This is a genomic window from Falsiroseomonas bella, from assembly GCF_003173615.1.
GTDB classification, from domain to species: Bacteria; Pseudomonadota; Alphaproteobacteria; order Acetobacterales; family Acetobacteraceae; genus Falsiroseomonas; species Falsiroseomonas bella.
Map to the genome: position 1 here is coordinate 327,929 of NZ_QGNA01000004.1, position 55,814 is coordinate 383,742.

The 55,814-nt window shown below is 70.3% G+C and carries 52 protein-coding genes (2 of these 52 running past the window's edge); 21 read left to right on the top strand and 31 right to left on the bottom strand.

All coding sequences use genetic code 11. The annotated features are described in order from the left end of the window. Positions 1–1,274: the 3' portion of a TRAP transporter large permease gene (locus DFH01_RS18485; RefSeq protein WP_109871951.1), read on the top strand. 31 nt of this gene lie to the left of the window's left edge; only the last 1,274 of its 1,305 coding nucleotides appear in the window; its start codon lies off the left edge, out of view; its stop codon occupies positions 1,272–1,274. Beyond that, entirely contained in the window at positions 1,274–2,008 is a 735-nt protein-coding gene (locus DFH01_RS18490) for an SDR family NAD(P)-dependent oxidoreductase (protein WP_109871952.1), read from the top strand. Before DFH01_RS18485 ends, DFH01_RS18490 begins: the two co-directional genes overlap by 1 nt. A 3-nt stretch (positions 2,009–2,011) precedes the next feature. Here DFH01_RS18490 and DFH01_RS18495 read toward each other — a convergent pair whose 3' ends face one another. From DFH01_RS18495 to DFH01_RS18520, 6 genes are read right to left on the bottom strand one after another with little or no spacing between them, the layout of a single operon-like run. Beyond that, a complete protein-coding gene (locus DFH01_RS18495) occupies positions 2,012–2,431 on the bottom strand; it encodes a carboxymuconolactone decarboxylase family protein (protein WP_158287811.1) in 420 nt (139 codons plus the stop codon). Positions 2,432–2,447: 16 nt separating this feature from the next. After that, on the bottom strand, positions 2,448–3,428 hold the full coding sequence (locus tag DFH01_RS18500; RefSeq protein ID WP_109871954.1) for an ABC transporter ATP-binding protein: 981 nt from the start codon (positions 3,426–3,428) through the stop codon (positions 2,448–2,450). After that, positions 3,425–4,408 carry an ABC transporter ATP-binding protein gene (locus DFH01_RS18505; protein ID WP_158287812.1) on the bottom strand — a complete coding sequence of 328 codons (984 nt, stop codon included), beginning with the start codon at positions 4,406–4,408 and terminating at the stop codon, positions 3,425–3,427. Before DFH01_RS18505 ends, DFH01_RS18500 begins: the two co-directional genes overlap by 4 nt. Next, positions 4,405–5,301, bottom strand: coding sequence for an ABC transporter permease (locus DFH01_RS18510; protein ID WP_109871956.1), 897 nt, complete (start codon positions 5,299–5,301; stop codon positions 4,405–4,407). Before DFH01_RS18510 ends, DFH01_RS18505 begins: the two co-directional genes overlap by 4 nt. Beyond that, positions 5,298–6,323: an ABC transporter permease gene (locus DFH01_RS18515; RefSeq protein WP_109871957.1), complete on the bottom strand. Its 1,026-nt coding sequence runs from the start codon at positions 6,321–6,323 to the stop codon at positions 5,298–5,300. Before DFH01_RS18515 ends, DFH01_RS18510 begins: the two co-directional genes overlap by 4 nt. A gap of 3 nt (positions 6,324–6,326) precedes the next feature. Beyond that, positions 6,327–7,913: an ABC transporter substrate-binding protein gene (locus DFH01_RS18520; protein WP_158287813.1), complete on the bottom strand. Its 1,587-nt coding sequence runs from the start codon at positions 7,911–7,913 to the stop codon at positions 6,327–6,329. A 144-nt stretch (positions 7,914–8,057) separates the two neighbouring features. Here DFH01_RS18520 and DFH01_RS18525 point away from each other — a divergent pair, with 144 nt between their 5' ends. Genes DFH01_RS18525 through DFH01_RS18545 form a run of 5 tightly spaced genes read left to right on the top strand, consistent with a single transcriptional unit; the run spans position 8,058 to position 16,396 of the window. Then, complete coding sequence (locus DFH01_RS18525; protein WP_199231289.1) at positions 8,058–10,016, top strand: oxidoreductase; 1,959 nt, start codon at positions 8,058–8,060, stop codon at positions 10,014–10,016. Positions 10,017–10,038: 22 nt separating this feature from the next. Beyond that, complete coding sequence (locus DFH01_RS18530) at positions 10,039–11,685, top strand: hydantoinase B/oxoprolinase family protein (protein ID WP_199231290.1); 1,647 nt, start codon at positions 10,039–10,041, stop codon at positions 11,683–11,685. Continuing rightward, the gene (locus DFH01_RS18535) at positions 11,682–13,757 is read left to right on the top strand and encodes a hydantoinase/oxoprolinase family protein (RefSeq protein ID WP_109871961.1); all 2,076 of its coding nucleotides are present in this window, start codon (positions 11,682–11,684) and stop codon (positions 13,755–13,757) included. The genes DFH01_RS18530 and DFH01_RS18535 overlap by 4 nt, the downstream gene beginning before the upstream one ends. A gap of 5 nt (positions 13,758–13,762) precedes the next feature. Continuing rightward, a complete protein-coding gene (locus tag DFH01_RS18540) occupies positions 13,763–14,719 on the top strand; it encodes a branched-chain amino acid transaminase (protein WP_109871962.1) in 957 nt (318 codons plus the stop codon). Positions 14,720–14,722: 3 nt separating this feature from the next. Further along, positions 14,723–16,396, top strand: coding sequence for a thiamine pyrophosphate-dependent enzyme (locus tag DFH01_RS18545; protein WP_109871963.1), 1,674 nt, complete (start codon positions 14,723–14,725; stop codon positions 16,394–16,396). Here DFH01_RS18545 and DFH01_RS18550 read toward each other — a convergent pair. The 11 genes from DFH01_RS18550 to DFH01_RS18600 are packed head-to-tail and all read right to left on the bottom strand — an operon-like array spanning position 16,383 to position 26,887. Beyond that, positions 16,383–17,354, bottom strand: a complete 972-nt coding sequence (locus DFH01_RS18550) for a Bug family tripartite tricarboxylate transporter substrate binding protein (RefSeq protein WP_109871964.1) — start codon at positions 17,352–17,354, stop codon at positions 16,383–16,385. The genes DFH01_RS18545 and DFH01_RS18550 overlap by 14 nt on opposite strands. Further along, positions 17,351–17,647, bottom strand: coding sequence for a UxaA family hydrolase (locus DFH01_RS18555; RefSeq protein WP_109871965.1), 297 nt, complete (start codon positions 17,645–17,647; stop codon positions 17,351–17,353). Before DFH01_RS18555 ends, DFH01_RS18550 begins: the two co-directional genes overlap by 4 nt. Continuing rightward, positions 17,647–18,807: a UxaA family hydrolase gene (locus tag DFH01_RS18560; RefSeq protein ID WP_109871966.1), complete on the bottom strand. Its 1,161-nt coding sequence runs from the start codon at positions 18,805–18,807 to the stop codon at positions 17,647–17,649. Before DFH01_RS18560 ends, DFH01_RS18555 begins: the two co-directional genes overlap by 1 nt. Further along, on the bottom strand, positions 18,804–19,985 hold the full coding sequence (locus DFH01_RS18565; protein WP_109871967.1) for a Gfo/Idh/MocA family protein: 1,182 nt from the start codon (positions 19,983–19,985) through the stop codon (positions 18,804–18,806). Before DFH01_RS18565 ends, DFH01_RS18560 begins: the two co-directional genes overlap by 4 nt. Continuing rightward, complete coding sequence (locus tag DFH01_RS18570; RefSeq protein WP_109871968.1) at positions 19,982–21,031, bottom strand: sugar phosphate isomerase/epimerase family protein; 1,050 nt, start codon at positions 21,029–21,031, stop codon at positions 19,982–19,984. Before DFH01_RS18570 ends, DFH01_RS18565 begins: the two co-directional genes overlap by 4 nt. A 2-nt stretch (positions 21,032–21,033) precedes the next feature. Then, positions 21,034–21,882 (bottom strand): sugar phosphate isomerase/epimerase family protein, encoded by an 849-nt coding sequence (locus DFH01_RS18575; protein WP_109871969.1) that lies wholly within the window; start codon positions 21,880–21,882, stop codon positions 21,034–21,036. Continuing rightward, entirely contained in the window at positions 21,879–22,724 is an 846-nt protein-coding gene (locus tag DFH01_RS18580; RefSeq protein WP_109871970.1) for a TauD/TfdA dioxygenase family protein, read from the bottom strand. Before DFH01_RS18580 ends, DFH01_RS18575 begins: the two co-directional genes overlap by 4 nt. 13 nt (positions 22,725–22,737) lie before the next feature. Continuing rightward, the gene (locus DFH01_RS18585; protein ID WP_109871971.1) at positions 22,738–23,772 is read right to left on the bottom strand and encodes an aldo/keto reductase; all 1,035 of its coding nucleotides are present in this window, start codon (positions 23,770–23,772) and stop codon (positions 22,738–22,740) included. Beyond that, a complete protein-coding gene (locus DFH01_RS18590; protein WP_109871972.1) occupies positions 23,769–24,599 on the bottom strand; it encodes a carbohydrate ABC transporter permease in 831 nt (276 codons plus the stop codon). Before DFH01_RS18590 ends, DFH01_RS18585 begins: the two co-directional genes overlap by 4 nt. Next, positions 24,589–25,485, bottom strand: a complete 897-nt coding sequence (locus DFH01_RS18595; RefSeq protein WP_109871973.1) for a carbohydrate ABC transporter permease — start codon at positions 25,483–25,485, stop codon at positions 24,589–24,591. The genes DFH01_RS18590 and DFH01_RS18595 overlap by 11 nt, the downstream gene beginning before the upstream one ends. Positions 25,486–25,537: 52 nt before the next feature. Continuing rightward, positions 25,538–26,887, bottom strand: a complete 1,350-nt coding sequence (locus DFH01_RS18600; protein WP_109871974.1) for an ABC transporter substrate-binding protein — start codon at positions 26,885–26,887, stop codon at positions 25,538–25,540. Between the two features lie 153 nt (positions 26,888–27,040). Here DFH01_RS18600 and DFH01_RS18605 point away from each other — a divergent pair, with 153 nt between their 5' ends. Continuing rightward, positions 27,041–27,775 (top strand): SDR family NAD(P)-dependent oxidoreductase, encoded by a 735-nt coding sequence (locus DFH01_RS18605; RefSeq protein ID WP_109871975.1) that lies wholly within the window; start codon positions 27,041–27,043, stop codon positions 27,773–27,775. Here the strand turns inward: DFH01_RS18605 and DFH01_RS18610 are convergent. From DFH01_RS18610 to DFH01_RS18625, 4 genes are read right to left on the bottom strand one after another with little or no spacing between them, the layout of a single operon-like run. Continuing rightward, positions 27,750–29,258, bottom strand: a complete 1,509-nt coding sequence (locus tag DFH01_RS18610; protein WP_109871976.1) for a tripartite tricarboxylate transporter permease — start codon at positions 29,256–29,258, stop codon at positions 27,750–27,752. The genes DFH01_RS18605 and DFH01_RS18610 overlap by 26 nt on opposite strands. Then, positions 29,258–29,746, bottom strand: coding sequence for a tripartite tricarboxylate transporter TctB family protein (locus DFH01_RS18615; protein ID WP_109871977.1), 489 nt, complete (start codon positions 29,744–29,746; stop codon positions 29,258–29,260). The genes DFH01_RS18610 and DFH01_RS18615 overlap by 1 nt, the downstream gene beginning before the upstream one ends. Next, on the bottom strand, positions 29,743–30,714 hold the full coding sequence (locus DFH01_RS18620) for a Bug family tripartite tricarboxylate transporter substrate binding protein (protein WP_109871978.1): 972 nt from the start codon (positions 30,712–30,714) through the stop codon (positions 29,743–29,745). The genes DFH01_RS18615 and DFH01_RS18620 overlap by 4 nt, the downstream gene beginning before the upstream one ends. 24 nt (positions 30,715–30,738) lie before the next feature. Further along, positions 30,739–31,680, bottom strand: a complete 942-nt coding sequence (locus DFH01_RS18625; RefSeq protein WP_233256177.1) for a dihydrodipicolinate synthase family protein — start codon at positions 31,678–31,680, stop codon at positions 30,739–30,741. A gap of 146 nt (positions 31,681–31,826) precedes the next feature. Here DFH01_RS18625 and DFH01_RS18630 point away from each other — a divergent pair, with 146 nt between their 5' ends. Next, entirely contained in the window at positions 31,827–32,612 is a 786-nt protein-coding gene (locus tag DFH01_RS18630; protein ID WP_199231291.1) for an IclR family transcriptional regulator, read from the top strand. Here DFH01_RS18630 and DFH01_RS18635 read toward each other — a convergent pair. Genes DFH01_RS18635 through DFH01_RS18665 form a run of 7 tightly spaced genes read right to left on the bottom strand, consistent with a single transcriptional unit; the run spans position 32,597 to position 39,228 of the window. Continuing rightward, positions 32,597–33,619 (bottom strand): tagatose 1,6-diphosphate aldolase, encoded by a 1,023-nt coding sequence (locus DFH01_RS18635; RefSeq protein ID WP_158287814.1) that lies wholly within the window; start codon positions 33,617–33,619, stop codon positions 32,597–32,599. The two genes, DFH01_RS18630 and DFH01_RS18635, sit on opposite strands and share 16 nt — an antisense overlap. Beyond that, the gene (locus tag DFH01_RS18640; protein WP_109871981.1) at positions 33,619–34,518 is read right to left on the bottom strand and encodes a PfkB family carbohydrate kinase; all 900 of its coding nucleotides are present in this window, start codon (positions 34,516–34,518) and stop codon (positions 33,619–33,621) included. Before DFH01_RS18640 ends, DFH01_RS18635 begins: the two co-directional genes overlap by 1 nt. Continuing rightward, the gene (locus DFH01_RS18645; RefSeq protein ID WP_109871982.1) at positions 34,515–35,477 is read right to left on the bottom strand and encodes an alcohol dehydrogenase catalytic domain-containing protein; all 963 of its coding nucleotides are present in this window, start codon (positions 35,475–35,477) and stop codon (positions 34,515–34,517) included. Before DFH01_RS18645 ends, DFH01_RS18640 begins: the two co-directional genes overlap by 4 nt. Then, entirely contained in the window at positions 35,474–36,292 is an 819-nt protein-coding gene (locus tag DFH01_RS18650; protein WP_109871983.1) for a carbohydrate ABC transporter permease, read from the bottom strand. Before DFH01_RS18650 ends, DFH01_RS18645 begins: the two co-directional genes overlap by 4 nt. Next, positions 36,286–37,194 carry a carbohydrate ABC transporter permease gene (locus tag DFH01_RS18655; RefSeq protein WP_233256178.1) on the bottom strand — a complete coding sequence of 303 codons (909 nt, stop codon included), beginning with the start codon at positions 37,192–37,194 and terminating at the stop codon, positions 36,286–36,288. Before DFH01_RS18655 ends, DFH01_RS18650 begins: the two co-directional genes overlap by 7 nt. Next, complete coding sequence (locus DFH01_RS18660) at positions 37,191–38,483, bottom strand: ABC transporter substrate-binding protein (RefSeq protein WP_109871984.1); 1,293 nt, start codon at positions 38,481–38,483, stop codon at positions 37,191–37,193. The genes DFH01_RS18655 and DFH01_RS18660 overlap by 4 nt, the downstream gene beginning before the upstream one ends. Positions 38,484–38,502: 19 nt before the next feature. Beyond that, positions 38,503–39,228: an SDR family NAD(P)-dependent oxidoreductase gene (locus tag DFH01_RS18665; protein WP_109871985.1), complete on the bottom strand. Its 726-nt coding sequence runs from the start codon at positions 39,226–39,228 to the stop codon at positions 38,503–38,505. 121 nt (positions 39,229–39,349) lie between these two features. Here DFH01_RS18665 and DFH01_RS27870 point away from each other — a divergent pair, with 121 nt between their 5' ends. Further along, entirely contained in the window at positions 39,350–40,114 is a 765-nt protein-coding gene (locus DFH01_RS27870) for a DeoR/GlpR family DNA-binding transcription regulator (RefSeq protein WP_158287815.1), read from the top strand. Here the strand turns inward: DFH01_RS27870 and fdhF are convergent. Continuing rightward, the gene (fdhF, locus tag DFH01_RS18680; protein ID WP_109871987.1) at positions 40,078–42,861 is read right to left on the bottom strand and encodes a formate dehydrogenase subunit alpha; all 2,784 of its coding nucleotides are present in this window, start codon (positions 42,859–42,861) and stop codon (positions 40,078–40,080) included. The genes DFH01_RS27870 and fdhF overlap by 37 nt on opposite strands. After that, on the bottom strand, positions 42,858–44,513 hold the full coding sequence (locus DFH01_RS18685) for an NADH-ubiquinone oxidoreductase-F iron-sulfur binding region domain-containing protein (RefSeq protein ID WP_233256179.1): 1,656 nt from the start codon (positions 44,511–44,513) through the stop codon (positions 42,858–42,860). Before DFH01_RS18685 ends, fdhF begins: the two co-directional genes overlap by 4 nt. 143 nt (positions 44,514–44,656) lie before the next feature. Here DFH01_RS18685 and hisD point away from each other — a divergent pair, with 143 nt between their 5' ends. The 11 genes from hisD to DFH01_RS18740 all read left to right on the top strand — a co-directional run bounded on the left by hisD (position 44,657) and on the right by DFH01_RS18740 (position 55,503). After that, positions 44,657–45,964, top strand: a complete 1,308-nt coding sequence (gene hisD, locus DFH01_RS18690; protein WP_109871989.1) for a histidinol dehydrogenase — start codon at positions 44,657–44,659, stop codon at positions 45,962–45,964. A 1-nt stretch (position 45,965) separates the two neighbouring features. Continuing rightward, a complete protein-coding gene (locus DFH01_RS18695) occupies positions 45,966–46,730 on the top strand; it encodes an SDR family NAD(P)-dependent oxidoreductase (RefSeq protein ID WP_109871990.1) in 765 nt (254 codons plus the stop codon). Beyond that, on the top strand, positions 46,727–47,815 hold the full coding sequence (locus tag DFH01_RS18700) for a LacI family DNA-binding transcriptional regulator (protein ID WP_109871991.1): 1,089 nt from the start codon (positions 46,727–46,729) through the stop codon (positions 47,813–47,815). The genes DFH01_RS18695 and DFH01_RS18700 overlap by 4 nt, the downstream gene beginning before the upstream one ends. Further along, entirely contained in the window at positions 47,812–48,792 is a 981-nt protein-coding gene (locus DFH01_RS18705; RefSeq protein ID WP_109871992.1) for an ester cyclase, read from the top strand. The genes DFH01_RS18700 and DFH01_RS18705 overlap by 4 nt, the downstream gene beginning before the upstream one ends. A gap of 95 nt (positions 48,793–48,887) precedes the next feature. Beyond that, on the top strand, positions 48,888–50,201 hold the full coding sequence (locus DFH01_RS18710; protein ID WP_109871993.1) for an ABC transporter substrate-binding protein: 1,314 nt from the start codon (positions 48,888–48,890) through the stop codon (positions 50,199–50,201). 69 nt (positions 50,202–50,270) lie between these two features. Further along, positions 50,271–51,152, top strand: a complete 882-nt coding sequence (locus tag DFH01_RS18715; RefSeq protein ID WP_109871994.1) for a carbohydrate ABC transporter permease — start codon at positions 50,271–50,273, stop codon at positions 51,150–51,152. Next, the gene (locus DFH01_RS18720) at positions 51,149–51,979 is read left to right on the top strand and encodes a carbohydrate ABC transporter permease (protein WP_109871995.1); all 831 of its coding nucleotides are present in this window, start codon (positions 51,149–51,151) and stop codon (positions 51,977–51,979) included. The genes DFH01_RS18715 and DFH01_RS18720 overlap by 4 nt, the downstream gene beginning before the upstream one ends. Positions 51,980–51,995: 16 nt before the next feature. After that, positions 51,996–53,048, top strand: coding sequence for an ABC transporter ATP-binding protein (locus DFH01_RS18725; RefSeq protein ID WP_269846277.1), 1,053 nt, complete (start codon positions 51,996–51,998; stop codon positions 53,046–53,048). Between the two features lie 5 nt (positions 53,049–53,053). Then, positions 53,054–54,055, top strand: a complete 1,002-nt coding sequence (locus DFH01_RS18730) for a cupin domain-containing protein (protein WP_199231293.1) — start codon at positions 53,054–53,056, stop codon at positions 54,053–54,055. Beyond that, on the top strand, positions 54,052–55,179 hold the full coding sequence (locus DFH01_RS18735; protein ID WP_109871998.1) for a cobalamin-independent methionine synthase II family protein: 1,128 nt from the start codon (positions 54,052–54,054) through the stop codon (positions 55,177–55,179). The genes DFH01_RS18730 and DFH01_RS18735 overlap by 4 nt, the downstream gene beginning before the upstream one ends. Before the next feature lie 111 nt (positions 55,180–55,290). Continuing rightward, a complete protein-coding gene (locus DFH01_RS18740; protein WP_109871999.1) occupies positions 55,291–55,503 on the top strand; it encodes a hypothetical protein in 213 nt (70 codons plus the stop codon). A gap of 16 nt (positions 55,504–55,519) precedes the next feature. Here the strand turns inward: DFH01_RS18740 and DFH01_RS18745 are convergent, their stop codons facing one another. Beyond that, on the bottom strand, positions 55,520–55,814 hold the end of the coding sequence (locus DFH01_RS18745) for an EamA family transporter (RefSeq protein WP_146217092.1). It continues 665 nt past the right edge of the window; 295 of the gene's 960 nt are visible here — the last part of the coding sequence; its start codon lies off the right edge, out of view; the stop codon is at positions 55,520–55,522.

The following is a 55,814-nucleotide window of genomic DNA, read 5'->3' on the forward strand; positions in this document are numbered from 1 at the left end:
TCGCGGCACTGTTCGGGCTGATGATGCTCGGACTGCCGATCGCCTTCGCGATGCTGGCGGTGGGCACGGCCGGGCTGTGGCTGCATGTGGGCGAACGCGCGGCCTTCGGCATCATCGGCCAGATCCCGTTCACGGCGACGATGTCCTACGAACTGTCCGTCGTGCCGATGTTCCTGCTGATGGGCGCCTTCGTGACGCGCGCCGGCATGTCGGAGGATCTCTATCGCCTCTGCCACGGCTTCCTCGGCCATCGGCGCGGCGGGCTGGCCATGGCGACTGTCGCAGCCTGCGGCGGCTTCGCGGCGGTCTCCGGTTCCTCCATCGCCACGGCGGCGACGATGGCGAAGGTTGCGATGCCGGAGATGCGGCGCTATCGCTACAGCGACGGGCTGGCCGCTGCCTCCATCGCGGCAGGGGGCACACTCGGCATCCTGATCCCGCCCTCCGTCATCATGGTGCTGTACGGCATCGCGACGGGCACGGATATCGGCCAGCTCTTCATCGCCGGCATCGCGCCGGGCATTGTCGCGATCCTGTTCTACCTGCTCGCCGTCGCCTTCGTGGTGCGGCGCAATCCGGCGGCGGGGCCCGCTGCCGATGCGGTGCCGATGCAGGAGCGCTTCGCGCGGCTGCTGACCATCGGCCCGGTGCTGGCGCTGTTCGTGCTGATCATCGGCGGCATCTATGCCGGCGTCTTCACGCCGACCGAGGCGGCGGGCGTCGGGGCGGCCGGCGCGCTGCTGTTCGCGCTGTGGCGACGCAGCCTGACGCCGCGTGCCTTCCTCTCCTGCCTGCTGGAGACGGTGCGCACCACGGCGAGCCTGTTCGTGGTGCTGATCGGCGCGCTGGTCTTCTCCAACTTCATGAACCTGATCGGCCTGCCGCGCGCGCTGGAGGAGCTGGTGACGGGCGCCGGACTGTCGCCGCTTGCGGTGATCCTGCTGATCTTCGCGATCTACCTCGTGCTGGGCTGCTTCATGGAGAGCCTTTCCATGATCCTGCTGACGGTGCCGGTGCTGTTCCCGGTGGTCAGCGCGCTCGGCTTCGATCCGGTGTGGTTCGGCATCTTCGTGGTGATGGCGACCGAGCTCAGCCTGATCACGCCGCCGCTGGGGCTGAACCTGTTCGTGATCCAGGGCGTGATCCGGGACGTGAAGCTCGGCACGATCTATCGCGGCATCGTGCCCTTCGTGGTGGCGGACATCGCGCGCGTACTGCTGATCATCGCGCTGCCCGGACTGGTGCTGTTCCTGCCGCGGCTGATGGCGGGCTGATGCGCCGCGCGCTGGTCACCGCCGCCGCATGCGGGATCGGGCTGGCCGTGGTTCGGGCGCTGCGCGATGCGGGCTGGGCTGTGGTGCTCTCCGACCTGCCGGGCGGCGAGGGCGCGGCGCGCGCGGCGGAATGCGGCGCCGATTGGGTACCGTGCGACCTGCGCAATCCGGCGCAGATCGCGGCGCTGGCCGAGGCGGCGGGCGACGTGTTCCTGCTGGTCAACAACGGCGGCATCGCCGGCCCGACCCTGCCCGTAACGGACATGCCGCCGGAGGACTGGGCGGAGGTGATGGCGGTGAACCTCACCGCGCCCTTCCTGCTCTCGCGCGCGATCCTGCCGCGCATGGCGGCGCGCGGCGAGGGCGTGATCGTCAACATGGCATCCGTCGCCGCGCGCATCGGGCATCCGGGACGCAGCCCGTATGTCGCGTCGAAATGGGGCCTGCTTGGCTTCACGGCGACGCTCGCGCGGGAGGTCGGCGCGCAAGGCATCCGCGTGAACGCGATCCTGCCGGGATCGGTGCGCGGCGAGCGCATCGCGCGCGTGCTCTCCGCCTATGCCGAGGCGAATGCGCTGGCGCCGGAAGAGGCCGAGGCGCGCTACCTGGCGCGCCAGGCGACGGGCCGCTTCGTGGAGCCGGAGGAGATCGCGGGAACAGTGCTGTTCCTCGCCTCCGACGCCGCGCGGTCCATCACTGGCCAGTTCATCGGCGTGGATGGCGGCTTCCAGTAGCCGCTACTTCTGTTCGTTCGTCGTCTCGCCCTGCGGCACCCAACCCTTGCCCTCGCGCATCTCCTGCATGGCGCGACAGAAACCCTCGAAGGCGGGCATGCCTGCGGGCAGTCCGGCGAGGAAGGCGGCCTCCACCACCTCCTCGAAGGTCGCACCGTATTGCATCGCGCGCTTCGACGCCCATTCGATGCCCTCGCGGTCGCCCTTCACCGCGGTGGTGATGCCGACCATCACGAGGAAGCGCGTCTTCAGGTCCAGCGCGCGGCCTTCCGCGGGACCGAAGATGACGTGGCTGGCGAGCTCGCCATAGCGGCGCAGGAATTCCGGGTTGCACTCCGCCAGCATCTCGTGCAGCGGCAGGGTGTAGCCGCGGACCGCGCGGATCTTCGCGAGTTCCGCCTCTCCTTCGGGTGTCATCGGCATGGCGCGGTACGCTCCTTCAGGTGGGAATGCGGTTGCCGCCATCGGCCATGCGAAGGCACGCGGCGCGGTGCGTTGCCTCCGCGCCCGGCACGGCCTCGAGCGGCGGCGCTGTCTCGCGGCAGCGCGGCAGGGCCACGGGGCAGCGGCTGGAAAAAAAGCAGCCGGGAGGCAGGTTGATGGGGCTCGGGATCTCGCCGGTCAGCACATGGCGCGCCAGATGCGCGCTGGGGTCGGCGGGCAAATGCGCACTCATCAGCGCCTGTGTGTAGGGATGCGCGGGACGGTCGAAGATCTCGGCCGCCGGCGCTTCCTCCACGACGCGGCCGAGATACATCACCATCACGCGGTCCGCCATCAGCCGCAGCGTGCCGAGGTCGTGCGTGATGAACAGCATCGCCGCACCCGTCTCCTCCTTCAGCTCCGCCAGCAGGTCCAGGATGCCGGCGCGCACGGAGAGGTCGAGCGAGGAGGTCGGCTCGTCCAGCACGATCAGCTTCGGCCGCGTGGCGATGGCGCGCGCGATGCAGACGCGCTGCTGCTGCCCGCCGGAGAGCTCGCCCGGATAGCGATCGAGCATCGCGGAGGGGAGGCGCACGCGCAGCCCCAGCCGTTCGGCCTCCGCGCGGCGCTCCGCCGAGGAAAGCGGCGTGTGGAGCGCCAGCAGCTCCTCAATCAGGCTGCGCGCGGTCATGCGCGGATTCAGCGCGCTCCAGGGGTCCTGGAAGACCATCTGCATGCCGGCGCGCAGCTTGCGGCACCGCGCCTCGGACCAGTCGGTGATGTCGTGGCCGTCGAACACCACGCGGCCCGCGCTCGGCGCGATGAGGCGCAGCACGCATCGGCCGAGGGTGGACTTGCCGGAACCGCTCTCGCCCACCAAGCCGAGTGTCTCGCCGGCAGCGAGGGAGAAGGAGACATCGTTCACGGCAGTCAGCACACCGCCGGGCACGGGAAAGCGCTTGGAGAGGTTGCGCACCTCCAGCACCGGCGGGGTCATGCTGCGATCGTCCCGGCGAAGTGGCAGCGCGCGGCATGGCCGCCCTGCAGCGCGACATCGGGGGGCGGTGTCGCGCAGCGTGCTTCGGCGCGCGGACAACGGTCGCGATACAGGCAGCCTTCCGGCAATGCGTAGAGATTGGGCGGCGAGCCGGAAGGGCGCCGCGCCCGCAGTTGCAATCGCTCCGGCGTCGCGGCGATCAGCGCCTGTGTGTAGGGATGCGCGGGCGCGGCGAAGATCGGGCCGACCGGCCCGTGCTCCACCACCTGGCCGGCGAACATCACCGCCGCCTCGTCGCAGTAATGCGCGACCACCCCGAGGTCATGCGTGATGATCACGGCGCCGATGCCGCGCGCGCGGGCGAGCCCGCGCAGCAGGTCCAGGATCTGCGCCTGCACCGTCACGTCGAGGCCCGTGGTCGGCTCGTCCGCCACCAGCAGCGTCGGCTCGTTCACCAGCGCCAGCGCGATCAGCACGCGCTGCGCCATGCCGCCGGAAAGCTCATGCGGCCACGCGCGCAGGCGGCGCTCCGGATCGGGGATGCCGACCGCGGCCAGCATCTCCGCCGCGCGCGCCTGCGCGGCCGCTTCCGACAGGCCGGGCCGGTGCGCGCGCTGCACGCGGGCAAGCTGCGCGCCGATGCGCGCGAGCGGATCGAGCGAGGTCTTGGGCGATTGCACGACAAGCCCGATGCGTGCGCCGCGTAGGGCGTTCAATTCGTTCGGAGGCAGGGCGAGCAGGTCGCGCCCCTCGAACAGCGCCTGCCCGGCGACGACGCGCGCAGGCGGCTTCAGCAGGCCGAGGACCGAGAGCGCGGTGAGCGACTTGCCCGCGCCGGTTTCGCCGACGAGGCCGAGGATGCGGCCCGGCGCCAGGCTGAAGGAGACGCCGTTCAGCGCGCGTGCGACGCGCACGCGATTGTCCAGGTCCCGCGCGATGAAGTGGGTGTGGAGGTCACGCACCTCCAGCAGCGGTGTCACCGCGCGGCTGCCTTCCGGCGCGGATCCAGCAGGTCGGAGAGCCCGTCGCCCAGCATGTTGAGGCCGAGCACCATCAGGATCAGCGCCGTGCCCGGGAAGACGGCGACCCACCACTCGCCGGTCACCATGTATTCCGCGCCCTGGCGGATCATCGCGCCCCATTCCGGCGTCGGCGGCTGGATGCCCACGCCGAGGAAGGCGAGGGTGGCGCTGATCCGCACCGCCCAGGCGGCGCGCACCGCCGTCTGCGCCATTGCGCCGCGCAGGGCGTTCGGCAGGATGTGCCGGAACAGGATCCGGTGAGTCGGGTTGCCGGCCGCCACGGCCGATTCCACGAAGGTGCCGCCGCGCAGCGCCAGCACCTCTGCGCGCACCAGCCGCGCATAGACCGGGCTGTCCAGCAGCCCCAGCACCAGCACGACGTTCAGCAGCGATGGCCCCGCCGCGGCGACGACCGCCAGCGCCAGGATGATGGAGGGAAAGACGCGCAACGCATCGAAACCGCGCATCACGATCTCATCCGCCCAGCCACCGCGCCAGCCGGTCCAGAGGCCCACCGGCACCCCGACCAGCAGCCCCACAATGACTACCGGGATCGCGATGCCGAAGGCGTAGAGCGAGCCGTGGATCACGCGGCTCAGCACGTCCATGCCGTTGCCGTCCGTGCCAAACCACGCGCCGGCCTGCGGTGGCTGCAGCACGCGCGCGGCATTGGCGGCGACCGGGTCCTGCGGCGAGATCCACGGCGCGAAGACCGCCATGATGGCGAAGGCCAGGATGATCGCCGCGCCGATCGCGAGCGTGGGGGAGCGGCGCGCGATACCGGCCAGCCGCGCGGCGATGCGCACGGGCAGCGACGGTGCTGCGGGCGGGGCAAGCGCCAGGTCGCTCATGCGCGCGCAGCCGCCCTGGGTTCCAACAGCATCACGGCGAGGTCCACCACCAGGAAGACCAGCACCGAGAAGAGGGCGAGCATCAGCACATAGCCCTGCACCACCGCGAAATCGCCCTGGATGATGGCGGTGAGGCCGAACTGCCCGACGCCGCCCCAGGCGAAGACGTATTCGATCAGCGCCGTGGTGCCGATCAGCCCGGCGAGCTCGGTGCCGACGAAGGTGACCACCGGCACCATGCTGTTGCGCAGCACCATCCGCCGCATGTCCTGCGCCGGAAGACCCTGAGCGCGCGCATAGCGGACATAGTCGCTCGACAGCACCTCGAGCGCGATCGCGCGGGTCTGCTTGATGATCGGCGCGGCGGAGATGATGGCGATGCAGGCGACCGGCAGGACGAGTTGCGCCGCGGCGGAGCGCGCGGCCTCCATCCTGCCCTGCAGCAGCGCATCCCACATGTAGCTGCCGGTGATGCGATCCGGCGGGTCCACCATCAGGCTGATGCGGCCCATGCCGGGCGGCGCCCAGTCCAGCAGGTAGAAGAATACGAAGAGTGCCATCAGCGCGAGCCAGTAGGTCGGCGTGGAAAAGCCGAGCAGCGAGAGGAAGCGGCTGACCTGGTCGAAGGCGCCGTCGGGCTTCTGCGCAGCCTTCAGACCGACGGGGATGCCAACCAGCGCGCCGATGCCGACGCCGTAGAGCAGCAATTCCAGTGTGGCCGGCATGCGGTCCAGCAGCTCGGTCAGCACGGGGCGGTTGCTGATCCAGGACCGGCCGAGATCGCCCTGCAGCACATTGCCGAGCCAGACGGCAAACTGGGCCCAGAGCGGCTGGTCCAGCGCCAGCGTGGTGCGGACCATCTCGATCTCCGCGGCCGTGGCGGTTGGGCCGGCGAGCATCGCCACCGGGTCCTGCCCGCCCAGCCGCACCAGCATGAAGCAGAGGAAGGAGACGACGACCAGCAGCGGCACGAGCAGCAGTGCGCGGCGCGCGAGGAAGCGCCCGATCGCCGCCGCGCCCATGGATCAGCCGACCTTCAGGTCGACCCAGCGCTCATGCTCGTCCGGGTGCGGGACCCAGCCGGAGATGTTGGGCGCCATGGCTTCGAAGGTCTGCGGATAGACGGTGAGGATCCAGGGTGCGTCCTCCATCCAGATCCGCTGCGCCTCCTTCACCGCCTGGGTCTGCACCGCGCGATCCGGGCTTGTGGCCGCGCGCTGCACCAGCGCATCGAAGGCGGGGTTCGCGTATTTCGCGCGGTTCGACACGCCGGTGGAGCTTGCCATCAGCGCGAGGGCATAGACCGGATCGAGCACGATCGGCCCGTCCTCGAAGGTGAAGAGCGGCATGTCCTGCCGCGCCGGGGCGCCGCGGGCGCGCAGGTCCGATCCGGTGATGCGCTGCGGCTTGCAGGTGATGCCGACCGCCTTGAGCTGGTCCGCGATCTGCACCGCCATCGGCTCCTCCCACCACCAGATGTTGGAGAAGAGCAGTTCCACCTCGAAGCCGTTCGGGTGCCCGGCCTCCGCCAGCAGGGCTCGGGCGCGCTCCGGGTTGTGGTCATAGGCGAAGAAGGAGGGGTCGTAGTCGCGCACGATGGGCGGTACGATGCTGCGCGCGATCTCGCCGGTGCCGAGCATCACGCCCTGCTTGATCGCCTCCTTGTTGACCGCGAAGTTCATCGCGCGGCGCACGCGCACGTCGTCGAAGGGCTTCATCGCCGTGTTCATGCGGACGCTGGCCATGGCACGGCCCGCCTGGTCCTGCACCTTCACGCGGCGGTCGCGCTGCATGTCCAGCACCTGCTGCACCGTCGGCCGGTCGATCCACTGCACCTGGCCGCTGCGCAGCAGCGTCGTGCGCGACGCGCCGGAGGGCACGGCGCGATAGATCACCCGCTCGAAATGCGGTCGGCCGCGGAAGTAGTTCGGGTTGGAGACGAATTCCGCCTGCTCCCCGGGCCGGACGCTGCGCAGGTGATAGGCGCCGAAGCCCGCGGTGTTGTTCTCCATCCAGCGCAGGCCCCAGGGATCCTCGGCCGTCGCGTGCTTCTTCACCTCCGTGCTGTCGTAGATGCCGGGCACGTAGAGCGTCAGCGCGGCGAGCAGGATCGAGGAGGGCGCGCTGAGGGTGAACTCCACCTCCCGACGCGACAGCGCCTTCACGGCCGTGACGTTGGAGACACTGGCGATGAAGGCGCCGGTGCGGCGCTGCGCGAAGCTCTTCGCCCAGGACCATTCGACATCGGCGGCGGTGAGCTCGTTGCCGTAGGGGCTCTTCACGCCCTCGCGCAAGGTGAAGACATAGCGCAGTCCGTCATCGGACACCGTCCATTTCTCGGCGAGATGGCCTTCGATCTCGGACGGGTCCAGGTAGGTGCGGTCGCCGCGCTGCACGCGCCCGTAGCGCGTGAGGCCCTCATAGACCTGCACCACGGTCTCCTGCGTGCCGGGGCGCAGCGCGTCTCCGTCGAAGCCTTCCGGCGTGCCGGGGGCTGCGAGCAGCAGCGTGCGGCCGGCGCCCTGGGCCAGCGCGCCTTCGCTGGTCAGCTGCAGATAGGCCGGCAGGGCGAAGGCCCCGGCGCCGGCGAGCAAGACGTCCCTGCGCTTCATCGTTCCCGTCTCCCGCTTGCGGCCCGCGCTGCGCGCGATTGTCCGGACATCTACGGTTGCCTTCATGCGCCGCCGCGTCAAGACTGCGGCCAGAGGTGACGGATGCCGGACGGGCTGGCTGCGGGGATGGAACGATATCCGGCGGTGTTCCGTCCGCTCCGCATCGGCGGCGTCACGCTGCGTAACCGCATCCTTGTTCCTGCGCACACCACGAACTACGGCGAGGACAACCTGCCCTCCGACCGGCACCTGGCTTATCACCGCGCCCGCGCGGCGGGTGGTGCGGCGCTGATCATCTTCGAAGGCATCAGGGTGCACCGTTCCTCGCTCGGCCGGCGGCAGGGCGTGAACGGATACGAGCGCGCGGCGATCCCCCGTTTCGCGCGCATCGCGCAGGCGGTGCAGGCGGAAGGTGCCAGGCTGTTCGGCCAGGTGATCCATCTCGGACGCCACATCGACGGCAATTTCGCGCGCATGCCCGCCTGGTCGGCCTCCGCCGTGCCCTGGTCGCCCACCGCACCGCCGCCGCATCCGATGACGGAAGCGGAGATCGAACAAGTCATCGCCGCGCATGGCGAGGTGGCGGCCAACCTGGTCGAGGCCGGGCTGGACGGCATCGAGCTGACGATGGCGCATGGTCATCTGCTGCAGCAGTTCCTCTCGCCGGCGGTGAACCGGCGCAGCGATGCCTGGGGCGGTTCCGAGGAGAACCGCCTGCGCCTCGCGCTGGAATGCCTGCGCCGCGTGCGGGGCGTGGTGGGCGGCCGCGCGGCGGTAGGGTTGCGCGTCTCGGCCGACGAATTCCTCGAAGGCGGGCTGACGCTGCCGGACATGCAGCGCATCGTCGCGCGGCTCTGCGCCGAGGTGGCGGTGGACTTCGTGAACGTCAGCCACAGCGCCTATCACGGCAGCTACACGATCTCGACGCAGATGGCCGATATGGGCTTCGCGGCGGATGCGTTCCATCACCTGCCGCGCGGCATCGCATCCGCCTTGCGCGATTCGGGGCGCGACGTGCCGGTCTTCGCCGTGTGCCGCTTCCGCAGCGTGGCGGAGGCGGAGGCGATGCTGGCGGATGGTGCGATCGCGATGGTCGGCATGGCGCGGGCACACATCGCGGAGCCCGCGCTGGTGCGCCGCGCGGCCGAGGGGCGCGAGGAGGAGGGGCGCCCGTGCCTCTCCTGCAACCAGGGTTGCGCCGGCTTCCTGGCGCAGTCGCTGGCGATCACCTGCCTGGCGAATCCCCGCGCGGGTCGCGAGGCGGAGTGGCCGGAGCCGCCGCAGCCCGCGGCGCAGCGGAAGCGCATACTGGTGCTGGGCGGCGGCCCTGCCGGGATGGAAGCGGCAATCCAGGCGGCGCGTCGCGGGCATGAGGTGGAGCTGTGGGAGGCGCGAGAGGAACTCGGCGGGGCGCTGGCCTGGACCGAGCGCCACCCCGCGCTGCGCGGGGAGATGGCGAAGCTGCTGGACTGGCAGCGCGGCGCGCTCGCGCGAGCGGGCGTGCGCCTGCGCCTCGGTCGGCATGCGGATACGGCGGCGGTGCGGGCGGCCGGGCCTGATGCGGTGGTGCTCGCCCTTGGCGCGGAGCCAGCCGCCGCCGCCTTCCCTGGCGGCGGCCGCGGGATGACGATGGAGCAGGCGCTGGCCGCGCCGGATGCCCTGCCCGATCGCGTCGCGGTGCAGGACGTCCTTGGCAGCTTCGCCGTCGCGGGCTTCGTAGAATGGCTTGCCGGCACGGGGCGGCGCGTGACGGTGATCGCGCCGACAGGCACGCCGGGCTGGCAGGTGAATATCTATTCGTCCTTCGCCTGGCGCCAGCGCCTTCGCGCGGCGGGCGCGCGGATCCTGGCGCTGCAGGCGGTGCAGGCCTGGGAAGGACCAGGGCACGCCACGCTGACGGACCTTTCGACCGGCGAGGTCCGCGCCTGCGACGATTTCGACGCCATCGTCGCGCCCGCGCATGGCCTGCCACGTGACTCGCTGGCCGCGGAGCTGCGCGCCGCGATGCCGGAATTGTCGTTGCACCTGGCAGGGGATTGCGCCGCGCCGCGTTCGGCGCTGGAAGCGATCTTCGAGGGCCATGAGATCGGACGGTCGCTCTAGGCCGCCACCCAAGGGAGAGTGCATGCGCGAAACCGGCTTCGATCCCGTGACGCTCCAGATCCTCTGGAGCCGCCTGATCTCCATTGCCGACGAAGCGGCAGCGGCGCTGCTGCGCACCTCCTTCTCCACCATCGTGCGCGAATCGAACGACTACGCGACGGTGCTGATGGATGCGGAAGGCGCGAGCTTAGCCGAGAATTCCACCGGCATCCCGAGCTTCGTCGGCCTGCTGCCGCGCACGCTGAAGCACATGCTGGCCGAAATCCCGGTGGAGGAGCTGCGGCCCGGCGACGTGCTGATCACCAATGATCCCTGGATGGCGACGGGACACCTGCTGGACATCACCACCGTCTCCCCGGTGTTCCGCAACGGCAGGCTGATCGCCTTTGCCGGCGCGACCTCCCACATGCCGGACATCGGCGGCGTGCTGTGGTCGGCCGATTGCCAGGAGGTCTACGAGGAAGGCATCCGAATCCTGCCCACGAAGCTGATGAGCGAGGGCAAGGAGAACCGAGAACTGGTGAAGATGATCCGCGCCAATGTGCGCGTGGCCGACCAGGTGATGGGCGACGTCGCCGCGCAGGTCACGGCGCAGCACGTCTGTGCGCGACGGCTGCTGGAATTCCTGGATGACACCGGGCTCGAGGATCTCACGGCGCTGTCGGCGGAATTGCAGGCCCGAGCCGATGCGGCGATGCGCAAGGCGATCGCGGCGCTGCCGGACGGCACCTGGCGCCACGTGATCCATGCCGATGGCTACGAAGATGCCGAGACGCGGATCGAATGCGCCGTGACGGTCGCAGGCGACACGCTGACGGTGGATTACGAAGGCACCTCGCCGCAGGTGGCGCGCGGGCTCAACAGCGTGATGAACTACACCTACGCCTACACGGTCTATCCGCTGAAATGCGCGCTCGATCCCGACACGCCGCGCAACGAGGGCAGCTATCGCGCGGTGACGGTGAAGGCGCCGGAGGGCTCCATCCTCAATCCGCGCTATCCGGCGGCGGTGAATGCGCGGCACCTGACGGGGCTTTTCCTGTCCGGCGCGATCTATGGCGCGCTGGCGCAGGTGGTGCCGGGCGAGGTGATCGCGGACAGCGCCTCGCCTTCGCCGCGTCCCGTCGTGACAGGGCGCGACCGGCGCGGCGACCGCTTCTCCCAGGTGCTGTTCGGCAGCGGCGGCATGGGCGCGGGCGAGGGGCGCGACGGGCTGAACGCCACGGCCTTCCCGACCAATTCCGGCTCGGGTTCCGTCGAGGCCTACGAGGCAAGCTGCCCCGTGCTGATCTGGCGCAAGGACCTGCTGCCCGACAGCGGCGGCGCGGGACAATGGCGCGGCGGCCTCGGGCAGGAGGTGGAGTTGGAGGTGATGTCGGACGAGCCGGTGCGGCTCTCCCTCATCGCCGACCGCATGAAGCATCCGGCGGAAGGGTTGGTGCAGGGCGGCTCGGGCGCGCCGGCATTAGTGGCGAAGCAGGACGGCACGAAGCCGCATCCGAAGGGCCGTTCCATGCTGCAGCCGGGCGACCGGCTGGTGATGCATTACGGCGGCGGCGGCGGCTATGGCGATCCGCGCGAACGCGACCCGGCCGCGCTGCGGCGCGATCTGGAAGACGGCTACGTCACGCCCGAAGGCGCGCGCCGCGACTATGGGGTGGACGCATGAGCGCGCGGCCCTTGCGCATCGGCGTGGATGTCGGCGGAACCTTCACGGATTTCGTGCTGGTGGACGAGGCGGCGGGCCGCGTGATGACGGGCAAGCGCCTGACCACGCCGGAGGATCCGGGCCGCGCCATCCTGGACGGCATCGCGCGGCTGCTGGACGAGGCCGGCGCACGAATCACCGACGTGAAGCAGGTGGTGCATGGCACGACGCTGGTCACCAACACGGTGATCGAGCGCAAGGGTGCGCGCATCGGCCTGGTCACCACGCGCGGCTTCCGCGACAGCCTCGAAATGGGGCGGGAGATGCGCTACGACCTGTATGACCTGGCGCTGGAGAAGCCCGAGCCTCTGGCGCCGCGGCCGCGCCGGCATGTCGTGACGGAACGGCTGGACGCGCAAGGCCGCGTGTTGAAGACGCTGGACGAAGCGGAGGCGCGCGACGTCGCTCGCGCGCTGCGTGCGCAGGAGGTCGAGGCCGTCGCGGTCTGTCTGCTGCACAGCTACCTCGACGCCACCCATGAGCGGCAGGTTGCAAAAATCTTGCGCGAGGAATTGCCGGGCGTGCCCATAACGCTCTCCTGCGAGGTGGCGCCGGAGATCCGCGAATACGAGCGGGCGAACACCGCCTGCGTGAACGCCTATGTCATGCCTCTGATGGATCGCTACCTGGCGCGGCTGGAGGAGGAGCTGCGACGGCGCGGGCTGGACGGGCCGCTTCACCTGATGCTCTCGGCCGGTGGCATCGCCACGGTGCGCCATGCGCGCGCCAATCCCGTGCAACTGATCGAGAGCGGGCCGGCGGCCGGCGCGATGGCGGCGATGCATGTGGGGCAGGCCTGCGGACTCTCCGACATGATCAGCTTCGACATGGGTGGCACCACCGCGAAGATGTGCCTGATCGAGGGCGGCGAGGCCGAGCATTCCTCCACCTTCGAGGCCGCGCGTGTGCGCCGCTTCCGCAAGGGCTCCGGCCTGCCGCTGAAGGTGCCGGTGATCGACCTGATCGAGATCGGCGCCGGCGGCGGCTCCATCGCCGCGGTCAGCGCGATGGGGCTGCTGACGGTGGGGCCGGAGAGCGCGGGCAGCGTACCCGGCCCCGTATGCTATGGCCGCGGCGGAAGGCGGCCGACGGTGACGGATGCGGACTTGCTGCTCGGCTATCTCTCGCCGGAGTATTTCCTCGGTGGTGAGATGGGGCTGGATCGCGCGGCGGTGGAGCGCGCGATGCAGGAGGAACTGGCGACGCCGCTTGGCATGTCCGTGCTGGAGGTCGCGGCCGGCATCCACGCGGTGGTGAACGAGAACATGGCCGCCGCGACGCGGATGTACATCGCCGAGAAAGGGCGCGATCCGCGGCGCTATGCGCTGATGGCCTTCGGCGGGGCGGGGCCGGTGCACGCCTATGGGCTGGCGAGGCTGCTCAAGCTCTCGCGCATCGTCGTGCCCGCGGGTGCGGGCGTGGCGTCCGCCCTCGGTTTCCTCGTCGCGGCGCCGGCGATCGACCTGGTGCGGAGCGGCGTGCGGCGGCTTTCCGCCGTGGACTGGGCGGAGGTCGCGACGCAGTACGCGGCGATGGAGGCGGAGGCGCGTGCGCTGCTGGTGGAGGCCGGCGCCGCGCCGGGCGACGTGACGTTCCGCCGCAGCGCGGACATGCGCTATGTCGGGCAGGGCTTCGACATTCCCGTGACGCTGCCGGACACGCTGGGGTCCGCCGGCGTGGAGCACGCCTTCCTCGACGCCTATGAGCGCCTGTTCGACCGCCGCATCGAAGGCCTGCCGATGGAGGTGCTGAGCTGGCGGCTGCACGCCACGGCGAGCAGGCCGGAGGTACCGGGCGCGCTTGGCCGCAGCATCGGCGGCGAGGCGCGCAAGGGCACGCGCGACGTGTGGTTCCCGCAGACCGGGATGGCGCCCTGCGCTGTTTATGACCGCTATCGCCTGGCACCGGGCGTCATGCTGCGCGGGCCGGCCGTAGTGGAGGAACGCGAATCCACGACCGTCATCGGGCCGGACGCGAGCTTCACGCTGGATGCGCAGGGCAACCTCGTCATCGAGATCGATCAGGGGAGTTGAACCGCATGGCCAAGAGCGCGCCCTTTGTCTGGCTGGACGGGAAGCTGGTGTCCTGGGAGCAGGCGACGATGCATGTCGCCACCGAATGCGTGCTGCGCGGCGAGAACGTGTTCGAAGGCATCCGCGCCTATTGGTCCGAGGCGGAGCAGGAACTGTTCCTGTTCCGCCATGCCGACCACATCGCGCGGCTGCGGCAGGGCGCGAAGATCATGCGCATGACGATCCCCTACAGCGACACGGAGATCGAGGCGGCGAGCCTGGAGCTGATCCGCGCCTGCGGCTATAGCGGGCAGGTGCATTACCGCCCCGTCGCTTATTTCGACATGGGCAACCTGACCGACTACCTGCCGAGCGAGATCCGCACCGGTATGTTCATCCTGGCCTTCTCCATGCCGACGACGAAGGCGGTGCATGAGGGCGTGGCCTCCTGCGTGTCCACCTGGCGGCGCAATTCCGACCTTGCCTCGCCGTCGCGGATCAAGGCGGGGTCGAACTACCACAACTCCCGCCTCGCCTATATCGACGCGCGGCTGAACGGCTTCCAGATCCCGATCCTGTTGAACGAGGCGGGCAAAGTGGCGGAAGGCCCGGGCGCCTGCTTCATGATGGTGCGCCACGGCAAGCTGATCACGCCGCCCGTCACCGCCGACATCCTGGAGAGCATCACGCGCGAGACGCTGATCGAGCTGGCGCGCGCGGAGCTCGGCCTGGAGGTGATCGAGCGCGACATCGACCGCACCGAGCTCTACATCTGCGACGAGGCCTTCTTCTGCGGCAGCGGGCATGAGGTGACGCCGATCAATTCGGTGGACCGCTACGAGGTCGGCGACGGCAAGCCCGGCCCGCTGACGCGGCGCATCCAGAAGCTCTATTTCGACGTGGTCTCTGGCGCCGTGCCGCAGTACCGGCACTGGCTGAGGCCGGTGCTCGGCGGCGCCGCGCGCGCCTCGGCGGCGGAGTAGGCCATGCCGCGCAGCGTTGGGAAGCTGGTTGCCGAGAGCCTGCTCGCGCATGGGGCAGACCTGATCTTCTGCGTCCCGGGCGAGAGCTTCCTGGGCCTGACGGACGCGATGACGGACCTGCCGGAACTGCGGCTGATCGTGTGCCGGCATGAGGGCGGCGCGTCCTATATGGCGGTGGCCGATGGGCGCATGCGGGGCGGCCGTGCGGGGCTCTGCCTCGTCTCCCGCGGGCCGGGTGTGGCGAATGCGATGATCGGGCTGCACACGGCGTTCCACGACTGCGTGCCGATGCTGCTGCTGGTCGGGCAGATCGAGCGGCGCGACATGGGCCGCGGCGCGCTGCAGGAACAGAACTACGGCAAGCTTCTGAGCGACGTGACCAAGGCGGTGATCGAAGTCGCGCAACCGTCGCAGGTTTCGGAGGCGATCGCGCGCGCCTACCACCTGGCGGAGTCCGGCACGCCGGGCCCGGTAGCGCTGATCCTTCCGGAGGATCTGCTGGACGATCCGGCCGACGACCTGCCGCCGGCGGCACCGCGGCCGCGCACCGCGCCGCAGCCCTCCGCCGCGCAGCTCGACGAACTCGCCGCGCGGCTGGCCGCGGCGGAGCGGCCGCTGGTGCATCTCGGCAGCCTGGCGGACGGCACGCCGGAACAGCTTGCGGCGATCGCGGACCTGGCGGAGCGCTGGATGCTGCCGGTGGCGCCGACGCATCGCTGGCCGCATCTCTTCGACAGCGCCCACCCGCACTATGCCGGCTATGTCGGCAACCGCGTGCAGGCGAAGCTGATGGCGGCGATGAAGCGGGCCGATCTGCTGGTGGCGCTCGGCGAACGCATGACCGACGTGGTGAGCCAATCCTACACCTGGCCAGCCGCGCCCGATCCGCAGCTTCCCTTCGTGCATGTCTGGCCGGACCCGGTCGAGATCAACCGCGTGTTCCGCGCCGAGCTGCCGATCGTCGCCGATCCGCATGCCGTGGTCGCCGGCCTGCTGGCGCGCAAGCCGGCCTTCCCGCTGCGGCGCGCGGCCTGGATTGCGACGCTCAACGGCATCCATCGCGAGCTGACGGCACCGCGCCACGAGCCGGCGCCGGATGGCGTGAACTTCGCCGCGGTCTGCATCGCGCTTGCCGAACGGATGGCGTCGGACGCCATGCTGAGCACGGATGCGGGCAACTTCACCTCCTTCGTGCACCGCCACGTGCCCTTCGGGCCGCGCCGCATCTTCCTGGGCTCGGCGGTGGGCGGCATGGGCGCGGCGGTGCCGATGACGGTCGCGGCCGCGCTGCGCCATCCCGGGCGACAGGCGATCGCGGTTGTCGGCGATGGTGGCGCGCTGATGACGGGCAACGAGATCGCCACCGCGATGCGGCACGGCGCGGCGCCGCTGATCCTGATCGCCGACAACCGCACCTATGGCTCCATCGGGATGCATCACGGCAACCGCTATCCGGGCCGGCCGGTCGCGGCGGCGGCGGATCTGGTGAACCCCGACTTTGCCGCCTGGGCGCGCGCCTTCGGTGCGGAAGGCTACACCATCCGCACGGAGGAGGAGATCGCACCGGCACTGGACGCGGCACTCGCGCCGCGCCGCGTGCCGGCGGTGGTGCACGTGCACGCCTCCGCGCTGCAAGTCACCGCGTGGCGGCGTGCGGAGGCAACTACTCCGCGGTGATCCCTGCCGCACGGATCATCGGCACCCAGAGCGCAAGCTCGCGATCCACCCGCGCCTGTGCCGCGGCACCGGTCGTCGGCGTGGCGTCCACGCCCATCGCCGTGATGCGCTCGATCACCGTCGGGTTGTTCAGCACCGCGGCGGTCTCGGTGCGCAGCCTGTCGAGCACCGGTGCGGGCGTGCCGGCGCGGGCCGAGATGACGTGCCAGATCTCGAAGGAGAAGTCGGGCCAGCCGCTTTCCGCGATGGTCGGGATCTCCGGTGCGCCGGAGAGGCGCTTCGCGCTGGCCGAGGCAACGCCACGCAGGCGCCCGGCACGGATATGCGGGATGCAGTCGGACGCGCCGGAGAACATGAAGTCGAGATTGCCCGCGACAAGATCGGTGGTTGCCGGCGCGCCGCCGCGATAGGGCACGTGCTGCGCCTCGACGCCGGCGGTGCGCAGGAACAGCGCGGTGGTAATGTGCGCAGGCGAGCCGACTCCGGCGCTGCCATAGGAGAGCTCGCCGGGCTTCGCGCGGCAGGCCGCAACGAGATCCTGCGCCGTATTGATGCCGGGCTGACGGCGCGGATTGACCACGGCGATGTTCGCGGCGGTGGAGGTTATGCCGAGCGCGACGAAATCGCGCGCCGTGTCGTAGCCCGGGTTGCGGTGCACCGCCATGTTCACAACATGCGTCGCGACATGGCCCATCACCAGCGTGTAGCCATCCGCCGGAGCCTGCGCCGCCGCGGCCATGCCGATGGCGCCGCCCGCGCCGGGCCTGTTCTCCACCACCACGGACTGTCCCAGTCGCTCCGTGAGGCCCTGCGCGACGATGCGCGCGGTGGTGTCGGTGCCGCCACCCGGCGCGAAGGGCACGATGAGGCGGATCGAGCGATCCGGATACGCATGGGCGAGGCGCGGCGCGGCCAGCACTGCCGCCGCCACCAGCACCATGCGGCGTGACGTGGTCATGGTTCCTCCTTTCGGCGGGCTCTGAGGCTCCGCATGTTGTGCACGTGCACGTGTTCGCCGGCTGCGATGTCGGCGATCGCCTCGCCGATCACCGCGCCATACTTGCGGATAGGCGTGCCGCGCGGCAGGTCGCGGCGCGCGACCTTGTGGCCGAGCGGGACGGCGCCGCGCAGCGAGAGCGGCAGCACGGCCTCTCCCGCGCGCACCCGCGCGACGCCATCCGGCAGGTCACGTAGCGCGACGGCGACGTCGTCCTGCGCGTCGATGGCCAGCAGGTCCCAGCGTGCGCTCATCAGAAATCGGCCCCCAGCCGTGCGAAGGCGTAGCCGCCCTCGTCCAGCACCTCGCCCCAGCAGCGCGTGCCGCCGGCATGGTCCAGCAGTTGCGCGAACAGCGCATCCGCCGCTTCCTCCGGCTCCCGCGTGCCGAGCATCAGGCCCGATCCGTCGAAGTCGATCTGCTGCGTCAGGCGCTGTGCGGTCTTCGGATTGACCGTCACCTTCACCGTCGGCGCCAGCGCGTCGCAATAGGAATTGCCGGGCCCCGTGGTGAAGATCAGCATGTTGCAGCCAGCCGCGACGAAGCCCGTGATGGAAGGCGGCGAGAAGGCCGGCCCCTGCATCACCCACAGCCCCGGCCCGGGCAGCGGCGCGGCATGCGGCACCACGCCCTGCACGGGGCGCGAGCCGCCCTTGGCGATGGCGCCGAGCGACTTCTCCTCGATGCTCGAAAGCCCGCCGCGGATGTTCTCCTGGCCTGGATTGTTGCCGGTCAGGTCCTCGCCGCTCGCGGCCGCCCAGGCTTCGCGCTGCGCCACCGCCTCCACGATGGCGCGGCCGACTTCTGGCGTTGCGGCGCGTGCGGCGAGCACATGCTCGGCGCCGAGCCATTCCATCGTCTCGCCGATTACCGCCACGCCGCCGGCATCCACCACGCGGTCGGCGACGAGGCCGGCAAGCGGGTTGGCCCCGAGGCCGCTCGTAGCGTCGGAGTGGCCGCATTCGATGCCGAGGCGCAGCAGCGAGGCCGGCAGCGGCACGCGCCGTGCGCGAGAGATGTCGCGCGCCATGGCCGCGGCGAGCCGCAGGCCGCGGTCGGAGAGCGCCAGGGCATCCTCGTGCACGTCGTCCAGCGCGATGGCCTCGAGCGGCTTGCCGGATGGCGCGATGGCCTCCGCGACGGCATCCAGCCGCAGCCGGTCGGCGCCGACCAGCATGACGCCGCCGGCATTGGGGTTGCGGCCGAGGCCGGCGAGCATGCGGCGCATCATCGCGCGATCCTCGCCGAACTGGCCGCGGCCGTACGGCATCTCGATCAGCAACGCGCCAGGAACTTGCCGCGCGATGCGGCGTGCCGGGCCGCCGGTGAGGCCGAGGATGGAGATGACCAGGAGCCGGTTGCGCGTGCCGGCGCTGCCGTCGGGCCGAAGATAGCCGAGGAACTCGTGTGTCATGCCGTCATGTCGTCCAGTTCGGTCCAGGCGCCGCCGGCGGCATCCGAGGCGAGGCAGGCGGCCACGAAGCGCAGCCCGGCCAAGCCTTCGCGCGCGCCGGGCGCGGAGGTGGCGAGCGGGTGAGGTGGCACGCCTAGGCGTCGGGCGGCGGCGAGCTCGGAAAGATCGCTGTAGAGATTCGCGAAGGCCTCGTGCAGGCCTTCGGGGTGGCCGGTGCGGCGGAAGCGCGTGGCGTGGGTGGCGGCGTCGGAGAGCCAGGGCTGGCCGCGCGAGAGCAGAACAGGCGGGCCGTCCAGCGGGCAGAGGCGCAGCTCGTTATGCGCCGCGTGGCGCCATTCAAGATGGCCCTCGCTGCCGATCACGCGCAGCAGGATGTGGTTCTCGACGCCGGCGGCGCCCTGGCAGAGCGTCATCGCGCCGCGCGCGCCGGAGGGCATGCGGAAGCGCAGCTGCGCATAGTCGTGCACCTGCCGACCCGGCATCAGCGCGCCGACCTCGGCGCTGACGGCGGCGAAGGGCTCGCCGCAGACGAAGCTGGCCAGGTGGTGCGCATGCGTGCCGATGTCGCCGAGCACCAGCGAGGGACCACTGTGCGCGGGATCCAGCCGCCAGCGCTTCGCGGCATCGGGCGAGTCCTCCACGCGTGCGGCGAGGCCGGAGCCGAGATACTCCAGCTGGACGGACCGCACCGCGCCGATGCGCCCGGCGGCGACGAGAGCGCGCGCCTCGCGGATCATCGGATAGCCGGAATAGCCATGCGTCAGCACCAGCGCGACACCGCGCGCTTCGGCGGCACGCGCGACCTCCTCGGCCTCGGCGACCGTGTTGGTCATGGGCTTGTCCAGCATCACGTCGAGGCCCGCCGCGATGGCGGCCAGAGCGAAGCGGTGATGCGTGTCGTTCGGCGTGACGATCGCGACCGCCTCGATGCCGTCCTCCCGCGCAGCCTCCGCCGCGATCATCTCGGCGACGCCGGCATGGCTGCGCTCGGGCGCGATGCCGTATTCGGCGGCCGCGGCGCGGCCGCGCGCGGCGTCGCGGGAGAGCGCGCCGGCGACCACCACGAAGCGCCGGTCCATCAGCGCCGCGCGCAGATGCACCTGCCCGATCATGGAAGGCGCGGCACCGCCGATGAAGCCGAGGCGCAGCGGGCGGCCGAGCGCCTCGAACGCGCTCACGGCGCGATGCCCAGGATGCGGTGGGCCTGGGCGCGATCCATGCCGCGGCGCAACGCGGCGTCGAAGGGCGCGTCCGTGGTGCGGATCATGTGTCGCGCGATGAAGGGGGCGCCTTCGCGTGCGCCGTCCTCCTTGCGCTTCAGGCAGTCCTCCCATTCCAGCACGCACCAGCCCTGGTAACCGGCGGCGGCGAGGCGGGAGAAGACGCCCTTGAAGTCCACCTGCCCGTCGCCCGGCGAGCGGAAACGGGCAGGGCGCTGCGCCCAGTCCTGGAAGCCGCCATAGAGTCCGCTGCGCGCGCTGCGGACGAATTCGGCGTCCTTCACGTGGAACGCCCCGATGCGCTCGCCATACAGCTCGATGAAGCCGAGATAGTCCATCTGCTGCATCAGCATGTGGCTGGGATCGTAGAGGATGCGCGCGCGGCGGTGGCCGTCCAGCAGGGTCAGGAAGCGGTCGAAGGTGACGCCGTCATGCAGGTCCTCGCCCGGATGCAGCTCGAAGCAGATGTCCACATCGGCGTGCTCGGCCTGATCCAGCAGCGGGCGCCAGCGCCGCGCCAGCTCCTCGAAGGCGGCGTCCACCAGGCCGGGCGGGGCGGGCGGCCACGGGTAGAAATAGGGCCAGACGAACGCGCCGGAGAAGGCGGCGACGCGCCGAAGGCCGAGCCGTGCCGCGGCCTCGATCGCGCGGCGCAGGCGTTGCGCGGCCCAGGCGGCGCGTGCGGCCGGCTTGCCGCGCACCGAGGGGTCGGCGAAGACATCGGCGATCTCGGAATAGGCGGGGTTTACCGCCGTGAGCTGCCCGGCGCGATGCGCCGCAAGCTCGGTGATCTCCATGCCGAGATCCGCCAGGCGCTGCTTGTAGTCGCGGCAATAGGCGTCGTCGGTGGCGGCGCGGTCGAGGTCGATCAGGCGTGGATCGTGCACCGGCACCTGCACGCCGACATAGCCGAAGCCCGCGAGCCATTTCGCGACGCCGTCGAGACTGTCGAAGGGTGGCGCATCGCCCATGAACTGGCTCAGCATCACGGCGGGGCCGCGCATGGTCAGTCTCCTTGCAGGGCGGCGCGGATGCGGCGCGCGGCATGGCGCGCAACGGCGTCGGCGTCGGTATAGGTGCTGCGCCAGACGCAGAGATGCGCGGCGAGTGCGGGGTCCAGGATGGCGGCGGAGAAGGCCTCGAAGCCGATCGGGCCGGCATAGCCGCGCGCCGCGCCGGCGACGGCCCTCACGTCCACATTGCCGGTGCCGAGAGGGCCGCGGTGGCTTTCGGAGAATTCGAGGAAGCCCAGGCGCGGCAACGCCTTCGTGACGGCAAGCGCCGGCTCTGCCTCCTCGATCAGCATGTGGTGCGTGTCGAGATGCACGAACAGGTTCGGCGCGCCGACCTCCGCGATCAGCGCCAGCGCATCCTCGGCGGTGTTGAGCAGGGCGTTCTCGAAGCGGTTGACGCATTCCAGCGTGATGCGCAGGCCTGAGGCAGCGGCGAGCTCGGAGGCCCTCGCCAGCGCCGCCACCGCATGGGCGCGGCCACGCGGCGTGACGGGGCCGGGCGCCTTGCCCCACGCGGCATGCGGGATGCCGCCGAGCTGCATTGCGCCGAGATCGCGCGCCAGGCGCAACGCATCGAGAAGCCGCGCCGCGCCGCGCGCCGCGACGGCGGGATCGTCGCTGGCGGGATCGGCCTCCGGCGGGTGGGTGGTGTTGCAGATCAGGCGCAGCCCGGCGGCCTCGGCACGGCGCGCGATGTCGGGCACGTCCACCTCGGCCGGATCGCGTCCCGGCACGATCATCATGTCGAAGCCGGACGTGGCCGCGCGCTCCAACGCGAGCGGACCTGCCGCGCGCGTCCAGCGCGGGATGAAGACCAGCGGGTGGACGCAGAGCGGGTTCAATGCAGCGCCGTGCCCTCGATGGTGATGCGGTGCATCAGGCGGCGCTGGCCGTGATAGTCGTTCACCGCGCAATGCCAGGTGCTGCGATTGTCCCACAGCGCAATGGAGCCGTTCCGCCAGCGGAAGCGGCAGGTGAATTCCGGCCGCGCGCCATGGCGGTAGAGGAAGCCGAGCAGTGCCTCGCTTTCCTCCTTCGTCCAGCCCTCGATGCCGACGGTGAAGTTGGCGTTGACGTAGAGCGCCTTGCGGCCGGTGTCGGGATGCGTGATCACCACCGGATGCACCGCATCCTGCGTCGCGGCGTCCGGATTGTGCAGCCGACCCTTGAGGTCATTGTGGTGATAGCCAGCATTGTGGCCGAAGATGTGCCGGCTGGAATGCAGGGCGCGCAGCGGTTCCAGCGTGCGCTTCATGCCGTCCGACAGCGCGTCATAGGCCGCGTACATCGAGGCGAACATGGTGTCGCCGCCATGGTCCGGCACCTCGCGCGCCACCAGCATGGAGCCGAGCGCGGGCACCTCGTCGTAGCTGTGGTCCGTGTGCCAGCTCTCGCCGATGTTTTTCTTCTGATCGGGTTCCTTCCGCACTTCCGCGATCTCGGGGTGACCGGCCACGGGCGTGAAGAAGCGGTTGACGTTGATCGGGCCGAAGCGGCGGGCGAAGGCGATGTGCGCCGCGGGCGTGATCTCCTGGTCGCGGAAGAAGATCACGCTGTGGTCGTGGAAGGCCTGGCGGATGTCGGCGAAGGTGGCGTCGTCCAACGGGCGGGAGAGGTCCACGCCCAGGATCTCGGCGCCTAGCGCGCCGGCGATGGGCGCGATCTCGATCCGGCTGTTGCGCATGGCCTCGGCTCCTTCAGCCCGGGATGGGCGCGTTCGGGTCCAGCAATCCTTCGTGGCGCAGCTCCGCCCAGAGATCGGGCGGGATGGGCAGGCGCAGATGCGCGGCATTCTGCGCCACCTCCTGCGGCGCGAGCGCGCCGGGGATGGTGCTGGCGATGGCAGGATGGGCGAGGGGGAATTGCAGTGCGGCCGCGGCGAGCGGCACGCCGTGCCGGGCGCAGACTGCCTCGATTCCGCGCGCCCGATCGATCAGCGCAGGCGGGGCAGGGGAGTAGTCGTACCAGGCGCCGTCCCGAACGGGGCCGGCGAGGATCCCCGAGTTGAAGGGGCCGCCGAGGATGATGCTCGCGCCGCGGCGCTCGCATTCCGGCAGCAGCTCGGCCAATGCGCCCTGTTCCAGCAGCGTGTAGCGGCCGGCAAGGAGCATGCAGTCGAAGTTGCCGGCACGCAGGAAGCGCAGCGTCGCCTCCGTTTCGTTCAGGCCGCAGCCGATGGCGCCGATCACGCCGGTGCGGCGCAGCTCGTCCAGCGCGCGGTAGCCGCTGTCCATTACGGTGCGGAAGTGTTGCTCGAACAGCGCTTCGCTGCCTGTGCTGCGGAGGTCCACGTCGTGCACCAGAACCACGTCGATCCGCGCGAGGCCGAGCCGCAGATGCGACTGTTCCAGCGAACGCATCACGCCGTCATAGCTGTAGTCGAACCGGGGCACGAAGCCGGGCAGGCCGCCATGTCGCATCCCGGCGGGCGCCTCCTCCCCGGGGCGGAGCGCATGCATCACGCGCCCGATCTTGGTGGAGAGGATGAACGCCTCGCGCGGCCGGTCGCGTAGCGCGGTGCCGACGCGCAGCTCGCTGCGGCCATAGCCGTAGAAGGGCGAGGTATCGAAGAAGCGGACGCCCTGCGTCCAGGCCTCGTCCACGACGGCGATGGCATCGCGATCCGGCATGGTGGCGCGGAAGCCGCCGATCGGCGCGGCACCGAAGCCGAGCAGCGTGACCTCCAGCGCGCTGCGGCCGAGGCGGCGGCGCGCGGCGGGATCGAAGCTCATCCCTTCACCGCGCCGCCGGTGAGGCCATGCACCAGGTATTTGCGGACGAGCAGGGAGAACAGCAGCACCGGCAGCATCACCATCGTGCCGCCGGCGGCGATGCGTCCCCATTCCCAGCCTTCGTAGTTCATGAAGTTCACTACCGCGACAGGCGCCGTCATCGCTTCGGTCCTGGTGAGAATCAGGGCAAAGAAAAAATCATTCCAGGCGAAGAGGAAACAGAGGATCGCGGTGGCCGCGAGGCCCGGCGCGGAGAGCGGCAGGATGATGCGGAAGAAGCCCTGCGCCGTGGTCGCGCCGTCGATCCAGGCGGCTTCCTCCAGCGCGCGCGGCAGCTGGTCGAAGAAGGGCCGCATCATCCAGATGACGAGCGAGAGGTTGAAAGTCATGTAGATGATGACGAGCCCCGTGCGCGTATCCAGCAATTCCAGATGGCGGTAGGCCAGGAAGTACGGAATGGTGAAGGCGATGGGCGGGGCCATCCTGGATACCAGGATCCACAGGCTGAAGGTGCCCGCGATGCGCGCCTGCCAGCGGGAGAGCGCATAGGCCGCCGGCACGCCGAGCAGCATCGGCGCGATGGTGGCGGCGCCCGCGACCACGAGGCTGTTCACGAAGCTCTGGCGGAAGCCACTGGTCCAAAGCGCCTCGTAGTTCTCCAGGGTGGGCGTGAAGATCAGCGGTGGCGGGAACTGGAAGACCTGCGCGTTGGTCTTGAAGGACATCTGCAGCAGCCACAGGAAAGGCGCCATCACCAGCGCCGCCAGAACGACGGCGAGGATCTGGATGAAGCGCCGTTCGCGGGCGAGGGCGGTGTTAGTCGCCATGCTGCCCCCAGCCGACCAGGCGGATGATTGCCCAGCTCATCAGCACGGTCGCCGCCAGCATCACCACGGTGATGGCGCTGGAATAGCCGAGGAAGCTGAAGTTGAAGGCCTGCAGGAACGAGTAGTAGTTCGTCACTTCCGTCACGCTGCCCGGCCCGCCCTCGGTCAGGATGAAGATCAGCGGGAAGGCCTTGATGGAGTCGATCAGGCGGAACAGCCCGGCCACCAGCAGCACGCCCTTCAGGAAGGGCAGGGTGACGTGCCAGGTCATCTGCCAGGCACTGGCGCCGTCCACCTTCGCCGCGTCCACCATCTCCTGCGGCATCATCTGCAGCGCGGCGAGCGTCATCAGCATGGTGAAGGGAAACCACTGCCAGGTGTCGGCGATGATGATCGCCGTCAGCGCCCAATCGGGATGCGTGATCAGCGCCGGCACGGTGAAGCCCAGCAGCGTCGTGCCCCAATGCAGCGGGCTGATGTCCGGCGTGTAGAGCACCTTCCAGATGATCGCGACGACGATGGGCGGCAGCACCATCGGGATCAGGAAAACGGTGCGCAGCGCTTCCAGGAACCTGCTTCGCATGTTGAGCAGAAGCGCGAAGCCGAAGCCGATCAGCAGCTGCAGCGTGACGGTCCAGAAGGAGAGCTTCGCCTGCACCCAGAGCGAGTTCATCAGCCGCGAATCCGCCGGCATCTGGCGGTAGTTCTCGAAGGGCCGGGCAAAGTTCCAGGCGGTCTCCGGCCGCGTCAGGTCCAGCGGGGTGAAGCTGGTGACGAGCAGGTAGATCGCCGGCGCGAGCGTGATGACGGCCAGCACGGCCAGCGACGGCGCGACGCACAGCGCATAGAAGCGGTCGCGCGCGCGGGTCGCGCCGCCACGCGCCATCGTCCGTTCCCTCGGCGCCGGCAGCGCCTGCGCCGCGCCAGACACGGCGCGGCTAGTTCGCGTCCAGCGTCACGCCGGCGCGCTGCAGCACCTGGATCGCATCCTGCTGCGCCTGGCGCATGGAAGCCTGCGCGTCCTGCTGGCGCGTCGCGATGCGCGCGATGCCGCGGTTGATCGTGTCGCCCACCTGCGGGAACACCGGCACCGTGCGGTACTTCATGTAGCCGGACCGCCCGCCGAGCTCGAGGACCTGCAGGTAGAGCGAGGCCACGTCCTGCCCGTTCAGCGTCATGGCCTGCTTGAAGGCCTCGCCGGTGATGACGCTGCGGCGGCAGACGCTGGGATAGCCCCGCGTCTCGACGATGCGGTTCAGCATCTCCTTCGACAGCGCCCACTTGATGAATTCCCAGGCGAGCTCCTTGCGGCGGGAGCCGACGGGGATGCCGAGGCCGTGGCTGTTCGAGCCCGGGAAGTTGCCTTGCGGCCCGGCCGGCATCAGCGCGTAGCGCACCGTGTTCTTCACCGTGCTGTCGGCATGCTTGGCCAGCGGCACGAGCCAGGTGATCGCCTGCGTGCGGAAATTCGCGCGCCCTGCGATCTGCGTGCGCATCGCCTGGTCGTCGCTGAAGGAGAGCACGCCGGAGGGGCCGTATTTCGAGAGCAGCTCGGCATACCAGCCGGCGGCACGGATCGCCTGCGGCGTGGCCAGCTCCGGCGTCAGGTTGCCCGGCGGATCGCGGAACACCTTGCCGCCATGGCCCATCAGGTAGGGGATCCAGTTCCAGTGGTGCAGCTGGTCGGCGACGAAGGCCGACATGTTCTCCTTGCCCTGCACGGCGTCGCAGGCGGCGATCAGCTCGTCGAAGGTGGTCGGCATCGCCTTGCCGGCCTGGTCGATCAGGTCCGCGCGGCTTGCGGCCATCAGCATCGCGCCGGCCTCCCAGGCGAAGCCATAGGTGTTGCCGCGCGCGTCCTGCATCGCCGATTGCGCGCCGGAGACGAAGTCGGCCGCGTCCCAGGCGGGGTCGGTCCTGTTGCGGTCGTTCACGAACTCGCTGAGGTTGGTCAGCCAGCCCGCGCCGATCCAGCGGCCCGAATAGATGAAGGTGACGTTGATGACATCGAGCGCGCTGCCGCGCGTGGAGAGCTCGAGGTCGGTGCGCTGGTTGTAGACCGGGAAGGCCTGCGTGTTGAAGTTCAGCTTCGCGCCGGTGCGTTCCTCGAATTCCGGGAAGAAGGCGCGCAGGTATTCGAAGAAGGTACTCTGGAAGGCCGCGCCGTTCAGCGTCTGCCCGGCGAAGGGCCGCGCCTGCCCCAGCACCGGCGGTGCAGCGAGCGCGCCGAGGCCGAGCGCGCTGGCGCCCAGCAAGAGGTGACGACGGCCGGTGCGCGGCTCACTCATGCCTTCCTCCCATCGCGCTGGTGTCCGCCGCCGGATGGCGTGGTGCCGCGCCTTATGGATCGAACGCTATCGGTGCGCGTCGCATGGCGTCAAGGCAGTCGCGCCGTTGCACATGGCCGACTAGGCTCTTTCCCGAAGCGAGGAGGGAAGGCCATGGGCGCGCTGGCGGGCAAGGTCGCGGTGGTGACGGGTGCAGGGCGTGGCATCGGTGCTGCGATCGCCGAAGCCTACGCCGCGGCGGGCGCAACGGTGGTCTGCGCGGCGCGCAGCGCGCCGGAGATCGAGGCGACGTCGGCGCGCATAGTCGCGGCCGGCGGCGCGGCCTTCGCGGTTCCGGTGGACGTCACCGATGCGGCGCAGGTCGCAACGCTCTACGCGCGCAGCGTGGAGCAGGCGGGCGGGATCGACATGCTGCTGGTCAATGCCGGCGTCAGCCTGGACCAGCGGCCGGTGGAGACCAGCGATCCCGATGCCTTCGTGCAGACCATCGCAGTGAACCTGACCGGCGCCTATCACTGCGCGCGACTTGCCATTCCGCATATGCGTGCGCGCGGCGGCGGGCGGATGGTCATGCTCGGCTCCGGCATGGGCCATTCCAGCGCGCATGGGCATGCCGGCTATTCCTGCTCCAAGGCCGGGCTCTGGATGCTGACGCGCATCCTGGCGGATGAACTGCGGAAGGACGGCATCAGCGTGAACGAACTCGTGCCCGGCCCGGTGCAGACGAGCATGACGGCGGTGCCTCAGCGCACGGGCTCGGTGGTGTCGAATCCGATCGAGTGGCTGAAGCGGCCGCAGGATGTGGTGCCGCTTGCGATGTTCCTCGCCACCTGTGCGGCGCCCGGCCCGACCGGGCAGAGCTTCAGCCTGATGCGGCGGACGTTCTGATCGCGCCGCGGCGGCGCAGCGCGAAGACCAGCGGCAGGGTCCAGACCAGGATCGCGGCGACGCCGAGCGCGGCGGCGATCGGGCGCTCGAAGAAGCCCATGAAGCGGCCATCCGCGATCACTATCGCGGCCAGGAAATTCTGCTCGACCAGCGGGCCGAGCACCATGCCGAGGATCACCGGCGCCACCGGCACGCCGACCTTGCCCAGCATCAGCCCCAGCGCGCCGAAGCCGAGCATCACGCCGATGTCGAGCATGCTGTTGTTGATGGCGAAGGCGCCGACCACGCAGAACAGCAGGATCGCCGCCATCAGCTGCGGCCGCGGCACGGAGAGGATCGGGCGCGCCAGCCGGATCGCCAGCCAGCCCAGGGGCAGCAGCAGCAGGTTGGCCAGGATGAACACCATGTAAATGGCGTAGAGCGTCTCGGACTGCTGGGTGAAGAGCTGCGGGCCCGGATTCAGCCCCTGCATGATCAGCACGCCGACCGCGATCGCCGTCACCGCGTCGCCGGGGATGCCGAACACCAGCGCAGGGATCCACGCGCCGGAGAGGCCAGCGTTGTTCGAAGCCCCGGCCTCGATCACGCCCTCCGGGTGGCCGGTGCCGAATTTTTCGGGGGTCTTCGAGAACCGCCGGGCCATCGCGTAGGACATCCAGGCGGCGATGTCGCCGCCAGCGCCGGGCAGTGCGCCGATCGCCGTGCCGAGCACGGAACCGCGCAGGGTGTTGCGCCAGTAGCGACGGATCAGCGTGCCGACGCCGTGGAACACGCCCTGCACTTGCTGCGGCTGCGCAAATGGCTTGCTGGCCTCGCCGGTGAGGAGGGCGCGCAGGATCTCCGCCACGGCGAAGAGGCCGATCATCGCGGGAATGAAGGAGAGCCCGCCGGTCAGCGCCGTGCTGCCGAAGGTGAAGCGCTGCGCGCCGCTGACCGCGTCCATCCCGACGGTGGACACGAACAGGCCGATCAGCAGCGCCAGGATGCCGCGCAGCGGATCGGCCGAGGCGACGAAGGCCGCGCAGGACAGGCCGATCATGGCCAGCCAGAAATACTCGAAGGCCGAGAAATTCAGCGCGATTTGCGCCAGCAGCGGCGCCGCCACCATCAGCACCACCGCGCCGAACAGCCCCCCGATCACCGAGGAGACCAGCGAGGAACCAAGCGCCTGCGCGGCCTGGCCCTTGCGCGTCATCGCATAGGTCTCGTCGGTGTAGGCGGCGGAGGCCGGCGTGCCGGGCACGCGGATCAGGCAGCCGGGAATGTCGCCGGCGGTGATCGCCATGGCGGTGCAGGCGACGATGGCGGAGACCGCGGCCAGCGGCTCCATGAAGAAGGTGAAGGGCACCATGAGCGCGGTGGCCATCGTCGCCGTCAGCCCTGGCACCGCGCCGACGAACAGGCCGAAGGCGCAGGCCGCCGCGATAACCAGGATCAGCTGCAGGTCGGCCAGCATGCCGGCCGCGGCGATCACCTGCTCCATCAGCCGAGCAGCCCGAGTGCGATCATCCATTCGCCCGGCGGCAGCGGCACGCCGAGCAGCTTCGTGAAGGCGAGGTCCATCCCGAAGACCATCGGCACGGCGAAGGCGATCGCCGGCAGCAGGCGCACGCCCGTCAGCATCAGGAAGCCGGCGAGCCAGACCAGCAGCAGCGGCACGAAGCCGATGGTTTCGAACAGCGCGGCGATGACGAGGATGCCGCCGCCGACCCACAGCGCCGCGGCGCGGAATGGCGGGCCCGGGTCGGCTTCTTCCGACTCCAGCGCCGGTGCGTGGCCGAGCGCCGCGCGCAGCACGAGCACGGCGCCGACCAGCGCGGCCAGGCCGCCGATGATGGACGGCGCGAAGCCCGGGCTGAAGGGCTGGCCGGGCATGCCGCGGATCTGCGCGGCAAGCCACATCACGGTCAGGCCGCCGCCGATGGCCAGCGCGCCGACCAGCAGGTCGCGCCGGCCAGCGGCGGCGTTCAACGCGCGAGGCCCGCGGCGCGCGCCGCGTCGCCGAAGCGCTTGTCGGCCGCTTCCAGCCAGGCGCCGAAGGCGGGCCCGTCCACATACTCCATGCCGAAGGAGCGCGCGGTCATCAGCCGGATGAATTCGGGATCGGCGACGACCTTCGCCATCGCCTGCCGCAGGCGCGTGGTGATCGCCTCCGGCAGGTTGCGCGGCCCGGCGATGCCGCGCCAGGCGCCGAGCGACCAGTCCACGCCCACCGCCTCCTTCACCGTCGGCACGTTCGGATAGGCCGGGTCGCGGCTGGCGCGCATGATCGCGATGGTGCGCACCTGGCCGGCATCCACCATGGTCTTGGCTTCCGGCATCGTCGTGGTGACGAGCTGGATCGCGCCGGCGGCAAGCTGCTGCAGCGAGGGGGCGGAGCCGTCCGTCGGCACCCAGGGCGCCGCGCTGGGTGGCAGGCCGAGCGCGTTCAGCATGCCCACCAGGCTGAGATGCGCCGCCCCGCCGAGATTGGCGCCGGAGGCCTTGTTCGCGCCGGGCCGCTCGCGGATCTGCGCGACCAGCTGAGCCAGGTCGCGCGGCCCGTCGGCGCGCACATGCACGCCCTGCGGATCGGTGTTGTAGAGGGCGATCGGCGTGAAGTTCTTCCAGTCGATCTGCCCCGCGCCCGTGGTGCGGTAGAGCGAGAGTTCCGTGGTGATGACGCCGATCGTGTAGCCGTCGGCGCGCGCATTCGCGATCTCGGTATGGCCGACGAGGCCGCCGCCGCCGGTGCGGTTCACGACATTCACGGGCCGGCCGAGCTCGCGCTCCAGCAGCGTGGCGACGATGCGGCCGGTGGCGTCCGTGCCGCCGCCGGCGGCCCAGGGCACGATCATGCTGACCGGGCGCGTCGGCCAGGATTGCGCGAAGGCGGGCCGCGCGAAGGTGGCAAGGGCGGCGCCGGCGACAAGGGCGCGGCGCGTCGTGGCGATGCTCATGCGGTTGTTCCTCCCCAAGCCGTCTCAGGCCTTCAGCGCGTCCAGCGCGACATCGATCTTCGCCTTCTGCGCTTCGCTCACCCGATCCATCGGCGCGCGTGGATGGAACATGCCGAGGCCCTGTCGGTGCTGCACGTATTTCACGCAGGCCGGCAGGTTGTCATGCGTCATCGAGTTCCAGAGGACGCCGAGCTTGCGGTGCAGGTCCAGCGCGGTGGCGTGGTCGCCGGCCGCCACGGCGCGATGCAGCTTCACGCAGGTGCCGGGCACGGCCGTGGTCAGCGCGCTGATCGCGCCATGCGCGCCCAGCGCGAAGCCCGGATAGAGCAGCGCGTCGATGCCGGACAGCACCAGGTTGCGCGGCTTCACGCCGGCGATCAGGTCCGAGAGCGACTTCAGGTCGCCCGAGGACTGCTTCATGCCGACCACGCTCGGCACCTCCTCCATGATGCGGAGCATCAACTCCACGGAGAGGTAGTTCCAGGGGATGACGTTGTAGATCAGGATCGGGATGTCGGTTTCCTGCGCGATCGCCTTGAAATGCGCCACGGTGGCGTCCGGCGTCGGCTTGAACAGGTAGTGCACCGGCGTGATCTGCAGCGCCGCGATGTTCAGGCCGCGCAGCATGCGGATGCGCCGGATCGCCTCGCGCGTCGAGTTCACGATCAGCCCGGCGAGGAAGGGTACGCGGCCGCGTGCGGCGTCATGCGCGGCGTGCATCGCCTTGACGAATTCGTCGCTGTCGAGGGTATGCCCCTCGCCGGTGCTGCCGCCGGCGACCACGCCGCGCACGCCGCTTTCGACCATGAAGTCGATCTGCTCTGCGATCGCGGAATAGACGATCTCGCCCTGGCCGTCGAAGGGCATGGCGACGGGGGGCAGGATGCCGGTGAGGCGCATATGCGCCTCGGTCGAGGCGTCCGGTTCGGCGCGCGTCGCGCCGCGTTCGACGATGCCTGGGGACATGCGCACTTCCTCCACCCGGTCTGTTGCCGGCGCCGCGATTGGGCGGCTCGGCACGCTGGCTGTCAACCCGTTATGTGGACCGCCATTCCGGATTGCGGAATACGACGCGCTTCTCCATGCTGGCGCGACAGGCAGGAGGAGGCAGCATGGCGACGCCGGGCGAAGCGGAGGGGCTGAAGTCGTTCGCCAAGGCCGTGCGGGTGCTGGAATGCTTCTCCACGCGGGACCGCAGCCTGACGCTCGGCGAGATCAGCCGGCGCGCCGGCTTCCCGAAGGCGACGACGCATCGCCTCGTCGTCGCACTGCGCGAAATGGGCATGCTGGAGCAGGCGCGCGAGCGGGACGAATACCGGCTCGGGCTGAAGCTGTTCGAGCTCGGCAACATCGCGCTCGCCAATCTCGACCTGCACCGGGAGGCGCGGCCCTTCGTCGAGCAGCTGACGCGCATCTCGGGCCATTCGGTGCATCTGGCGGTGTTCGACGGCCGTCAGGCCGTGGTGATCCATCGCGCGGACCCGCACCCGGAAGGCAGCCCGGCGGCCTTCATCGAATCCTCGCCCGCGCATTGCACCAGCGTCGGCAAGGCGATCCTGGCCTTCCAGCCGGAGGAGGTGGTGGCGCGCCTCGCCGCCCTCGGCACGCTCATGCGCTACACCGACGCGACCATCACCGATCCTGCTGCGCTCGCCGCCCATCTGGCGGAGACGCGCGCACGCGGCTGGTCGCTGGACGAAGGCGAGCACCAGCCCGGGCTGCGCTGCGTCGGCGCGCCGATCCGCGATGCGACGGCGCGCGTCTTCGCCGCGATCAGCGTCAGCGCGCCGATGCGCGAATTGCCGCCATCGCGCGTGCCGGCCGCCGTGCGGATGGTGCGCCATGCAGCGGCCGGGATCTCGGCGGCGCTGGGCTGCCGGGATCAGCCGCTGCCATAGCCCTGCGGGAAGCGGCCTTCCTCGATATCCGGCGTGACGCCGCCGCGGAAGGCAGGATGCGCGTGCCACGGCGTCGCGGCGCGATCCGTCAGCTCGTTCAGCGTCTCGAGGTTGCGGCGCGCCTCGCCCGCGAGCGTAGCGTCCATCGCGTCGAAGTCGGGGAAGCGCGTGAAGGCATCGGCCCAGATGGCGCGGCCCGCGAGATAGCCGGAGGCACCCGCGCGGCATGCATAGCGCATGCTGCGCACGAAATCGGTCATGCCGGCGCCGGCGGAGAGCATCACCCAGGGGCGCGGCAGCATCGCCGCCATGCGGTCATAAGCCGCCTGTTGGCCGGCGGCCTGCGGACCATCGGGATCGGGCACGCCCTTGATGGCGCCGGGCGGCTCGAGCTTGAAGATGTCCACGCCGTATTCGGGGGCGGTGAAGGGGCGGATCGCCTCGATCACCAGTTCGGTGCGGCGTGCCTCGAAGGATGCGGGGTCTTCGTTCGGCAGCGGGTAGACCAGCACTTCCAGCAGATGCGTGACGTCATGCGCGCGGCAGGCCTCGCCGGCGGCGCGGACGAAGGCCTCCTGGTGCGCACGCACCTCCGGCGCCGCGTCGTGCCGATGCCAGACCAGCACTTTCGCCGCATCGCCGCCGATGCGCCGGATGGCGCCGGCGCCCCAATGCGGGATCGGTACGGATTTGCGCCCGCCCGGCGTGTTCTCCGTCACGTGGTGTTCGTAGGAGAGGATCAGCCCCTTGTGCGGCGGGATCTCCGCGATCGGGCGCGCATAGCCGTGAAAGGGGTCGGTGAGCACGGCGGAGGAGAGCGGCGCCAGGTGCTTCGCCAGCATCTGCTTGACCCGCGCCACATCGTCGAAGGCGGCGTCCTTGGTGCCGCGTGCCTGCGCGATCGGGCCGAAGAGCGGCGTGCGCTGGTCGATGGCCAGCATCTTCCACAGGCCGCGATCATCCGCGAGCCGCCGCATGCCCCAAAGCTTGCCGGGCGAGATCTTCATCACCATGCCTCCCTGAGCAGGGCTTCGACCGCGGCGCGATCCGGCATGCCCTCCCATCCGTTTCCGTTTGCCGCCTTCAGTGCGGCCGCCGCCGTGGCGAAGCGCGCGGCGGGCAGCGTGTCAGCGCCTTCCGCGAGCGCCAGCGCATACGCACCGTGGAACACATCGCCGCATCCGGTGGTGTCGCACGCGACGATGCGCGGCGCCGGCAGCGCGACGATGTCTCCGCGCTGCCACCACAGGCTGCCGCGTGCGCCGAGCGTCACGGCCACGATCCCCGGCAAGGTCGCAGCGGCGCGCGCGAGCCCCGCTTCCGGCTCCGCGATTCCCGTGAAGTCCACCAGCCCGCGTTCCGAGAAGACTGCGTGCCCGGCCTGCGGCGCCAGGCGCTGCAGGATGTGCGAGGGACCGAGCTCCGCATCCAGCACGCTCGGCAGCCCGCGGGCGCGCGCCATGGCGAAGACCTGCTCCGCGCCGTTCACCCAGCGTGGGTCGGCCAGCACCGCGCCCGCGCCGTCGAGCGCCTCCGGCGGGATCGGTGCCTCTTCCGGCAGGTTCGATCCCGGATAGACGCAGAGCACGCGCTCGCCTTCCGCATCCAGCGTCACGCCGGCGGAGGGGGATTGCCCACCCGGCACGATGGTGGCGCCATCTGCCTCCACGCCCAGCCGGCGCAGCATGCCGAGCAGCGTCTCGCCCGTGGCATCCGCCCCGAGCCGCCCGAACCAGGAGGCGCGGCCGCCGAGTGCCACGATGGAGACTGCGGCGGTCGCCGCCATGCCGCCGCCATTCTCGCGATAGCCGCGCGCGATGTGCTTGCCCGGCGTCAGCGGCAGCCTCTCGAAGGAATAGACGCGATCCAGCACTGCGATGCCGGAGCAGACGACCTTGTGCTTCATGGAACGAACAAAGGCTTCAGCTTCTCGCCGCGCCGGAACGCGTCGAACAGGTCCTGGAGGCCGTCGAAGCCGGCCTGGTCGTCAACGAGCCGCTCGTAGTCGGTGCGATTCGCGCGCAGCAATTCGATGTTCGCCGCGTGGTCGCCGATGGGGAAGTAGAAGGAGCGCAGGAAACAAAAATCCTTGCGGCGGATGGCCTTGTTCTCGGTGATCGTCCAGCTGTCGCTCTCGCCGAACTGCACGATGGCGCCGTTCGGCGCCACGACTTCGAAAGCGAGTTGCCGCGCGGGATCCTTGCCGGAGGCCTCGATCACCAGCGGGAAGCGGCGCCGCGCGGCGTCGTCCGGCGCGAGGCGCGTGGCGCCGAAGCCGATGGCAGCGGCGGCGCGATGCTCGCCCGGCTCCACGACGAAGACCGGGCCGTAGCCCAGCGCCTTCAGCACGAGCAGCGCGCCGAGCCCGATGGGGCCAGCGCCCAGCAGCAACGCCTCCCCGCGCGGGACGATGCGCTGCGCGAGGCGCAGACCGTGGCCAGCGGTGCCGATCGCATCCAGCAGCAGCGGCGCGAGCCGGTCCGGGATGTCGTCCGGCACGGGCAGCAGGCATTGCTCGGGCACCGCCAACGCTTCGGCGTAGCCGCCGTCGCGCTGCCAGCCCATCAGGTCCGTGGCGTTGCGGCAGACATGGGTGTTGCCGGCGGTGCAGTCATCGCAATGCCCGCAGAAGACCGGGATGTAGACCAGCGCGCGCTTGCCGTCCCACGGATGGCCGGGCTGCTCCACGCGGCCGAGAATCTCGTGGCCTGGCGTGACGGGCCAGCCGCTGCGCAGCGGTCGCAGGTCGCTGCCGCAGAGTGCGCAACTCGTCACGCGCAGCAGCACCTCGCCCGGGGTTGGCCGGGGCGCCGGGGCCTCGATGATCTCGATGCGGCCTTCGCCGGCGAATCGCGCGGCCTTCATCCCTTCACGGCTCCCGCGGAAAGGCCGCCCACCAGGCGGCGCTGGATGATCAGGGTGAGGATGAGCGGCGGCAGCGCGATCACCGTGGCCGCGGCCATCAGCGCGCCCCAGTTGGTCACGCCCTCGCCGATGAAGTTGAAGCTGGCGACGATCGCTGTCTTGGAGTCGAAGCCGGACAGGACAAGCGCGAAGAGGAAGTAGTTCCAGGAGAAGACGAAGCATAGGATCGCGGCGACGACGACACCGGGCGCCACCATCGGCAGCGCCACGCGCAGCAGCGTCTGGTGCTGGCGGCAGCCGTCGATCTCCGCGCTTTCGATGATCTCCCGCGGCAGCGCGTCGAAATAGGGCAGCAGCACCCAGATCGCGACCGGCAGGGTGATGACGGCATGGGTCAGGATCAGCGCGAGATGGCTGCCGACCAGGCCGAGCCAGGTGAACATGACGAGCCAGGGCAGCAGGAACAGCGTGCCCGGCGCCATGCGCGCGAAAAGCGTCGCGGTGGCGGGCCATGTCATGCGGTGCCAGGACATGGCGAAGGCCGCGGGAAAGGCCAGGACCAGCCCGAGGATGGTGGAGCCGCCGGCGACGATCAGGCTGTTCAGCGTGTTCTCCAGGAAGTCGGTGCGCTGGAACAGTTCGACGAAATTCTCGAGCGTCGGGGTGAAGATGATCCTGGGCGGGATCGCCGCCACCTCGGTGCGCGGCTTGAAGGCGGAGGCGACCATCCAGGCCACCGGCGCGACGAGGATGACAACCACCAAGGCAAGCTGGAGGGCGTCCAGCAGCCGCGCGGTTCGGCGCGGGCCTACCATGCGACCGCCCGCCTCAGGCGCGCGAAGGTGAGCACGCTGCCGAAGACGATGGCGGAGAGGGTGACCATCAGTGCCGCGGCATAGCCGAACTCGAAGAACTCGAAGCCGCGGCGATAGGCCAGGATGTTGAGCGTCGTGCTGGCATGTCCGGGCCCGCCCTGGGTCGTGATGTAGATCACGTCGAAGAAGCGCAGCAGGTCCACGCTGCGCAGCACGGCGGCGGTCACCAGTGTCGGCGCCAGCAGGGGAAGGGTGATGCGCCGAAAGCGTTGCCAGGCGCGGGCTCCGTCGATCTCCGCCGCCTCGAACACGTCGCGCGGCAGGGAGAGATAGCCGCCCAGCACGATCAGCGCGACGAAGGGTGTCCATTGCCAGGTGTCCAGCAGCGCGACCGTGAGGATCACCGTGTCGGGATCGGCCAGGAAGAGCAGTTGCGGCAGCCCGGCTTCCTTCAGCAGCCAGTTCGCCACGCCGAGGCCAGGGTCGAGGATGACGATCGCCATCATCCCGATCACCACCGGCGGCAGCATGAAGGGCGAGATCAGCACGGTACGGATCAACCCGCGCGCGGCGTCCAGCCGCGCCAGCAACAGTCCCAGCCAGGTGCCCAGCACCAGCTGCAGCGCCAGCGACAGAAGCCACAGCACGATGGTCAGGCGGAAGCCGTTCCAGAACTCGTCGTCGGCGATCAGGCGGCGATAGTTGTCGAGGCCGATGAAGCGCGCCTCGCCGCCGATCATCGTCTCCTGCAGGGAAAGCCAGATCGCCCAGCCGAAGGGCAGCACGATCATCCCGGCCGCGAAGAGCAGCGCCGGGGCGACCATCCACCGGAAGGACGCGGTCGGCCGCCGGCGCAGCCGCGCGGGGCGCGCAACCGTGCCGGCGACCGCCGTCGCGCTCACTGCAGACGCGCCAGTTCCGCATCCGCCGCGCAGGCGGCGTCGCGTGCGCTGGCCCGGCCCAGCACCACCTGCTGCACGGCATTGCCGATGATGTCCCGCGCTTCCGGGATGCGGTCCGTAGGCGACTGGTAGACGCCGGTGCCGGTGCGGCCGATCTCCACCAGCGCATCGGCCCAGGCGCGCCGGATCGGCATCTCGTTCGCCCAGGCCGTGAAGGCCGGGCCCTGGAAGACGCTCGCGCGCGGCGGCGCCACGCCGTTCTGCACCAGGCGCGTCTGCACCTCGGTGCTGGTCGCCCATTGCAGGAACAGCCAGGCCGCGTCGCGCTGGCGCGAATGCGCGGAAATCGCGAGGCCCCAGCCGATCACCACGGGGCGGGAAATGCCGGTCTCGCGCCCCGGCGGCAACACGCGCACGCCGATGTCCTGCGCGCGGCCGGGGAAGCGGACGATGTTGGCGAATTCGTTGCTGCTCTCATGCGTCATGGCGATGCGGCCCTGGCCGAGCAACTCGATCACCTGGGTGAAGGTGTGGTTCAGCGCGCCGGGCGGGCCGTATTCCTTCAGCAGGTTCGCGTACATCTCGATGCCGCGGACGCTCGCCGGCTGGCAGAGGCCGGGCTTGCCGTCCGGCGTCGCATAGCTGCCGCCGAGGTTGTTGATGAAGCCGGTCAGCGCATAGGGCACCGCACCGCGCAGGCCGCGCGCCGCCCAGACGCCCTGGTTCGCATCGCAGGCGCGCAGCTTCGCCGCCGCTTCCGGGATGTCCTCCACGAAGCGCGGCTCAGGGATTCCGCAGCGCTGGAAGATGTCGCGGCGCCAGTAGAAGAGCGGGCCTTCCTGGTTGATCGGCAGCGTCGCCACCAGCCCGTCCAGCGTCGCCTGCTGGCGCATGCCGGCGCCGAAATCCTCGTAGTTGAAATCGGGCGCGGTGCGCGCCCGGTCGGCGATCAGCGGCGCGAGGTCGGTGTACCAGCCGGCGCGCTTGAACACCGCGCCCTCGCGCGAGGGCAGGGACATGAACACGTCCACATCGGCGCTGCGGCCCTGCATCAGGGTGGTCAGGCGCGCGCGGAACTGCTCCTCGTTGAAGATCTCCATGCGCACGCGGATTCCGGTGCGCGCGGTGAAGTCCGCCGACATCTCCCGCATCGCCTGCGACCAGGGGTGGTTGTTCAGCAGCAGCGTGACGGTGCGGCCTTCCTGCGCGCGCCAGTTGAAGTCCTGTGCGACGGCGGGCGCCGCCAGTAGCGCGGTCGCGGCCAGCGCCGCGAGAGTGCGTCTCAGCATCCTTGGTCCTCCCTTTCCCTCAGCTTGCGACATAGCCGCCATCCACCGGGATGGTGACGCCGTTGACGAGTTGCGCCGCCGGCGAGGCGAGGAACACGGCGGTGCCGGCAAGTTCCTCCGGTTCCGACCAGCGCTTGGTCGGCAGGCGCGCCATGACCTTCTCGTTGAAGGCAGGCTCCTCGCGCCCGCGGCGGCTGATCTCGGTGCGGATCCAGCCCGGCGCGATGGCATTCACGCGGATGCCGTCCTCGGCATAGGCGACGGCGAGCGACTTCGTCAGACCGACAATCGCGGTTTTCGCCGCGGCGTAGGCCGGGATCATCGCGGCGCCGAAATAGGAGTACATCGAGCCGATGTTGATCAGGCAGCCCTTCGTCCTCGCCAGATGCGGGCGGAAGGCGGTGGCGAGGCGCATGTTGCCGGTGAGGTGGATGTTCACGATGTCCGCGAAGACCTCGGGCTGGTGCTCCTCGTGCCGGATCAGGCGGCCGGCGCAATGGATCAGCACGTCCAGCCGCTCGATCTTCGCCGCGAGTGCACGCACCGCGGCGTCGTCGCGCACGTCGAGCGGCTCGTAGCGGAAGGGCGTGCCCTCGGGCGGCGGCTTCAGATCGGTCAGGATCGGCGTGGCGCCGCAGGCGGCGAAGGCATTGGCGAAGGCCATGCCGATGCCGCCCGTGCCGCCGCTGATCAGCACGACCTTCCCGGCCACGGAGAAATCCGGCGCGGCATTGCCTGCGGCCATCCTGGTGCTTCCTCGGGTAGCGGCGATCGTGCCGCGATTTTCGTTATGCGACACCAGCAAGGCAGGTTATGTTCGTTTTCGCAAGCCCATTTTCGTTTTCGCGCTTGCGAAAGAGGGGGAGATGTCGGCCGAGACGCGGCATGGCCGCATCCTGGAAATGTTGCGCCGGCGCGGCTATGCGGCGATCGACGAGTTGGCGACGGAGCTTTCCGTCACGCCGCAGACGGTGCGTCGCGACCTGCAGGACCTCGCCGGGGAGGGGCTGCTGCGGCGCCACCATGGCGGTGCCAGCCTGCCTTCCTCCATCGCCAACACAGACTATGCGCTGCGGCACGTGGAGAACGCGCCGGAGAAGGCCCGCATCGCGGCCGCGGCGGCGGAACGCGTGGCGGAGGGTTCCTCCGTCTTCCTCACCCTCGGCACGACGGTGGAGGCGGTGGCCGCGGCGCTGGCGGCGAAGCGCGAGTTGCGCGTGGTGACGAACAGCACCGCGGCGGCACGCATCCTCGGCGCGTCGCCCGGCATCTCGGTGCATGTGCTGGGCGGCAGCTTCCGGTCCGCCAATGGCGGGCTGGTCGGCGCCTTCGCGGCCGAGGCCGCATCACGCTGGCGCTGCGACCTGCTGATCAAGGGCGTCGGCGCGATCGCGCGGGATGGCTGGCTGCTGGACTATCATGAGGACGAGGTGGCGGTCGCACGCACCATGATGGCGCATGCGCGCGCGACGCTGCTGGTGGCGGACCACACCAAGTTCCTCAAGACCGCCGCCTGTGTCGTCGCGCCGCTATCCGCCATCGCCACGCTGGTCACGGACCGCGCGCCGCCGCGCAGCCATGCGGTGGCGCTGCGTCAGGCGGGCACGGAGGTGGTGGTCGCCGCGGCCTGAGCCTCGGCGGGCTCGATCCGCGCGGCGCTGTGCTTGAAGTCGGGGATCTTGCCGAAGGGATCGAGCGCCGCACGCGTCAGCAGGTTCGCCGCAGCTTCGGTGTAGGCGAAGGGGATGAAGGCGACGCCGTCCGGCAGCGCAGGGTCCTCTCGCGCGGTCAGGTCAACGGCGCCGCGACGCGTCGTCACGCGCAGCAAGGCGCCCGGCGCGACGCCGAGCCGGCGCAGCGCCGTGGGCGCGAGCGAGACGGTGGGGGCGGGCTGCAACGCGTCCAGCACGCGGGCGCGGCGCGTCATCGCGCCGGTGTGCCAGTGCTCCAGCTCGCGGCCGGTGGTCAGCACGAAGGGGAAGTCGCGGTCGGGCAGTTCACCGGGATCGCCGGGGCCGGCCGGCACAAGATGCGCGCGGCCGCCGGGCAGCGGGAAGTGGTCGTGAAAGACGATCTCCTCGCCCGGCGCGTCCGGGGCGGGGCAGGGATAGGTGACGCTGTCCTCGCGCTCCAGCCGGTCCCAGGTGATGTTGGCGAGCGAGGGCATGGCCTGCGCCATCTCCGCGAAGACCTCGCGCGCATGGCCGTAGCGCCAGTCCAGCCCGAGCCCGCGCGCCATCGCCACGACGATGTCGAGGTCCTGCCGCACCTCGCCAGGCGGCGCCACGGCGCGGCGGCCGATCTGCACCTGGCGGTTAGTGTTGGTGACGGTGCCGTCCTTCTCCGGCCAGGCGGTGGCGGGCAGGATTACGTCGGCCAGCGCGGCCGTCTCCGTCAGGAACAGGTCCTGCACGACGAGGTGATCGAGCTTCGCGAGGCCGGCGCGCGCATGGGCGAGGTCGGGGTCCGACATCGCGGGGTTCTCGCCCATGATATACATGCCGCGGATCTCGCCGCGCTCCGCGGCGTGCAGGATCTCCACCACGGTCAGGCCGGGCTTGTGGTCCAGCGGCGTTCCCCAGAGCTCCTCTAGGAAGGCGCGGTAGGTCGCGTCGCCGGTGCGGTGATAGTCCGGCAGCATCATCGGGATCAGGCCGGCATCGGATGCGCCCTGCACGTTGTTCTGGCCGCGCAGCGGATGCAGGCCGGTGCCGGGGCGGCCGACATGGCCGCAGAGCAGAGACAGCGCGATCAGCGCGCGCGCATTCTCGGTGCCGTGCACGGACTGGCTCACGCCCATCCCCCAGAGCGTCAGCGCCGCGCGCGCGGTCGCGTAGAGCCGCGCGACGCGCCGGATCTGATTGGCGGACACGCCGCACCGCGCCTCCACCGCTTCCGGCGCATAGGGCGCGAGATGTGCGCGCAGCGCCTCCAGCCCGTCCACGCGCGAAGCGACGAAGTCCGCGTCGTGCAGGCCCTCCGCAAGGATCACGTGCAGCATGGCGTTGAGCAGCGCCACATCCTGGCCCGGGCGGAAGCGCACGACTTCCGTGGCGAAGCGGTCCAGCCCCGTGCCGCGCGGGTCCATCACCACCAGCTTGGCGCCACGCGTCGCGGCGTCCTTCAGGAAGGTGGCGGCGACAGGGTGGTTCTGGGTCGGTTGCGCGCCGATGACCAGCAGCAGGTCGGCTTCCGCCGCCGCGGTGAAGGGCGCGGTGACGGCGCCGCTGCCCACTGTCTCGAACAGCGCGGCCACGCTGGCGGCGTGGCAGAGCCGCGTGCAATGGTCCACGTTGTTGGTGCCGAAGCCGGTGCGCACCAGCTTCTGGAACAGATAGGCTTCCTCGTTCGATCCCTTGGCGCTGCCGAAACCCGCGAGGGCCTGCGGGCCGACTCCGTCGCGGATGCGCACGAGGCCGCCGGCGGCGAGCGTCAGCGCCTCCTCCCAGCTCGCGTCCCGGAATTTCTGGCGTGCGCGCTTCGGATCGAGGCAGTCGGCGGGATCCTTGGCCGCGCCTGCGATGCGGATCAGCGGGCGCGTGAGGCGATCGGGGTGGCGCAGATAGTCGAAGCCGAAGCGGCCCTTCACGCAGAGCCGGCCGAGATTGGCCGGGCCGTCGCGCCCAACCACCTCCTCGATCATGCCGTCGCGCGTGCGGAATCCGACCTGGCAGCCGACGCCGCAATAGGGGCAGACGCTCGCCACTTCCTGCTGCGGCGCCGCTGCGCGATGGCCCGCCGCATCCAGTACTGACACGGGCAACAGCGCGCCTGTAGGACAAGCCTGAACGCATTCGCCGCAGCCGACGCAGGAAGACGCGCCCATCGGATCGAGAAGGTCGAAGGCGACGGTCACGCCCATGCCGCGCCCGGCGAAGCCGATCACGTCGTTGTGCTGCACCTCGCGGCAGGCCCGCTCGCACAGGCCGCAGGCGATGCAGGCATCGAGCTGCACCGCCATGGCAGGATGCGTCATGTCCGGCGCCGGTCGCTCTGCCTCCGGCGCGAAGCGCGAGGCCGTCACGCCGAGGCGTTGTGTCCATTGCGCGAAGCCGCCCGTGGCGTCGCGCGCCGCGGCCGAGGGCTGGTCGGCCAGCAGCAGCTCGAACACCATCCGCCGCGCGCGCGCCGCGCGGTCGGATGCGCTGCGCACCACCATGCCCGGCGCCGGCGCGCGGATGCAGGAGGCGGCGAGCACACGCTCGCCCTCGATCTCCACCAGGCAGGCGCGGCAATTGCCGTCGGGACGATAGCCGGGGCGCGGGCGGTGGCAGAGATGCGGGATCTCGGTGCCGAGCCGGCTCGCCACCGCCCAGATCGTCTCGCCCGGCGCGGCGGTCACCTCGCGCCCGTCCAGGGTGAAGGCGATGCCGGTCATGGTGTGGCCTGCGGGAAGAAGCGCAGCAGGCTGCGAACGGGATTCATCGCCGCCTGGCCGAGGCCGCAGATCGAGCCATCGGCCATGGCCGCTGCGAGTTCCTGCAGAAGCGGTGCGTCCCAGCGCTGTGCTTCCAGCAGCCTTGCGGCCTTCGCCGTGCCGACGCGGCAGGGCGTGCACTGCCCGCAGCTTTCGTCGCGGAAGAAGCGCACCAGGTTGCGCGCGGCTTCCGGCAGGTCGTCGCGATCGGACAGCACGATGACGGCGCCCGAGCCGACGAAGCAGCCATACTGCTCCAGCGTGCCGAAATCGAGCGGCTGGTCCGCCATGCTTGCCGGCAGGATTCCGCCCGAGGCGCCGCCCGGCAGATAGGCGGCGAAGCGATGGCCTTCCGCCATGCCGCCGCAGAACTCCTCGATGAGCTCCTGCGCGGTGATGCCCGCGGGCGCGGCCTTCACGCCGGGATTGCGCACGCGGCCGGACACGGAAAACAGACGCTGGCCGCTTCGCCCGCGGCGCCCGGCGGCGGCGAAGCGCGCGGCGCCCTCCGGCGTGCCGAGGATCTCGGGCAGCCACCACAGCGTCTCCACGTTGTGGATCAGTGTCGGCTGGCCGAACAGGCCGCGCTCGCCGGGGAAGGGCGGCTTGTGGCGCGGATAGCCGCGGCGGCCTTCCAGGCTTTCCAGCAGCGCGGTCTCCTCGCCGCAGATATAGGCGCCGGCGCCGCGCCGCAGATGCACGGGCATGGGCAGCAGGCCGGCCGCGTCGAGGGCCGCGATCTCCTGCGCAACGGCGCCGTGCAGATGCGCGTATTCGTCGCGCAGGTAGAACCAGCAGGCCTCAGCCCCGATCGCCCTGGCGGCGAGCAGCATGCCTTCCAGCACGCGGTGCGGATCGGCCTCGAGGCAGAAGCGATCCTTGAAGGTGCCCGGCTCGCCCTCGTCGGCGTTGACGACGAGGTGCCGCGGGCCAGGCTGCGACTGCACCAGGCGCCATTTCCGCGCGGCGGGGAAGCCCGCGCCACCAAGGCCACGCAAGCCCGCGGCTTCCAGGCGGGCGAGCATCACCGAGGGGGTGAGCGCCGCGTCGCGCAGCAACGCATAGCCGCCGTCGTGCCGTGCGGCGGGCAGGCGCGGCGGGCCCAGCTCCGGCGCGTGCTGCGCGGCGGCGAGAACCGCCTCCGGCGTCGCGTGCTCGACGAGGGAATGCCCGACGGCACAGGCCGGAGCGTTATGGCAACCGCCCATGCAGGGCGCGCGCAGCACACGCATGCCGGCGGGCGCCGCGTCGTGCAGCCTTGCATGCAGCCCCGCCGCACCGGCCATCGCGCAGGGCAGGCCATCGCAAACACGGATCGTGACCGGCGGCGGCGGCGCTTCGCCGTCCTCCAGGATGTCGAAATGCGCGTAGAAGCTTGCCGTCTCGAACACCTCGACCGGCGCGATCCGGTGCAGCGCCGCCAGCGCGACGAGGTGCCCCGGATGCAGCGCGCCGTGCCGGTCCTGCAAGGCATGCAAATGCTCGATCAGCAGGTCCCTTCGCAGATCGAGACCGCCGATCGCGGCCTTCACCGCATCGAGAGCCTCGGGCGTCGCGACGCGGCCGCGCGGCCCGGTGCGTGGTGCTCGCGTGCCATTCGGCATCGCCGTCATGCGCAGTGGCGCGTCCTTCCCCATGCCGCATCTAACGCCGGTTCGCGGCACCGGTCACCCCGGCGGCCCGTGCGACCCTTGCGGGATTTGCATGCGCATGCAAGCCTTCCGGCCATCATTCGGCTCGAAGACAGGACAACGACATGGCGCGGTGGCTCAAGCGTTCCATCGGCGCGGCCGACAAGGCGGCCGCCCAGGCCGAGGTGCGCGCCACGGTGGAGCGGCTGCTGGCCGATATCGCGCAGCGTGGCGATGCCGCGGTGCGCGAGATGTCGGCGAAGTTCGATGGCTGGGACCGCGCCGATTTCCGCCTGACTGACGCGGAGATCCGCGCCTGCCTCGACGAGCTGCCGAAGAAGGCGCTGGACGACATCCGCTTCGCGCAGGAGCAGGTCCGCAACTTCGCGCAGCACCAGCGCGAGTCCATGAAGGACATCGAAGTCGAGACGCTGCCAGGCATCGTGCTGGGGCACAAGAACATCCCGGTGAACTCGGTCGGCTGCTACGTCCCAGGCGGGAAGTATCCGCTGCTGGCGTCGGCGCACATGTCGGTGGTCACGGCGAAGGTCGCGGGCGTGCCGCGCATCATCACCTGCGCACCGCCCTTCGAGGGCAGGCCGGCGCCGGCCATCGTCGCGGCGCAGCACCTGGCCGGCGCCGACGAGATCCGGGTGCTGGGCGGCGTGCAGGCGGTCGGCGCCATGGCGCTTGGCACCGAGAGCATCGCACCCGTGGACATGCTGGTCGGCCCCGGCAATGCCTATGTCGCCGAGGCGAAGCGGCAGTTGTTCGGCCGCGTCGGAATCGACCTCTTCGCCGGCCCCACCGAGACGCTGGTGATCGCCGACGAGACGGTGGATGGCGAGCTCTGCGCCACCGACCTGCTCGGCCAGGCCGAGCATGGTCCGACCAGCCCCGCCATCCTTCTGACGGATTCCGAGAAGCTGGCCCGCGACACGATGCAGGAGGTCGAGCGCCTGCTGACCATCCTGCCTACCGCCGCCATCGCGCGGAAGGCATGGGAGGACTACGGCGAGGTGATCCTCTGCGACGACAAGGCCGAGATGCTGCGGGAAGCGGACCGCATCGCCTCCGAGCATGTGCAGGTGATGACCTCGGACGATGATTTCTTCCTGAAGAACATGACCAACTACGGCGCGCTGTTCCTCGGCCCGCGCACCAATGTCAGCTATGGCGACAAGGTGATCGGCACCAATCACACCCTGCCGACGCTGGGTGCCGCGCGCTACACGGGCGGGTTGTGGGTGGGCAAGTTCCTCAAGACCGTCACCTACCAGCGCGTGCTGACGGACGAGGCGAGCACGATGATCGGCGCCTATTGCTCCCGCCTCTGCATGCTGGAGGGCTTCGTCGGCCATGCCGAGCAGGCGAATATCCGCCTGCGGCGTTATGGCGGACGCAACGTGCCGTACGGGCAGGCGGCCGACTGAGATGGAACTGCCGAAGACGCCCTCGCTGCGGCTGGACGGCAAGCGCGCATTGGTGACCGGCGCGGGGCGCGGCATCGGCCTCGGCGCCGCCGCCGCACTCGCCGAGGCCGGCGCGCATGTCGTGCTCGCGGCGCGCTCGGCGGCGGAGATCGAGGAGGCCGCGGCGGCGATCCGCGCCGCCGGCGGCTCGGCCGAGGCGCTGACGATGGATGTCGCGGAGATCGAGGCAACGGCGGCAAAGATCGCCGCCGCCGGTCCTTTCGACGCGCTGGTGAACAATGCCGGCACCAACCGCCCCGCCGCCTTCCAGGACGTCACCGCGGCGGATTTCGACGCGGTGATGAACCTGAATGTCCGCGCCGCCTTCTTCGCGGCGCAGGCCGTCGCACGCGGCATGATCGCGGCGGGCAAGCGTGGCGCCATCGTGCATGTCTCCTCCCAGATGGGCCATGTCGGCGGCGCCCGGCGCAGCGTCTATTGCGCGTCCAAATGGGCGATCGAGGGCATCGCGCGCGCCATGGCGCTGGATCTTGCGCCGCACGGCATCCGCGTGAACACGCTCTGCCCTACCTTCATCGAGACGCCGATGACGCGGCCCTTCCTGGCCGACGAGGCCTTCAAGGCGAGCGTGATCCAGAAGATCAAGGTCGGGCGCCTCGGACAGGTTGAGGACCTGATGGGCGCCGTCGTCTTCCTGTGCTCCGACGCGGCTGCGCTGATGACCGGCTCCTCCCTGCTGTTGGATGGCGGCTGGACGGCGGAATGAGCGAGCCGCGGGGACGCAGTACCCAGCGCCACGCCACCGCGACCGATGTCGCGCGCCTCGCCGGAGTCTCGCAATCCGCCGTCAGCCGCGCCTTCACGCCAGGGGCGTCCATCGCGCGGGAGACGCGCGCGCGCGTCGAGGATGCGGCGCGCGCGTTGGGCTATCGCCCCAACGCCATCGCGCGCAGCCTGACGACACGCCGCAGCCGCATCATCGGCGTCGCCGCGGCCTATCTCCAGAACCACTTCTACCCCGACGTGCTGGAGGCGCTGTCGAAGGGCCTGCAGGCGCGCGGCTACCACTTGCTGCTGTTCACGCCGGACGCCGCCCGCGACGCCGACCCACTGCTGCAGGAGGTGCTGGCCTGGCAGGTGGACGCGCTGATCCTCGCCTCCACCACGCTGTCCTCCGCATTGGCCGGGCAATGCCGCGCCGCGGGCATTCCGGTGCTGCTATTCAACCGCACGAGCCGCCACGCCGATGTCTCCTCCGTCACCGGCGAGAATCTTCGCGGCGGCCGCCTCATTGCCGAGTTCCTCGTCGCAGGCGGACACAAGCGGCTCGCCTTCATTGCCGGCATCGAGAATTCCTCCACGAGCCGCGACAGGGAGGCAGGCTTCACCGGCTGGCTCGCCGAGCACGGCCATGCGCCGCCGCTGCGCGAGGTCGGTCTCTATGATTTCGAAGCCGCCTCCGCGGCCGCGCGGCGGCTGCTGGCGCGGTCCGATCGGCCGGACGCCATCTTCGTCGCCAACGACCACATGGCGACGGCGGTGAGCGAGGTGGCGCGCCATGAATTCGGCCTGCGCATCCCGCGCGACCTGTCGCTTGTCGGGTTCGACGACACGGGTCCGGCACGCTGGCCGTCCTTCTCGCTCACCTCCTTCGCGCAGCCCCTGCACCCGATGGTGGACGCCGCCGTCGCTATGGTCTGCGAGATGATCGAGGACCCCGCTGCGCCGACGCGTCACCAGGTCGTGCCTGGCGAGCTGGTGGTGCGCGGCTCGGCGCGGATTCCGCCCGAAGGCTGCGTCAGCCGCGGCGACGCGCTGGTCTGGCGCCCGGTGCAGGAGACTGTCGTATGACCGCGCTGGACGGCTACGCGACGCTGCCGGACTACATCCTCGGCATCACCGAGCGCATCTGGGAACAGCGCGGCCTTCACCTGATCCGCCGTTGGTATGCGCCGGACTGCCTCGTGCACTCTCCCTCCGGTCCGGTGCGCGGTGCCCAGGCGGTCGTGCAGGGCACGCTCGAGACGCTGCAGGCCTTCCCCGACCGCCAATTGCTCGGCGAGGACGTGATCTGGTCGGACGACGGCGCCGAGCGCGGCCTTCACTCCTCCCACCGCGTGTTCTCCACGATGACGCATCGCGGCGAGGGGCTGTTCGGCGCACCGACCGGGCGGCATGTCGAGGTGCGCACCATCGCCGATTGCCTCGTCAGGGACGGCGTGATCGTCGAGGAGTGGCTTGTGCGCGACCAGTCGGCGATCGCGCTGCAGCTCGGCCTCGATCCCGCGGAGTTCGGCCGGCGGCTCGGCGCCGAGGATGCGGCGAAGGGACTGGCCGTCTGGCACAAGGAGGCGGCGGCGGCGGTCCGCCGCGGCGAACCCGACTCGCCCTGCATCCGGCACGCCCATCCAGCGGCCGAGGCGCTCGCCGGCACGCTGGACGCCGCGTTCAACAATGCCGACCTCGCGGCGCTGGGTGCGCTGCACGACCGCGCCGTCGCGCTCGCCCTGCCGGGCCACCGCCAGACCGCGGGGACTGCGGCGCTGGATGCCTTCGTCATCGGCTATCTCGCCGCCTTCCCCGATGCGCGGCTGGTCGTGGACCACTGCGTCGCGCTGGAGGAGCCGGCGCGGCCTGTGCGGGTCGCGGCGCGCTGGCGGCTGGCGGGCACGCATGCAGGCCGCGGCGCCTTCGGCGTGCCCACGGGGGCCGAGGTTCTGGCAATGGGGATCGTCCATGCGGAGTTCGCCGGCAGCCGCATCCATCGCGCCTTCTGGCTGCTGGACGAGGTTTCGCTGCACCGGATGATCGGGGCGAAGGCGGGGTGAGGATCGGCCCTTGCCAGCCGGGCAGACATGCCGATAGGTTTGCATGCGCATGCAAGAACCGGCCGAAGGGGCCGGGCTGAGGGAGGGAAGGCGCCATGGCGCTGCGTCGTCGAGACATCCTGGCCGGCGCCGCCGGCGCCGCGGCCTTCGCCGCCACCGGGGCAAAGGCCCAGCTCGGCCCCGCGCCGAACCTGCGGCCGGGCAAGCCCTTCGCCGGTACCGAGCTCAAGGTGCTCTGTGTCGTCGCCAGCCAGTTCCGCGCGCATGAGGCGCGGCTGGCGACCTTCACCGAGCAGACCGGCATCACCGCGAAATACACCTTCGTCCCCTTCGCCAGCATGCGCGAGGCGCTGACGGCCGAGATGGTCGGCGGCGGCGGCGACTACGACCTGGCGATCGCGATGGACCAGTGGGTGGCCTCGCTGAACAACCTCTTCGACCCGATCGATGCGCGCGTGCGCGAGAAGGGCATCCCGCTCGATCGCTGGCCGGCGGCGCATCTGCGCCAGGGCACGGTGAACAACCGCCTGCTCGGCCTGCCCAGCCGCGGCCATGTGCAGTTGCTGTTCTACCGGAAAGACCTGTTCGAGAAGCACAACCTGACGCCGCCCGCCACCTGGGAAGCGCTGGTGGAGACCGGCAAGGCGATCCAGGAGAAGGAGAGCGGCATCTCCGGCGTCGCCGTGCCCTATGGCCGCAACAACGGCCAGAACCTGATGGTCTGGTACAACTTCCTGTGGGGTCGCGGCGGCACGCTGTTCGACGAACGCGGCCAGCCCGCCTTCAACAGCCAGGCCGGCCTCGCTTCGGTGCAGGATTACGTTGACCTGCTGCGAAGGCACCGTGTCACGCCCGCCGGCGCCGTCTCCTTCACCGAGCAGGATGCCGTGAACAGCATGGGCCAGGGCAATTCCGCCATGCTGCCGGTCTGGTGGTGGGTGCGCTCCACGCTGGTGAACCCGCAGGCCAGCCGGCTGACCGACGCGCAGATCGGCTTCGCGCCGATGCCGAGCTATGCTGGGAGGCCGCGCACCACCTTCACCAATACCTGGGTCTGGGGGATCACGCAGCGTTCGCGCCGCAAGGATGCGGCGATGGAACTGCTGACCTGGATCGCCAATCCCGCGCTGGAGCGCGACATCCTGCTCGACCCGAAGGAGAGCGACGTTGTCGCGGTGATGTGGCCGAACCTGATGGATGATGCGGTGAACGCCCGCTTTGGCGGCATGCACCGGCTGGCCGCGGAAGGGCTGCGCGACACGCAATCCATCACCTTCGGCCCCGAATGGCCGCAGATCAGCGAGGCGCTCGAGACGGCGATGAGCGAGGCGGCGAGCGGCACGCGCAGCGTGCCCGACGCCTTCAACGCCGCCGCCGCCAGCGTGCGGCGGATCGCCCGGCGCGGGTGAGCGCGGCTTGGCGACGAGCGCGCTGCCCCCGCCCAACGCTCCCCCGCGCGCGGGGGAGGGCTAAGTCCGATGCGGGACCGCACCCTCAAATACCTGCTGATCCTGCCGGCGGCGCTCATCGTGCTGGGGACCACGATCTGGCCGCTCGCCGTCTCGCTGGTCACCAGCTTCCGCGACTGGCGGCTGACGCGCTCTCTGGCGCCTGGGCCGTTCATCGGTACCGAGCATTACGTGATCGCCTTCACGGACGATCCTGACTTCGCCAACGCGGCGATGGTGACGGCGCTGTTCGTGCTGATCGATGTCACCATCACCGTGGTTTCCGCCCTCGGGCTCGCGCTGCTGCTGCGTCGCGCGGGCGTCTTGCAGAGCCTGACCCGCGCGGTGCTGATCCTGCCCTTCGCCGTCTCCCCGGCGCTGGTGGGCATCTCCTTCCGCTTCATGTTCAACGCGGAGATGGGCGTCTTCACCTGGCTGGCCGGCGTGCTGGTGCCGCCGCTCCAGAACTTCGTCTGGCTGGCCGATGAATGGGCGGCGTTGCTGGTGCTGGTGTTTTCCGACGCATGGCGCTGGATCCCGTACATGACGCTGGTGGTGCTCGGCGGCCTGGCGGCCCTTCCGAAGGAGCCGGAGGAGGCCGCGCGCATCGACGGCGCGACGGAGTTGCAGGTGCTGCGGGACGTGACGATCCCGGCCCTGCTGCCGGTACTCGCGGTGGTCGCGATCCTCAAGACCGTGTTCGCGCTGAAGATGTTCGACCAGGTGGTGACACTGACGGGCGGCGGGCCGGGCGCGGCGACGACCACGCTCGCCTACCTCGTCTACTCCATCGCCTTCCGCTGGTACGACATGGGCTATGCCAGCGCCGTGGCCTGGATTCTGACCGCGATCCTGGTCTTCCTGGCGATCTGGTACATGAAGCTCATCCTGCGGAAGCCGGGGCAGACATGAGCCCGGCACGCCGGCGCAAGCTGCTGTGGCAGGCGGTGGAGTCCGCCATCCTGCTCGGCGCGCTGTTCCTGATCCTGTTCCCGATCCTGTGGATGGCGCTGACCGCCTTCAAGCGGCCGGTGGACCTGTTCGGGCTGACCTTCCTGTTCACGCCCACGCTCGACAATTTCCGCGCGATCTTCGCGCATCCCTGGAACATCGGCCACACGCTGCTCAACAGCTTCATCGTCGCCGCGGCGACGGTGGCGATCTCCGTGCCGGCCTCGACGCTCGCGGCCTATGCCTTCAGCCGCTTCGAGCTGCCCTTCAAGGGCGCGCTCTTCTTCACCATCCTGGCGACGCAGTTCATCCCGGCGGTCGTCGTGGTGCTGCCCTTCTACCTGCTGTTCCGCGACCTCGGCCTGCTTGACACGGTCTATGCGCTGATCGTCGTCAACCTCGCCATCGTCACACCCTTCGCCACCTGGATGCTGAAGGGCTTCCTCGACGCGGTGCCAACCGAATCCGAGGAAGCCGCGCTGGTGGATGGCGCGACGCGGCTGCGCGTGATCCTCGACGTCGTCGTGCCGATGATCTGGCCGGGCGTGGTCGTCACCGCCGTCTTCTGCTTCATCCTGACCTGGAACGAGTTCCTCTTCGCGCTGATCCTGACGCGCGACGACGCGGTGACGCTGCCCGTCGGCATCACCCGCTTCCGCACCGAGCGCGGCGATCTGTGGGAGCTGATCGCCGCGGCCGGCATCCTGATCTCCATCCCGATGTTCCTGCTCGCCTCCGTCATCCAGCGCCACTTCGTGCGCGGGATGACCGGCGGCGCGGTGAAGTGAGGCGCGCTTGGCCGAGGTGATCCTGCGCAACGTGACCAAGCGCTGGGGCGGCTTCGTCGCCGTGCGCGACCAGTCGCTGACGGTGAAGGACGGCGAGTTCATGGTGCTGCTCGGCCCCTCCGGCTGCGGCAAGACCACGACGATGCGCATGGTCGCGGGCCTTGAGGAGCCGACCAGCGGCGACATCCTGATCGGCCCGAACCGGGTGAATGACCTGCCGCCGCGCGAGCGCGACGTGGCGATGGTGTTCCAGTCCTACGGCCTCTATCCGCACATGACCGTGGCCGACAACATCGGCTATCCGCTGAAGCTGCGCGGCGTGCGTGGTGCCGAACGGCAGCGCCAGATCGAGGCTGCTGCGGCCAAGGTCGAGCTCGGCGACCTGCTGCACCGCAAGCCGCGCGAGCTGTCCGGCGGCCAGCGCCAGCGCGTGGCGCTGGCGCGCGCCATCGTGCGCCGTCCGCAGGTCTTCCTGATGGACGAGCCGCTGTCCAACCTGGACGCCAAGTTGCGCGTCTCCACCCGCGCCGAGATCAAGCACCTGCAATACGAGCTTGGCGTCACCACCATCTACGTCACGCACGACCAGATCGAGGCGATGACGCTGGCGCATCGCGTCGCGGTGATGAGCCAGGGGGAGATCCGCCAGCTCGACACGCCGGAGGCGATCTACGACCGGCCCGCGGATCTCTTCGTCGCCGGCTTCATCGGGTCCCCGCCCATGAATCTCGTCCGTGGCGAGCATGCCAGCGGCGTCTTCACGGCAGCCGGCGGCCTACGGGCCGCGACGCGCATCGCGGGCCATCGCGGCGCCGCCATGCTCGGCATCCGGCCGGAGGACGTGACGGTCGCGCCCGCCGGTGCGGGCGATCTCGACGCCAGCGTCTATGCGGTGGAGCTCACCGGCGATTCCGTCCTCGTCACCGCCCAGGCCGGCGAGGCGCGGCTGATCGCCAAGGCCGACCGCGCCTGGCGCGCGGAGCCAGGCACGACCATCGGCCTGAAGCTCGACGCGACGCGCCTGCATCTTTTCGACGCCGACACCACGCGTCGCCTCAACCCGGAATGACCGCCATGCTCGCGAACCGACTGATCCGCTACGCGGACCTGCTCCCCTGCAAGAACGCCTTCGTGGACACCCGCAGCCCCGGCTCCGACCAGAAGGAGAACTTCACCCTCATCGGTCCCGGCGTCAGCGAGAACCCGAACCAGCACGTCCACATCCCGGAGCCGCACGGCTTCAACATCGGCGGCGCACGCCAGCCGCCGCGCTGCCTGAACAGCCAGCACAGCCACGAGACCGCGGAGGTCTTCGTCGTCCACAAGGGCCGCTGGCGCATGATCTTTGGCGTCAATGCCGACGAAGGCGACGTGACGATGGAGGAAGGCGACGTCATCTCCATCCCCATCCACATGTTCCGAGGCTTCGAGAACATCGGGGAGGAGACCGGCTTCCTCTTCGCCGTGCTCGGCGGCGACGATCCGGGCAAGGTCACCTGGTCGCCACGCGTCTTCGATCTTGCGAAGCAGTACGGCCTGGTTCTGCTGGAAGGCGGGCGCCTGGTGGACACGACGGTGGGCGAGAGCGTGCCGCCGGGCGCGAAGCTGCAGCAGCCGCCGAGTGCGGCGGAGATCGCGCGCCTCGCCACCCCGCCGCGCGAGGCGCTCGCGAGCTGCGTTCTCAAGCCGAAGCAGTTCGCGGTGAACCCGCGCTCGCCTCTGGCGCGCGAAGGCGTGGAGGAAGCGGCGATCATCACGCCGCAGGCGACCGGCGACGGCTTCGCACCGGGCCCGATCAAAGGCTGGTGGCCGCACGGCTTCAACCTGCGGTGCCTGCGGCTGGAATCCGGCGCCTTCGTGCCGCCGCACATCCGCAACGAGGAAGAAGTGATCTTCGTCCATCGCGGCGTGCTGCAGCTGGCGACTCCGCAAGGCGAGGTGATCCTCGGTCCCGGCGACACCTTTACCACCCCCAAGGGCGTGCCGCGCGGCTTCCGGGCCAGTTCCTCGAACGGCGTCGCCGCCTATGTGGTGCGCGGCGGCGACTCCCCCGCCATGCCGAGCTTCCTGTCATGACCCAGATCCGCACCACCCATGTCGGCTCCCTGCCGCGCAGCCAGATCGTCGCCGACCTTCTCTTCGCGAAGGAGCGCGAGGAGCCGATCGATCCCGCCGCCTACGAGGCCGCGATGGAGCAGGCCACGCAGGCGGTGCTCTGCCGGCAGAAGGAGATCGGGATCGACATCCCCTCGGATGGCGAGACGTCGAAGATCTCCTACGCGACCTACATCAAGGATCGGCTGACCGGCTTCTCCGGCGACAGCCCGCGCCGCGTGCCGGCGGACCTGATGGACTACCCGGCCTATGCCGAGAAGATCGGACGCAGCGGCGGCACGCCGACCTATCGCCGCCCGCGCTGCACCGGACCGATCGCGGTGAAATCCATGGCGCCGCTGCAGCGCGACCTGGATGTGATGCGCGGCGCGATGGATGCCGCGGGCTATGCGACGGGCTTCATGAACAGCGCCTCGCCGGGCGTGATCGCGCTGTTCCAGCCTTCCGACATCCATGCGGACGTGGACGCCTACATGGCCGACCTGGCGGAAGGGATGCGCCACGAATACCTGGCGATCGTGGAGGCCGGACTGATCCTGCAGATCGACGCGCCGGATCTCGGGCTGGGCCGGCACATGATGTATCCGGACCTCGACGAAGCGGCCTTTCTCCGCCGCGCGGCCATTCACGTGGATGTGATCAACCATGCGCTGCGCGGCATCCCGCCGGAGCGGGTCCGGCTGCATGTGTGCTGGGGGAATTATGAAGGCCCGCACACCCGTGACATCGCGCTCGGCCGCGTGCTGCCGGAGTTGCTCAGGCTGCGTATCGGCGGGCTGCTGTTCGAAGCCTCGAACCCGCGCCACGCGCATGAATGGACAGTATGGCGGGACGCGAAACTGCCGAAGGACTGGGTGCTGATCCCGGGCTGCCTCGACAGCACGACGAACTTCGTGGAGCACCCCGAACTCGTCGCGCAACGCATTGGGACCTTCGCCCGCCTGGTCGGGCCGGAGCGCGTGATCGCCGGCACGGATTGCGGCTTCGGGACCTTCGCGGGCTATGGCGCGGTGCACGGGGACATTGCGTGGGCGAAACTGACGTCGCTGGTCGAGGGCGCGCGCATTGCGTCGCGCAATCTCTGAACAAATATTCGCGCGGACTGCTGTATACTGTGCGTCCCGACTCCGTTCTGTCCTTGCAATGCTGGCAGACGTCGCCTTACGCTGTCAGCAAAGGTCAGTATCGAGGCTGACATGGTTGAGGAAAGAAAGCGGGACGGTGCGGAGCTCCGCGCGCAGGCGAAGCGTGCGCGGTCCCTCGCGACGGGCCTGGTGCCGGGCGAGGATCGCCGCCGGCTGAGCGAGCTTGCCGTCTCCCTCGAGGAGGAGGCGGAAGCCGCGGACGCGCGCAGCGCCGCACGGCGGAGCAACGCGCAGGAACCCATGCAGCGCCAGGCCGCCGAATAGCGGCGCCGACCGCCGCTCATCGCGCGCGGCGCGTCGTTTCCTGCCGTGCGCCGGCGGCCAGCACCACCCCCATCGCCGCCGCCGCAAGCCCGATCAGCACATTCGGCGCCGGCACCTCTCCCATCAGCGCGAAGCCGAACACCGCCGCACTCACCGGGCTCAGCGCACCGAGCGCCGCGGCGCGCGCGGCGCCCAGCCGTGCCACCGCCAGCGCGAAGGCAAGCGGGGCAAGCAGGCCGGACAGCCCGCCCTGCCACGCGGCCTGTACCGCGACCTCGCCCCATGTCGCCGCGACCAGGCCGCTTTCGCAG

Coding starts and splice junctions, on each gene's coding strand:
- DFH01_RS18490 (WP_109871952.1), top strand. CDS start 1,274: ATGCGCCGCGCGCTGGTCACCGCCGCCGCATGCGGGATCGGGCTGGCC.
- DFH01_RS18495 (WP_158287811.1), bottom strand. CDS start 2,431: ATGCCGATGACACCCGAAGGAGAGGCGGAACTCGCGAAGATCCGCGCG.
- DFH01_RS18500 (WP_109871954.1), bottom strand. CDS start 3,428: ATGACCCCGCCGGTGCTGGAGGTGCGCAACCTCTCCAAGCGCTTTCCC.
- DFH01_RS18510 (WP_109871956.1), bottom strand. CDS start 5,301: ATGAGCGACCTGGCGCTTGCCCCGCCCGCAGCACCGTCGCTGCCCGTG.
- DFH01_RS18515 (WP_109871957.1), bottom strand. CDS start 6,323: ATGGGCGCGGCGGCGATCGGGCGCTTCCTCGCGCGCCGCGCACTGCTG.
- DFH01_RS18520 (WP_158287813.1), bottom strand. CDS start 7,913: ATGAAGCGCAGGGACGTCTTGCTCGCCGGCGCCGGGGCCTTCGCCCTG.
- DFH01_RS18530 (WP_199231290.1), top strand. CDS start 10,039: ATGCGCGAAACCGGCTTCGATCCCGTGACGCTCCAGATCCTCTGGAGC.
- DFH01_RS18535 (WP_109871961.1), top strand. CDS start 11,682: ATGAGCGCGCGGCCCTTGCGCATCGGCGTGGATGTCGGCGGAACCTTC.
- DFH01_RS18540 (WP_109871962.1), top strand. CDS start 13,763: ATGGCCAAGAGCGCGCCCTTTGTCTGGCTGGACGGGAAGCTGGTGTCC.
- DFH01_RS18545 (WP_109871963.1), top strand. CDS start 14,723: ATGCCGCGCAGCGTTGGGAAGCTGGTTGCCGAGAGCCTGCTCGCGCAT.
- DFH01_RS18550 (WP_109871964.1), bottom strand. CDS start 17,354: ATGACCACGTCACGCCGCATGGTGCTGGTGGCGGCGGCAGTGCTGGCC.
- DFH01_RS18555 (WP_109871965.1), bottom strand. CDS start 17,647: ATGAGCGCACGCTGGGACCTGCTGGCCATCGACGCGCAGGACGACGTC.
- DFH01_RS18560 (WP_109871966.1), bottom strand. CDS start 18,807: ATGACACACGAGTTCCTCGGCTATCTTCGGCCCGACGGCAGCGCCGGC.
- DFH01_RS18570 (WP_109871968.1), bottom strand. CDS start 21,031: ATGCGCGGCCCCGCCGTGATGCTGAGCCAGTTCATGGGCGATGCGCCA.
- DFH01_RS18580 (WP_109871970.1), bottom strand. CDS start 22,724: ATGCGCAACAGCCGGATCGAGATCGCGCCCATCGCCGGCGCGCTAGGC.
- DFH01_RS18585 (WP_109871971.1), bottom strand. CDS start 23,772: ATGAGCTTCGATCCCGCCGCGCGCCGCCGCCTCGGCCGCAGCGCGCTG.
- DFH01_RS18590 (WP_109871972.1), bottom strand. CDS start 24,599: ATGGCGACTAACACCGCCCTCGCCCGCGAACGGCGCTTCATCCAGATC.
- DFH01_RS18595 (WP_109871973.1), bottom strand. CDS start 25,485: ATGGCGCGTGGCGGCGCGACCCGCGCGCGCGACCGCTTCTATGCGCTG.
- DFH01_RS18600 (WP_109871974.1), bottom strand. CDS start 26,887: ATGAGTGAGCCGCGCACCGGCCGTCGTCACCTCTTGCTGGGCGCCAGC.
- DFH01_RS18605 (WP_109871975.1), top strand. CDS start 27,041: ATGGGCGCGCTGGCGGGCAAGGTCGCGGTGGTGACGGGTGCAGGGCGT.
- DFH01_RS18610 (WP_109871976.1), bottom strand. CDS start 29,258: ATGGAGCAGGTGATCGCCGCGGCCGGCATGCTGGCCGACCTGCAGCTG.
- DFH01_RS18620 (WP_109871978.1), bottom strand. CDS start 30,714: ATGAGCATCGCCACGACGCGCCGCGCCCTTGTCGCCGGCGCCGCCCTT.
- DFH01_RS18625 (WP_233256177.1), bottom strand. CDS start 31,680: ATGTCCCCAGGCATCGTCGAACGCGGCGCGACGCGCGCCGAACCGGAC.
- DFH01_RS18630 (WP_199231291.1), top strand. CDS start 31,827: ATGGCGACGCCGGGCGAAGCGGAGGGGCTGAAGTCGTTCGCCAAGGCC.
- DFH01_RS18635 (WP_158287814.1), bottom strand. CDS start 33,619: ATGAAGATCTCGCCCGGCAAGCTTTGGGGCATGCGGCGGCTCGCGGAT.
- DFH01_RS18640 (WP_109871981.1), bottom strand. CDS start 34,518: ATGAAGCACAAGGTCGTCTGCTCCGGCATCGCAGTGCTGGATCGCGTC.
- DFH01_RS18645 (WP_109871982.1), bottom strand. CDS start 35,477: ATGAAGGCCGCGCGATTCGCCGGCGAAGGCCGCATCGAGATCATCGAG.
- DFH01_RS18650 (WP_109871983.1), bottom strand. CDS start 36,292: ATGGTAGGCCCGCGCCGAACCGCGCGGCTGCTGGACGCCCTCCAGCTT.
- DFH01_RS18660 (WP_109871984.1), bottom strand. CDS start 38,483: ATGCTGAGACGCACTCTCGCGGCGCTGGCCGCGACCGCGCTACTGGCG.
- DFH01_RS18665 (WP_109871985.1), bottom strand. CDS start 39,228: ATGGCCGCAGGCAATGCCGCGCCGGATTTCTCCGTGGCCGGGAAGGTC.
- DFH01_RS27870 (WP_158287815.1), top strand. CDS start 39,350: ATGTCGGCCGAGACGCGGCATGGCCGCATCCTGGAAATGTTGCGCCGG.
- fdhF (WP_109871987.1), bottom strand. CDS start 42,861: ATGACCGGCATCGCCTTCACCCTGGACGGGCGCGAGGTGACCGCCGCG.
- DFH01_RS18685 (WP_233256179.1), bottom strand. CDS start 44,513: ATGACGGCGATGCCGAATGGCACGCGAGCACCACGCACCGGGCCGCGC.
- hisD (WP_109871989.1), top strand. CDS start 44,657: ATGGCGCGGTGGCTCAAGCGTTCCATCGGCGCGGCCGACAAGGCGGCC.
- DFH01_RS18695 (WP_109871990.1), top strand. CDS start 45,966: ATGGAACTGCCGAAGACGCCCTCGCTGCGGCTGGACGGCAAGCGCGCA.
- DFH01_RS18700 (WP_109871991.1), top strand. CDS start 46,727: ATGAGCGAGCCGCGGGGACGCAGTACCCAGCGCCACGCCACCGCGACC.
- DFH01_RS18705 (WP_109871992.1), top strand. CDS start 47,812: ATGACCGCGCTGGACGGCTACGCGACGCTGCCGGACTACATCCTCGGC.
- DFH01_RS18710 (WP_109871993.1), top strand. CDS start 48,888: ATGGCGCTGCGTCGTCGAGACATCCTGGCCGGCGCCGCCGGCGCCGCG.
- DFH01_RS18715 (WP_109871994.1), top strand. CDS start 50,271: ATGCGGGACCGCACCCTCAAATACCTGCTGATCCTGCCGGCGGCGCTC.
- DFH01_RS18720 (WP_109871995.1), top strand. CDS start 51,149: ATGAGCCCGGCACGCCGGCGCAAGCTGCTGTGGCAGGCGGTGGAGTCC.
- DFH01_RS18730 (WP_199231293.1), top strand. CDS start 53,054: ATGCTCGCGAACCGACTGATCCGCTACGCGGACCTGCTCCCCTGCAAG.
- DFH01_RS18735 (WP_109871998.1), top strand. CDS start 54,052: ATGACCCAGATCCGCACCACCCATGTCGGCTCCCTGCCGCGCAGCCAG.
- DFH01_RS18740 (WP_109871999.1), top strand. CDS start 55,291: ATGGTTGAGGAAAGAAAGCGGGACGGTGCGGAGCTCCGCGCGCAGGCG.